Consider the following 56,546-nt stretch of genomic DNA (forward strand, 5'->3'; position numbering starts at 1 on the left):
GACTACCGGTTCTCGCTGGCCAACGAGCGGACCTTTCTGGCCTGGCTGCGGACCGCGCTCGCGCTGATCGGCGGCGGCTTCGCGGTGGACCAGTTCCTGCCGGACCTGCGCTGGGCCTGGCGGGTCGGGCTGGCGCTCGCCCTGCTCGGGGCGGGCGTGCTGTGCTCGCTGCGCGCGGTCAACCACTGGGTGCGCTGCGAGCGGGCCATGCGCAAGGGCGAGGACCTGCCGGTGTCGCGGTTCCCGGCGCTGCTGAGTCTCGTGGTGGCGGTGGTGGCCGTCGCGATGGTCGTCGTCGTCCTCGTCGGGTGGGAGGGGTGACCGCCCCGCGGGACCCGGGCCTGCAGCCGGAGCGGACCCGGCTCGCGTGGCGGCGTACGACGCTGTCCTACGCGGTCGCCGCCGTGCTCGCCGTACGGAACGTCCTGCACGGCGGGGTGTCGGCCACCTCGGTCGTCGTGGTCGCCCTGTGCTGCTCCCTGTGGCTGGGCTTCCTGTGGGTCGCCCACCACCGCATCCGCGCCCTCGCCACGAGCGCCCGCCCCACGGCCCTCGCACCCCGGCACACCACGGCGGCCGTCCTGTGCGTGGTGGCGACGGCGGTGTGCGCGGCGGCGCTGGTCGTCTAGTCCGAGGCTTCCCGGGCCTCCGATCACGAGGTCGGGTCTCAGTCCGAGGCTTCCTCCTCCGGCTCCGTCTCCCAGTCCACCGTGACCACGATCTTGCCCCGGGTGCGGCCCTCCTGGTTCAGCCGCTGCGCGTCCGCCGTCCGCTCCAGGGGAAAGGTTTCGGACACGTGCACGCTCACCACGCCCTGTTCCGCCAGCTCGGACAGCCGGCGCAGGTCCTCGACGTCGGGGCGGACGAAGCAGTAGCGGCCGCCGTAGCTCACCACGTCGGGGTCCGCGATCGACGCCAGCCGGCCCTCGGGGGCGAGCAGGTTCGCCGAGGTCTTCATGGTGTCGCCGCCGATGGTGTCGAAGGCCGCGTCCACGCCCTCGGGGGCCAGCCCCCGCACCCGTTCGGCCAGGCCCCCGCCGTAGGTGACCGGATCGGCGCCGAGGGAGCGGACGAAGTCGTGGTTGTGCTCGCCGGCCGTCCCGATGACCCGGGCGCCCACGTGGTGGGCGAGCTGCACGGCGATCGAGCCGACGCCGCCCGCGGCCGCGTGCACCAGGACGGTCTCGCCGCGCTTGACCTCCAGGACCTTCATGAGCACCTGGTAGGCGGTGAGCCCGGCCAGCGGCAGCCCGGCGGCCTCTTCGTAGGAGAGGTTGCGGGGCTTGCGGGCGAGGGTGCGCACCGGGGCGGCGACGTACTCGGCGAAGGTGCCCCGGGAGAGGAAGTCCTCGCGGACGTAGCCGATGACCTCGTCGCCGACGGAGAACTCCGTGACGGCCGCCCCGGGCTGCACCACGACCCCGGACACGTCCCAGCCCGGGATCACCGGGAAGACCGCGTCGAGCACGCCGTCCAGATAACCCTCGCGGCACTTCCAGTCGACCGGGTTCACGGCCGCCGCGCACACCTTCACCAGCACCTGGTCGGGGCCGACCTTCGGGTCGCGCACCTCCCCGTACTCCAGCACCTCGGGTCCGCCGTACCGGCTGTAGCTGATGCCCTTCATGCCACCGACACTCCGGGCTGTCCGGACGCCACGCAACCGGGATGCCCCGATATGCGCCGTTCGCGTGGCAGCCTGTGGCTCGGCACCTCCTCCATCTCCCACCCACACCCGAAGGCGAACGCCATGACCCTCCTCCACCAGGAACACACCGCCCACGGCACGCACGTCCACGGACCGGGCTGCGGCCACACCGCGGTGCCGCACGGCGACCACATGGACTACGCGCACGACGGGCATCTGCACCGGGAGCACGACACGCACTGGGACGAGTGCGAGCCCGAGGGGCACGTCACGCACGAGGGCCACGACCACCAGCACGGCGCGGGCTGCGGGCACGCGCGCGTGCGGCACGGCGACCACGTCGACTACGTGCACGACGGGCACCGGCACGCCGAGCACGACGGTCACTGGGACGACCACTGACCAAAACGCGCCACCGACGGCTCCTCGCACACCGGGCGGGGAGCCGTCCGCCTATCGTGGCACCGATCACGTTTGCCTTCCCCACTGGACGGCATACCGACCGGTCGGCATCATGAGTCGCATCCTGTTCACGCATTCGTAGGAGCGATGTATGAGCCCCGACCATCCGCCCGGACTCGATCTCGACCGGCTGCGCGGCCTGCTCGACCGCGAGCGGCCCGGTCTGGTGAGCGGCCCCCTGACCGGCCGGCTGATCGAGGGCGGACGGTCGAATCTCACCTACGCGCTCTCCGACGGCACCTCGAAGTGGGTCGTGCGGCGGCCTCCGCTCGGCCATGTGCTGGCCACCGCGCACGACATGAAGCGCGAGCACCGGGTGATCAGCGCCCTGCACCCGACCGACGTGCCGGTGCCGCGGCCGGTGCTGCTGTGCGAGGACGAGCAGGTGCTCGGGGCTCCCTTCTACGTCATGGAGTACGTCGAGGGCACCCCGTACCGCACCGCCGACCAGCTCGCCCCGCTGGGCGCCGAGCGCACGCGCCAGGCGGTGCTGTCCCTCGTCGACACCCTGGTCGAGCTGCACGCCGTGGACCCGGCCGCGGTGGGCCTCGCGGACTTCGGCCGGCCCGAGGGCTTCCTGGACCGCCAGCTGCGCCGCTGGGGCAAGCAGCTGGACGCCTCCCGCAACCGCGAGCTGGCCGGCATCGACGAGCTGCACGCGGCGCTCGGACGCGCGCTGCCCACGTCCCCCGCGCCCACCGTCGTGCACGGCGACTACCGGCTCGACAACGTCCTGATCGGCGAAAACGATCAGATCAAGGCGATCCTCGACTGGGAGATGTCGACGCTCGGCGACCCGCTGACCGACCTGGGCCTGCTGGTGATGTACAGCATGCCGCTGGGCATGCCCGACTCCCCCGTCTCCACCACCGCCGAGGCCCCGGGGCACCCGGCCCCGGCCGAGCTGATCGAGCGCTACGCCGCCCGCTCCGGGCGCGACGTCTCGGCCGTCTCCTGGTACACGGCGTTCGCCTGGTTCAAGCTCGCCGTGATCCTGGAGGGCATCCACTACCGGTACACGCTGGGCCAGACGGTCGGACAGGGCTTCGACCGCATCGGCGACCTCGTGCCCGTCTTCATCGACCACGGACTGACCACTCTTCAGGAAGGCTGACCGGTCATGGACTTCGCGTTCGACGCACGCACCGAGGAGCTGCGCGGCAAACTGCTCGCCTTCATGGACGAGTACGTCTACCCGGCCGAGGCGGTCGCCGAGGAGCAGCGTGCCGCGCTGGCGTCCCCCTGGGACACGCCGGCCGTGATGGAGGAGCTGAAGGCCGAGGCACGCAGGCAGGGCCTGTGGAACCTCTTCCTGCCCGACGCCGAGTACGGCGCCGGTCTGACGAACCTTCAGTACGCCCCGCTCGCCGAGATCACCGGCCGCTCCCCGCATCTCGCGCCCCCCGCGACGAACTGCGCCGCGCCCGACACCGGCAACATGGAGGTGCTGGCGCAGTTCGGCAACGAGCAGCAGAAGAAGCAGTGGCTGGAGCCGCTGCTGGCCGGTGAGATCCGCTCGGCGTTCGCCATGACCGAGCCGGAGGTCGCCTCCTCCGACGCCACCAACATCACCACGCTCATCGAGCGCGACAGCGACGACTACGTGGTCACCGGCCGCAAGTGGTACATCTCCGGGGCGATGAACCCGGACTGCAAGATCTTCATCGTGATGGGCAAGACCGACCCGGACGGGGCGGACATCCGCCGCCAGCAGTCCATGATCCTGGTGCCGCGGGACACCCCGGGCGTCACCGTGCGGCGCGCGATGCAGGTCTTCGGCTACGAGGACCACTCGCACGGCGGCCACGCCGAGGTCGTCTTCGACCACGCGCGCGTGCCCGCGTCGAACCTGATCGGCGAGGAGGGCGGCGGCTTCGCCATCGCCCAGGCCCGGCTCGGCCCCGGCCGCATCCACCACTGCATGCGGCTGATCGGCATGGCCGAGCGGGCGATCGAGCTGATGTGCCGTCGGGCCGTCTCGCGCACCGCCTTCGGCAAGGCGCTGGCCCAGCAGGGCGTGGTCCACAACTGGATCGCCGACGCCCGCGTCACGGTCGAGCAGCTGCGGCTGCTGGTCCTGAAGACGGCCTGGCTGATGGACACCGTCGGCAACCGCGGCGCCCACACGGAGATCCAGGCCATCAAGATCGCCACGCCCCGCGCGGTCGTCGACATCATCGACCGGGCGATCCAGCTGCACGGCGCGGGCGGCGTGAGCCAGGACTACCCGCTGGCCGAACTGTACGCGGCGGCCCGCACCCTGATGATCGCGGACGGCCCGGACGAGGTGCACCAACGGTCGCTGGCGCGGCGGGAGTTGAAGAAGTACCTGTGAGACACGAGTGAGGGGCGGCCGCACGGCGGCCGCCCCTCACCGGCAGGGCCTCAGGGACGCAGCGCGCGCAGCAGCAGGTCGGCCAGGTGGTCGGCGACCTCCTGGGGGGTGAGGGGGCCGCCCGGGCGGTACCACGTGGACAGGTGGTGGACCGAGCCGAAGTGGTAGTCGACCACGAGGTCGGCCGGGGTCGCCGAGGAGAAGACGCCTTCGCGCTGGCCCTCCTCGATGAGCGCACGGAAGCGTTCGTGGTAGCGCCGGCGCTCGGCGCGCACCTGCTTGTTCTTCTCCGGGCTCAGGTGGTGCATGGAGCGGAAGAAGATCATCGCGTCGTCGAGGTTCTCGATCGTGGTCACGACGACGTCGGCCGCCGCGGCCCGCAGGCGCTTCTCGACCGGCTCGTCGGCGTCCGCGAAGGCGTCCAGCCGCTCCTGCTGGACGCGCAGCACGCGCGCGTACACCTCGTGCAGGAGGTCGTCCTTGGAGCCGAAGTAGTGATACAGCGCTCCCTTGGTGACGCCGGCCGCCTCGACGATCTCCTGCACCGAGGTGCGGTCGTAGCCCTGCTCGGCGAAGAGCCGGGTGGCGGCGGCGAGGAGCCGCTGCGGGACGGGAGTCCCGTCTCCCTCCATCGTCCTGGGCACTGCCGCCACCTGCCTTTCCGTGTTGCCTTACTGACGTTCGCGCGCTCGGGAGCGAAGCTCCCGACGGAGGATCTTCCCACTCGCCGTCTTGGGCAAGTCGGGCAGGATCTCCACTTGTCGCGGGTATTTGTAAGCCGCCAGTCTCTCCTTGCAGTAGGCGGCGAGTGCGCCCGGGTCGGATTCGGCACCCGGACGGAGGCTGATGTAGGCCTTGACGGTCTCACCGCGGTAGCCGTCGGGCACGCCGACGACGGCCGCCTCGCGCACCGCGGGATGGGTGTAGAGCACGTCCTCGACCTCGCGCGGCCACACCTTGAAGCCGGACGCGTTGATCATGTCCTTCTTGCGGTCGACGACGTACACCCAGCCCTGTTCGTCCATGAACCCGATGTCGCCGGTGCGCAGCTCGCCGTCCGGGAAGGTCTCGGCGGTGGCGTCGGGCCGCCGCCAGTAGCCGGGCACGACCTGCGGGCCGCGTACGACGATCTCGCCCTGTTCGCCGAACGGGACCTCCGCGCCCCGCTCGTCGACGATCCGGACGACCGTGTCGGGGCCCGGCACGCCGACGGCGAGGGTGCCCGAGGCCGGGTCGACCGGCGCCTCCCGGCCGGGCGGCACCGCGGCGCAGGGCCCGCTGCACTCCGTCAGCCCGTAGCCGGTGCGGATGTACGGGCCGAAGCCCGCGCGGAACTTCTCGACCAGGGCGGGCGGCACCGGGGCGCCGCCCGAGGAGAGGTTCACGAACGAGGCGAAGTGCTCCGGGGTGCTGTCCGGATGGGCGGCCAGCGCCATGTAGGCGGTCGACGGGCCGACCGTGTAGTGCGGGCGGTGCTCGGCGAACATCTCCAGGACCACGCCGGGTTCGAAGCGGTAGGCGAGCACCAGCGTGCCCGCGCTGTTGAGGCAGGCGCCGAACTGGCAGACCATGCCGGTGATGTGGAACAGCGGCGCGAGGGCGTAGTAGATCGGCGCCTCGGGCAGGGCCAGGCCGGTGCGCTGCCGCTCGGCGTTGAACATGATGTTGCCGTGCGTGTTGACGGCGCCCTTGGGGGTGCCGCTGGTGCCCGAGGTGTAGCTGATCAGGGCGACGTCGGCGGAGGCCGGCTCCCGGCCCTCGGGCGCCGTGCCGCCCTGCCGGGCGACGGCGACCAGGTCGTCGGCGTCGGCGGCCCCGGGCAGCCGCTGGAAGGTCAGCACGCGCGCGTCGTCGCGGGTCTGGAAGTCCAGCTCGCAGCCGGTGAGCACGATCCGGACCGGGGAGTCGGCGGCCGTGTCGCGCAGGTACGCCTCCCAGGCCCGGTCGGAGCAGATCAGCGCCGTCACCTCGCCGTCCCGCAGGACGTGGGCGACCTCCCCCGACTTGTACATGGGGTTGACGGGGACGACGGTGGCGCCCGCCTTCCAGGCGCCGAGCACGGCGAGCACGAAGTGCGGGGAGTTCTGCAGCAGGACCGCGACCCGGTCGCCGCGCTCCAGACCGCGGGCGGCGAGGTGGGCGGCGACGGAGTCGCTGAGCTCGTCGACCTCGCGGTAGCTCAGGCGGGCGTCGAAGTAGGCGAGGAAGGTGCGGTCCGGTGCCTCGGCGACGGCGCGGCGCAGGGCGTGGACGAGCGAGTCGGCCGGGTCGACCGGGCCGCGCTGCGCCTCGTTGAGGAGGGCCAGCCAGGGCTTGGCCGCGTACCGGGACGCGACCGTCACGGGGTGGCCTCCCACTTCTGCTGGATGTGGTTCATGCTGGTCAGCCAGCGGTCGGGGACGGTGGCCCGGGCCTGGTAGTACTCGGCGACCTCGGGGTGCGGCAGGATCAGGAACCGGTCCTCCGCCATGCCCCGGAAGAGGGCGTCCGCGACGTCCTCCGGCTCGATCGCGGTGGGCTGGAGGACCAGGTCGCCCGCGCTGCCGGTGGCGGCGAGCATGTCCGTGCGCACGCCCTGCGGACAGATGGCGTGGACCTTGAGGCCGCGGTGGCGGTAGGTCAGGGACAGCCATTCGGCGAAGGCGTACGCGCCGTGCTTGGTGACGCTGTAGGGTGCGGCACCGATCATGGTGAGCAGACCGGCCGCGGAGACGGTGGACACGAAGCGGCCGTGGCCGCGCTCCAGCCAGGCGGGCAGCAGCGCCTCGGCGGCGCGGACGTGGGCCATGACGTTGACGTCCCAGGCCCGTGCCCAGACCGTCTCGCCGGCCGCCTCGGAGCCGCCGGAGGCGAGGCCCGCGTTGGCGCAGTACACGTCGATGGTGCCGCCGAGTGCCGCGCGGGCCTCGTCGACGATCGTGGAGGCGTCGCCCGGGACCGCCGTGCCGCCGATCTCCTCGGCCACGGCCTTCGTCTTCTCGGCGTCCAGGTCGTTGACCACGACCCGGGCACCCTCGGCGGCGAACCGGCGGGCCAGCGCGGCGCCAATGCCTCCGCCCGCTCCGGTGACGACCACTCCCGCACCCTGCACGGCTTCCACCATCGGTCTCCTTCGACGGGACTGCGGTGCGCCTTCGCCCGGGCGCACCTCGGCTCTGCCGCGCCAGACTAACCGGTCGGTATGGAGTTCGGAAGGGGCGTCCATCTCGGCGGCGTGGCCGGTCCGGTTCGTTCCGTGACGCCCTTGCGCGCGCTAGCGTGCGAGGCCTGGTATCCGCCGCGCGCACGGAGGTCACCGCATGATGCTGTCCAGACGGAGCCTGCTCGCCACCCCCGCCGCGGCCGCGACGTGCGGGGCCCCGAGGAGCGCGGCGCCGGCGACCGCGGCGCCGGCGACTGGGGCGACGGGCCTCGGGTCGCCCCGGTCGCCCCGGCTGAGCACCGGCTTCGAGCGGCTCGCCGCGGACGGGTACGCCCTGCTCAAGGGGCAGCGGGTCGGCATCGTCACCAATCCCACCGGCGTGACCCGGGACGTACGCCACATCGTCGACGTCATGCACGCCGACCCGCGTGTGAAGCTCACCGCCGTCTTCGGCCCCGAGCACGGATTCCGCGGCACCGCTCAGGCGGGCGGCTCGGAGGGCAGGTACGACGACCCGGCAACCGGCCTCCCCGTCTACGACACGTACCTGAAGAGCGGTCGGGCGCTGGCCGACGTGTTCACGGCGTCCGGGGTGGACACGGTGGTCTTCGACATCCAGGACGCCGGGGCCCGCTTCTACACCTACATCTGGACCCTGTACGACTGCATGGAGGCGGCGCGGCTGGCGGGCCGCCGGTTCGTGGTGCTCGACCGGCCGAACCCGGTGACCGGGCGCTCGGCCCAAGGTCCGGTGCTGCACAAGGAGTTCGCCTCCTTCGTGGGCCGTGAGCCGATCGCCCAGGCGCACGGGATGACGGTCGCCGAGCTGGCGCGGCTGTTCAACGCGGAGTTCCTGAGCGCGCCGGTGCCGCTGGAGACCGTCCAGATGACGGGCTGGAAGCGCACGGACTTCTACGACGCCTCCGGGCTGCCCTGGGTGCCGCCCAGCCCGAACATGCCGACCCCGGACACCGCCCTCGTCTACTCGGGCACGGGACTGTTCGAGGGCACCAACCTGTCCGAGGGGCGCGGCACCACCCGGCCCTTCGAACTGCTCGGCGCGGAGAACATCGACGGGCGCTGGGCCGCCGCGGCCAACGAACTCAGGCTGCCCGGCGTCCACTTCAGGGAGGCGTACTTCGCGCCCACCTTCTCCAAGTTCCAGGGCAAGACCGTCGGGGGCGTGCAGATCCATGTGCACGACCGGGCCGCCTATGACCCGGTACGCACCGGGATCGGGCTCCTGGTGACCGCCAAGAAGGTCTGGAGCGGCTTCGGCTGGCGCTCCGACAACTGGATCGACAAGCTCACGGGCTCCACCCGGGTGCGCACGATGATCGACGCGGGAGCGGGCACGGACGAGGTGGTCGCCGCCTGGCAGGAGGAGCTGACGGCGTTCCGACGCATTCGAACGAAATATCTGCTCTACAGGTGAGCCGCGACGTATGGCCAACCTTGCCCGGTGGCGGGACGATGCGCCCACATCGCACCGCTTCGGGGGACGAGGGAGCCTGTCATGGCGGATCCTGGGATGAGCGTGACTCCCTACTGGGAGCTGACTTTCGACGCGGACGGGGACGTGGACGGCCGCGAGCGGGACCGGCTGCTGCGGGAGGTCACGGCGCGCGGCGTACATGACCTGATCGTCTTCGCGCACGGCTGGAACAACGACCGCTCGGGCGCGACCTCGCTCTACAGCCACTTCTTCGCGCCAATCCCCGGGCTCGCACCGCATGCCCGGATCGGCTACGTGGGCGTGGTGTGGCCCTCGATGCGGTTCTCGGACGAGCCGATCCCCGACTTCCCCAAGTCCGCGGTGGCCGTGGCGGCCGAGACCGGGCCGCCGCACGCCCTGGACAAGGACACCCGGCACGCGCTCCTGGAGACCTTCCCCGGGCGCGCGACCGTGGTCGACCAGATCGCCAGGATGCTGGACCAGCAGCCGCGCGAGGAGGCCGAACTGGAGGAGTTCGGGCGGCTGGTGCGGCTGCTGGTCGAGGTGGTGCCGGGCGGGCCGCAGCCGCTGTTCGCGGCGGACACGCTGGCCGAGGGTGTGCCGCAGAGCGAGCCCGTGCTGTTCACCGGGGACACGGTGGCGCTGTGCGAGGAGTTCGCGCAGGCCCTGGCGAGTCTCGGGTCCGCCGACGGCGAGGCCGGGACGCCGGAGCCGGAGCCGGATCCGACGGTGGCGGTGGCCGGGTTCGCGCTGCCCAACCCCTGGAACGGCGCGCGCGAGCTGCTGCGGCAGGCGACGTACTACGCGATGAAGCGGCGCGCCGGGACCGTCGGGGAGCGTGGACTGGGGCGGGTCGTCGGACAGTTGGCCGGTGCGGCGCCGGACGTCCGGGTGCATCTGGTCGGGCACAGCTTCGGCGGCCGGCTGGTGTCCTTCGCGCTGCGCGGACTGCCGGAGGGCGTGCGCACGGTGAAGTCCGTGACCCTGCTCCAGGGCGCCTTCTCCCACTACGCGTTCGCGGCCCGGCTGCCGCACGACCTGCACGTGTGCGGGGCTCTGGAGGGCCAGCACAACCGGGTCGACGGCCCGTTGGTGTGCTGCTACTCGCGCCACGACCAGGCGCTGAGCACCCTGTATCCGCTGGCCTCACGGATGGCGGACGACGACCGCTCGTTCACGGACTCCGGGCCGGCCGGCGGCGACCGGTCCTTCGCGGGCTTCGACCTCGGGCGGGCGCTGGGCGCCAAGTGGGGTGCGATGGGGCACGACGGCGTCCAGGCGGTCGCGGGGACGGCCTCGATGGACCTGGCCGAGGCGCTGCGCGGTCCGCTGCCCCGGTCGGGCTGCGTCAACGTCGACGCGGCGGCGGTGGTCAACCGCGGCGGGCCGCCGGCGGGCGCGCACAGCGACATCGTGCACGCCCAACTGGCCCAGCTGGTCCTGGCGGCGGGGCGCATCGCATGACCCGCCGCCAGGTTCGGGTCACCGATGCGACGTGTACTCCACGACCTGCTGGAACGTCGGCCGGTTCTGCCAGCTGATCTTGCCGTGCTTGATGCCGCCCAGAGTGCGCTGGACGATCGAGTCGGCGCACCACTGGTCGCCCGCCGAGCACTGGTCGTCGCCGGGGTAGACCTGGGCGGCGGTCAGGCCTGCCGCCGTCTTGAGCGTGCCGATCAGGATGTCCCGGCAGGAGCTCAGGCTCCCCGCGCCGCAGTACTTCTGCGCGAGCCCGCCCTGCACGGACTCACCGAGCACCGCCCGGATGTCCTTGTCGACATAGCTCCACCAGCCGTACTGGAAGGAGCTGCCGGCGTGCGAGCCGGTCGGGCCGTGACCGGCCGACGGGGCCTCGTCGATCGGCAGGTTGTTGCCGAACGCGCCGTACAGGTCGCTGCCCAGACCGGGCTCGAACTCGGCCTTCACCAGCAGCGGCCACCACGCGTCCAGGATCCGGATCGCGTCCGCGTTGGCGTAGGTCTTCGAACCGGCCGAGGTCTCCGTGCGCTTGGCACCCGCCGTCACCCAGGCCTGCAGCTTGCTCACCGCCGCGGCGGCCGTGGAGTCGGTCACCGGCGAGCTGTTGACGACCTTGAGCAGCTTCGGCAGCACGTCCTCGGCCCGCAGGTCGGCAACGGCCGCGTCGGCCATGGCCTTCGTCAGCGCCGAGCGGGTCACCCCGCCGGCCGCGACCAGCTTCTTCACCCGGTCCTCCAGCAGGTTGCCGCGGTGCACCGACCCGTCGCCCCAGGACGCGGTCGTGTAGTCCTTGGCCTGCTTGTTGTTCCAGGAGACGTAGTAGTCCTGGTCCAGGGAGTTGGGGTGGGCGGAGGCCGGGGTGTAGTCGGCCGTGTTCGTGGCCGGGTTCCAGTTCCTCCACTCGTACGCGGGCTGCCCCCACACCGGGAACTCGGCGTCCACACCGCTCGCCCGCACCGGGTTGTCACCGCTGTTGTAGTAGGCGGTGTGCTGGGAGTCGGCGTAGAACCAGTTGAAGGTGTAGTTGATGTGCTGCGCCGCGCTCTGGAAGTCCTTCGGACCCTTGACGTAGTCGGGGTCGTTCAGCATCTGGAAGCCGATGATCGAGTCGGCCTCGTGCAGGTACGAGGAGCGCAGGGTCGTGTAGGCGACCTTCTTGCCGCCGACGGTCGCGCGGTACTCGACGGGGCCGTACTTGGTGCGCCAGACCCGCATCGTGTACGAGCCGGCCGGGGTGCCGTCGGCCGTGGTCGGCTTCCAGGCGTTCTTCTGCTCGACCTTGTCCATGGCCGTGCAGGTGCCGTGGTACAGGTAGTGGTAGTCGTCCTGGCACAGTTCGACGGCGTAGGTGTCGATGATGTCCTGGCCGGAGGTCGTCGCGCTCCAGGAGTAGTCCTGGCCGCGGCCGAGTTCGACGTACATGCTCAGGCCGGCGAAGGAGGCGCCGCGGGCGCTGATGCCGGGGCCCTGGATCTCCTGGAGCATCAGCAGCTGCGGGGCGAAGTAGCCGGTCTGCGGGCCGAAGACGGCGACCGGGTGGCCGCTCGCGGTGTACTTGCCGCTCACCACCAGGGCGTTGGACATGCCGCGCTTGGCGGAACCGAGCGTCGCCCTGGCCGCCGTGGCGGAGGCGCCGGTCGCCGTGGCCGTGGCCGCGCTGCCGGTGCGGTCGTAGACCAGCGGTTCCTGGGTCACCGAACCGGCGTCGGGCATCGCCTCGCCCTGGGTGCTGTCCGGCCTGGTGGCGTACGGGAAGCTCTCGCCGTTGTGGACGGTGAGGACGGCCTCGGCGTCGTTGCGCTCGCGGAAGGACTCCCAGACCTTGGTGCCCTCCTGCACGCCGTACTTGGACTGGGCGGCGATCAGGGAGAGCGCGTTGTTGACCTCACCGCCGCCGCCGGAGCCGAAGAGCGAGCCGATGACCGAGCCCAGCGCCACCAGGTCGGTGATCTTGAAGTGCTCGATGGTGCCGGCGTTGGTGATCGCGTCCTTGTGGCCGGTCAGGACGTACTCGCCGGGGAAGTAGCGGCCGCTGTCGGAGGCGTCGATGTAGGCGTTGATGCCGGCGAGGTAGGCGCCTGCGTCGGCGAGGGCCTGCTGGCCGCGGGCGCCGTTGCCCGCGACGGCGTTGTCGATCTGCGCCTGGAGGTCGGCCTCGGTATAGGGGGCGTTGCGGTAGAACTCCTGCTCCAGGCCCTGGTTGCTGGGCGCGCCGCCCGCGAAGGAGGTCAGCCCGCCGCGGCCCACGTGGCGGAAGACGTCCATCAGCCACAGCCGGTCCTCGGCCGCCGCGTACCCGGCGCCGAACTCGGTGCCGTACCGGGTGGTGCCGGTGATGTGCGGCACACCGGCCTTCTTGTCGCGGACGATCGTCACGTCGCCGCGGCCGGCCGGCTTCTCGGTGGAGGCGACCTGGTCGGCGGCGACCCCGAACGAGGCGTCGTTGAAGAAGGTGTTGATCTTCGCGTCGGTCAGCCCGGAGTAGCCCGTGGCCAGGTTGGCGTAGGGGCCGAGCTGGTCCTCCGCGTGGTCGGGCTGGGTGCCGAACACCTGGTTGAGGAGGATCTGGGCGAGGGTGGCGTTGCCGTTCTCGCCGGGCGGCAGGATGTCCGAACACTGGCCGCCGCAATAGTCGTTGGAGGCGGTCGCCGCGGTGGCGGTCGCCTGGGTCAGCGGGGACAGCAGGCCCGCGACCAGGACGCATACGGATGCCGTTTTCAGGAACCCGGTGAGCCCGCGGGGAGTTCTCAGTCTGGTGAACAACGCGTTTCGTGGGGTGCGCCGTGCCATGGCAGCTCCTGAGGAACGGGGGTTGGCGGGACGTTACCGCCGGTATCCCCGAGATTGAAGATGAACATGCGTCACTTTTTGGAGTCGCCCGGGCCGTTGCCGCTCGCCGGTCAACCCGGGAGGCCTTATGGACGGCATCGGAAATCGAATGGAGCCGGATCGGGTGTCGACACGTCTATACGGCAACGTCGCGCGAAGTGCGCACGACGACGCCGAAGTGACCGAAGTACAGGTGCAGGTGTGACGGAGGTGCAGGGCCATGGCCGGTTTCCGGAGTTTGGCGAGACAGGTACGAGATCCGCGGTGCGACCTGGCGCTGCGGCGCTACTCGCTGCGTAAGTGCCTTGAGCGGTTCGCGCCTTACGGACACAGGGCGACCTGGGACCACCTGTGCGCCCGGGGCGGGTTCGGACCCGAGGACCGCTCCCCCGATCCGGCGCGGCTCGTGGCCGCGCTGGACGAGTTGGAGGAGGCGCGGGCGGTCTGGCTGGCCTACGAGGCCGAGTTCGCCGAGCGTCGCAAGAAGGAGAAGCACGACGGGCTGCGCCGTCCGGGCAGCGTGGACGACTGGCACCGGCTGACCTGGGGCGGCTTCGGGGTCGCCTGGTGCGACGATCCACGTGTCCACCCCGACGAGCCCCTGGCCGAGGTGCTGCGAGGGCTGATCGCCGCCCTGGAGCGCGAACCGGGTTCGACCTGCCCGGTGTGCCACGGGGAGCGGCTCGTCTGGAAGTACGACCTGGACCACGAACCCTCGGCGGGTCCGGTCTGCGCGGACTGCGGGATTCTGGTACCCCGCCCCGTGCTCACACCCGAGGCGCTGGCCTACGCCAGGCGCGGCAGGCTGCTCGTGTCGGCCTGAGGTACTCCGGGGGTGCGCCGGGGATGCCGCACCCCCTCCCGTTCGGCTGTGGACCGTTGTCCGCGCAACGGCGGCCATGGACCCGTGTCGGTGGCGGCTGTCACCATCGGAGCATGGTGCAGGTGTGTCTCAACGGACGTCGCGGGGGCGCCGACGGCGCGTGTGTGCCCCTGTCTCCGGAGGCGTTGGCCGAGGCGGCGGCGCTGGCCGTGACGGCCGGGGCCACGGACATTCACGTACATCCCAGGACGCCGTGCGGACAGGACAGTCTCTCCCCGCGCGTGGTGGCGGCGACCGTCGAGGCGATACGGGCCCGGGTCGCGGTGCCGGTGGGAGTGACCACGGGCGCCTGGACCGAGCCGGATCCGGCGGCCCGTCTGGAACGATTGCGCGGCTGGCGCGCGCCGCTGCCCGACCACGCCTCGGTCAACTGGCACGAGGAGGGCGCGGAGGAGCTCGCCGCGGGGCTGATCGCCCTGGGTGTGCGGGTGGAGGCGGGCATCTGGTCCGGCACGGACGCGGCGGCCCGGTTCGCGGCCTCGCCGCTCGGCCCGAAGGTGCTGCGCGTGCTCGCGGAGGTGACCGACCCGGACCCGGACACCGCACCGGAGTCGGCGCGCCGGCTGCTGGCGGACCTCGGTCCCGCCCACGGCCGCCCGGTGCTGCTGCACGGCGAGGAGGGCGGCGCCTGGCCCGTCCTGCGGCTGGCCGGACGGCTGGGGCTCGCGACCCGTATCGGGCTGGAGGACACCCTGCTGCTGCCGGACGGCGGACCGGCCGCCTCGAACGCCCAGTTGGTGACGGAGGGCCTTCTCCAGTACAGGTCGGCGGCCGAAGGACGGGACTCTAGCAACGGATAATCCGCTCGCTCCAGCCGTTTCCAGTCCGGACAGTGGGAGGCGATGAAACACGCCTGAACGACCACGTCCTGGGAGTCCCCGATGTCGACGCTGCGCGTCACCGCCGAAGTGCTGACCGTCCACGACCATCCGAACGCCGACGCGCTCGAACTGGCCCAAGTGGGGCTGTATCGCGCCGTCGTCGCCAAGGGCGCGTACCGCACCGGCGAGGCCGCCGTCTACATCCCCGAGCAGTCCGTGCTTCCGGCGGAGCTGATCGAGGAGCTGGGGCTGACCGGACGGCTGGCGGGCAGCGCGTCCGACCGGGTCAAGGCGGTGCGGCTGCGCGGGGAGCTGTCGCAGGGCATCGTCTGCCGGCCCGGGGCGCTCGCGGACGTCGACCTGGCCCGCGCCGCGGCCGACGGCACGGACTTCGCGGAGCGGCTCGGCATCACCAAGTGGGTACCGCCGATCCCGCCGACCATGAGCGGCGAGGTCGAGTCGGCGCCCGAGCTGCTGCCCTGGGTCGACATCGAGAACATCCAGCGCTACCCGGACGTCTTCACCCCGGGCGAGCCCGTGGTCCTGACCGAGAAGCTGCACGGCTCCGCGTGCCTGCTGACGTACCTCGCCGACGAGGACCGGGTGTACGTCACCTCGAAGGGCTTCGGCGCCAAGTCCCTGGCCCTGAAGGAGGATCCGCGGAACCTGTACTGGCGGGCGGTGCACGGACACGGCGTCGCCGAGGCGGCCGCGCGGCTCGCCGAGCGGCTCGGGGCCCGGCGGGTCGGCATCTTCGGCGAGGTGTACGGCGCGGGGGTCCAGGACCTGACGTACGGGGCCGACGGCCGGCGCGACACGCTCGGGTTCGCGGTGTTCGACGTGTCGGCGGAGATCGACGGGTCCGTGCGCTGGCTGGACGCCGCAGCGCTGCTGGAGGGGGAGCTGCCGTTGGTGCCGCGGCTGTTCGAGGGGCCGTACGACATCGAACGGGTGCTGGAGTTCGCCGGCGGGCGGGAGACGGTGTCCGGACGGGAGCTGCACATCCGGGAGGGCGTGGTGATACGGCCGGCCGTCGAGCGGTACAGCGCGGTGACCGGAGGGCGGGCCATCGCGAAGGCGGTCAGCCCGGCCTACCTGACCCGCAAGGGCGGGACCGAGTACGAGTGAGCGGGGCAGCAGTCGCCCGGTGCCGGTGTCGGTGCCGGGCGACTGCTCCGGTCTTCCACCAGCAGCCGCGACCCCGGCCCCCGTTCCCCGACCGCGTCGTCCGGGTTGGACAGGACGCAGCTGTCGAGGGAGAGGCAGCCGCAGCCGATGCAGTCGGTGAGGTGGTCGCGCAGGCGGTGCAACTGCTGGATGCGCTCGTCGAGTTCGGCGCGCCAGGCCTTGGACAGGCGGGCCCAGTCCTCGCGGGTCGGGGTGCGCTCCTCGGGGAGTTCGGCGAGGGCCTCGCGGATCGTGGCCAGCGGGATGCCGACGCGCTGGGCGGCGCGTACGAAGGCGACGCGGCGCAGGGTGTCACGGCTGTAGCGGCGCTGGTTGCCGGTGGTGCGGCGGCTGCGGATGAGGCCCTTGGACTCGTAGAAGCGCAGGGCGGAGACGGCGGCGCCGCTGCGCGCGGACAACTGGCCGACGCTCAGCTCGTGGATCTTCTCGGGAATCTGGGGCACCTCTCAGAGCCTACCCATCGCCCCCGCCGCGGTCCGTTGACATCGGCCCCGCTCCCGACCATGCTAAGCAGTTGCTTAGACATGCGACCGAGGCATGCGACCGAGGCAAGCGATTCCGCGACGCGAGAGGCCGGGAACATGGCAGAACCGAGGATCTTCACCTCCCCCGACGAGCTGAGGGCGGCCGTCGGCGAGCAACTGGGGCACACCGACTGGGTGGAGATCGACCAGAAGCGGATCGACCTCTTCGCGGACGCCACCGGCGACCACCAGTGGATTCACGTCGATCCGGAGAAGGCCGCCCTGGGTCCGTTCAAGACGACCATCGCACACGGCTACCTCACCCTGTCGCTGCTTCCCCTCTTCGGCCCGCAGCTGATCTCGGTCCAGGGCGTGCGGATGGGCGTCAACTACGGGACGAACAAGGTCCGTTTCCCCGCTCCCGTGCCGGTCGGCTCCCGGCTGCGGGCCACGGCGACGATCACCGGCGTCGAGGACGTCACCGGCGGCGTCCAGCTGAGCGTGGCGTTCACCGTGGAGCGCGAGGGCGGCGACAAGCCGGTCTGCGTCGCGGAGTCGGTGTCCCGCTACTACGTCTGAGCCGCACCGCCCGGCGGGCCGGCGCCTACTTCGCGCCGACCATCCGCAGCACGAGGTCGGCGTAGAGCGCGCCGACCTCCTCGGGCGTCCGGGGGCCGTCCACGTTGAACCAGCGGGCCACGTCGATGCACAGGGACAGCACGGCGAGGGTGGTGCCGTGCACGTCCAGGACGTCGAACTCGCCGGACTCGACGCCCTCCTGGATGATCCCGCGCACCTCGCCGTCGACCTGGCGGCGCAGATCGAGGATCTCGGCACGGGCGTCCGGCCCGAGCGCGTCCAGCTCGTACTGCACGACACGGGCGGTGGTGCGCCGCCCGGCGTGCCAGCGGACGAAGGAGCTGACGGCGTCCGCGAGCCGCTCCGGCGCGCCACCCTCGCGGCGCGCGGCCGTCCGCAGGATGTCCAGGGCCCTGTCGTGGCCGATCCGGCTGATCCGGTGGAGCAGCTCTTCCTTGGTCTTGTAATGGATGTACAGCGCGGCCGGGCTCATGCCCGCGCGACCCGCGATGTCGCGGGTCGTCGTCGCGTGGTAGCCGCGCTCGGCGAAGGCCTCCACGGCCGCGACCAGCAGGCGCCGGGCCGCCTCAGGGGTGACCTCTTCCCACGGCTCGACCTCGCCGCCGGTCGTCTCCTCCGCCGTACTCATCGCTCTCTCGCCCCTCTCGGTGACAGGAGCTACACCATACCGCCGAAGCTGAGCGGCCGCTTAGAGTGCCTGCTCAGATCTTCTCGAAGGGATCGTGTTCGGCCAGGAGCTTCTCCAGCCGTGCCTGGTCGACCCGGCTCACGATCTGCCCGGCCTCCTGCCGGTCCCTGATCACCTTGGCCAGGGTGAAGGCCGAGGTGACGAGGTACAGGACCGCGATGGCCAGGAAGGCCCGGACCCAGGCGTCGGTGTCCAGCCGGTAGATGCCGATGGACGTGGCCGCCATCGCGATGGCGAAGGAGGCGACCGCCTGGCCGTAGAAGGCGGCCGTGCTCTGCTGCTTGACCGGTGTCTCGCTCATGGACACCAGGGTCCGCGGATGTGGCGGCCACCACATCCGCCGGGATACTCAGAAACGTACTCAGAACGCCGAAATCCCCGTCAGCGCCCGCCCGATGAGCAGTTTCTGGATCTGGCTGGTGCCCTCGTAGAGGGTCATCACGCGGGCGTCGCGCAGGAGCTTGCCCGCCGGGTACTCGTCGATGTAGCCGTAGCCGCCGAAGACCTGGAGGGCGTTGTTGGCGGCCCGAACGGCGGCCTCGGAGGCGAAGAGCTTGGCCTTGGAGGACTCGGTGACGAAGGGCAGGCCGCGGTCGACCAGGTCGGCGACCCGCCAGGTCAGCAGCCGGGCCGCGTCCACGTCGACCGCGATATCGCTGAGGAGCTCCTGCACCAGCTGGTGGTGGGCGATGGACCTGCCGAACTGCTCGCGCTCCCCGGCGTACCGGACCGCCGCGTCCAGCGCCGCCTGGGCTATCCCCACGCAGCCCGCGGCGACCGACATGCGCCCCTTGGCGAGCGCGGACATGGCGACCGAGAAGCCCTTGCCCTCCTCGCCCAGCATCGCCGAGGCCGGCACCCGCACGTCCTGAAGGACCAGCTCGGCGGTGGCCTGGCCGCGCAGGCCGAGCTTGCCGTGGACGGCGTTGCGGGTCAGGCCCGGGGTGTCGGTGGGCACGAGGAAGGCGGAGACGCCCTTGTGGCCGGGGGCGTCCGTGGAGCGGGCGAAGAGCAGCACCACGTCGGCCCAGGTGCCGTTCGTGATGAACATCTTGGTGCCGTTGACGACGTACTCGTCGCCGTCGCGCACGGCCCGGGTGGCGAGGTTGCCCGCGTCGGACCCGGTGCCCGGTTCGGTCAGGCCGAAGCAGCCGACGTACTCGCCGGACGTGAGGCCGGGCAGCCAGCGGCGCTTTTGCTCTTCGCTCCCCCAGGCCGCGACGGACTTCGCGACGAGGCCGAGGGAGACGGACACGATCCCCCGGACCGAGGAGTCGCCCCGGCCCAGCTCCTCCGTGACCAGGCAGTACGCCAGGTGGTCGCCGCCCGAGCCGCCGTACTCCTCGTCGACGGTCAGGCCCAGGAAGCCGAGCGCGCCGAGCTTCTTCACGATGCCCCGGTCGACCTCCTCGGCCCGGTCCCAGGCGACCGCGTACGGAGCGACCTCCCGCTCCACGAAGTCCCGGGCGAGCTGCCGGACGGCGGTCTGCTCCTCGCTGAGCTCCAGGTTCACGACGAGATCACCCCACAGATGACGGAAACACGGCAGATCTTGAAAGCCGTACATTTAAATTAGCACTGCTAGTTTCTAGCGGCAGCCCTACTATGTGCGCCATGGCCCGACCGCGCAAGCCCCTCCTGAGCACCGACCGGATCGTCGAGACGGCACGCGAACTCGTGGACGCGGAGGGTCTGGCGGCCGTCTCCACCCGTCGGCTCGCCGCCGAACTGGGCGTGAGCGGGCCCTCGCTCTACAACCACTTCCGCACCAAGGACGAGATCCTGGAGGCGGTCGCGGACTCGGTGAGCGGCCAGGTCGACCTGTCGATGTTCGACAACGGCCGGGACTGGCGGACCGCCCTGCACGACTGGGCAGTCTCCTACCGGGCCGCCCTGCGCGACCACCCGAACATCGTCCCGGTCCTCGCCCGCGGGCCCGGCCGCCGCCCCGCCGGACTGCGGCTGGCCGACGCCGTGTACGGCGCGATGGTCGGCGCCGGCTGGCCGCCCGCGCAGGCCACCTCCATCGGCGCGCTGATGCGGTACTTCATCATGGGCTCCGCGCTCGGCTCCTTCGCCGGGGGCTTCGTGGACGACGCGAGCGCCTACGACCCCGCCGACTACCCCCACCTCGGGCAGGCGCACCTCCTCGCCGAACAGCAGGAGAAGATCGACGAGCGGGCCTTCGAGACGGGGCTGACGGCCCTGCTGGACGGACTGGCGCAGCAGTACGCGCAGGTCGGGGAGAGCGCGTAACGATCCTTCGGCGCCCGCCGAAGTGTCCGTACCGCATTCTGGGGTGCATGACCGCCAAGGACGCCCAGGCACCCGGGCTCGCCGCCCTCGCGGCGCTGATCGCCGACGAGACGCGGGCCGCGTGCCTACTCGCGCTGCTCGACGGGCGGGCCTGGACCGCCGGTGAGCTGGCCCGGCACGCGGGGGTCGCGCCGTCCACGCTGAGCGAGCACCTGGGCAAGCTGGTCGCGGGCGGCCTGCTGACCGAGGAGCGCCAGGGCCGCCACCGGTACGTCCGGCTGGCCGACACGCGCGTCGCACAGCTGGTGGAGGACCTCGCCGCCCAGGCCGACCCCGGCACCGCCCGGCCGCCGCGCACGCTGCGGGAGGCGGGCGCCGGTTCCGCGATGGCCCGCGGCCGCACCTGCTACGACCACCTCGCCGGGCGGCTGGGCATCGCGCTCACGGACGCGCTGACGGCGCGCGGGCTGCTCCGGCAGGACACCGGGTTCGCGCTCACGGACGCCGGGGTCGACTGGTTCGGCTCCGTCGGCATCGGCCTCGACCGCGCGACCCGCCGCCCCCTGGCCCGCGCCTGCCTCGACTGGACCGAGCGGCGGCCCCATCTGGCCGGTGTGGCGGGCGCGGCCCTGTGCCGCCACGCCCTGGACGCCGGCTGGTGCGTGCGCATCGGCTCCGAACGGGCCGTGAAGGTGACGCCCGAGGGCGAGCACGCCCTGTCCGACCTGCTGGGCATCCCGGCGGGGGCGCTGCGCTGAGCGGCGGTGTCCGCCCCGCAGCGTCGCGTCCGAAATCCGCGAGCGGCCGCCCCGCTCCCCTCCTAGCCTCGGGAAGCATGATGAACGTCTCCCCGTCCCGCCTGGCCGCCGGCGCCGCCACGGTCAGTGTGCTGCTGTGGGCCTCCGCCTTCGTCTCGGTCCGCAGCGCGGGCGCCGACTACGCGCCCGGCGCGCTGGCACTCGGCCGGCTGCTGGCCGGCTCCCTGGCGCTGGTGGTGCTCTGTCTCGTACGGCGGGAGGGCCTGCCGCCGCGGTCGGCGTGGCCCGGCATCGCGATATCCGGGCTGCTGTGGTTCGGCACCTACATGGTGGTCCTGAACTGGGGCGAGCAGCAGGTGGACGCCGGCACGGCCGCCATGGTGGTCAACGTCGGGCCCGTGCTCATCGCGCTGCTCGGCGCCCGGCTGCTCGGAGACCCGCTGCCGCCGAGGCTGCTCGCGGGCCTGGCAGTGTCCTTCGCGGGCGCCGTGACCGTGGGGTGGTCGATGTCGGAGGGCGGTGGTTCCTCGGTTCTCGGCGTGCTGCTGTGTCTGCTGGCCGCGGTGACGTACGCCGGCGGGGTGGTCGCGCAGAAGCCGGCGCTGGGTTCGGCGAGCCCGCTGCAGGTGACGACCTTCGGCTGCCTGGTCGGCACGGTCGTCTGTCTGCCCTTCGCCGGGCAGTTGGTCCACGACGCGACCGACGCCCCGCTCCCGGCCACGCTCAACATGGTCTACCTGGGCATCTTCCCGACCGCGCTGGCCTTCACCACCTGGGCCTACGCGCTGGCCCGGACGACGGCGAGCCGGATGGGCGCGACGACCTACGCCGTGCCCGCGCTGGTCGTCCTGATGTCCTGGCTGTTCCTCGGCGAGGTCCCGGGACTGCTGACGCTCGCCGGCGGCGCGCTGTGCCTCGCGGGCGTGGCCGTCTCACGCTCCCGCCCGCGCGGCACGACCCCGGCCCCGGCCCCGACTCCGGCCGCGCAGCCCGTCGCCGAGCCGCGCGCCTGGGCCGAGCGGGTACCGGCGACGGACTCCCGGAACACCGCCGGCTAGAACACCACCAGCGCCCGGCCGCCCTTGCCGGCGAGCATGTTCTCGAAGGCGGCCGGGATCCCCTCCAGGGCGATCCGTTCGGTCACCAGCGCGCTCAGGTCCAGGCGGCCCGCCCGGACGTGCTCGGCGAGCACCGGGAGGTCCCGGGCCGGGTCGCAGTTGCCGTACACGCAGCCGGACAGGGTCCGGCCCCAGTGGAAGAGCTCCAGGGCGTTGAAGGTGACCTGCTGGTCCTTGCCGCCGATGCCGACGACGGTCGTCCGGCCGCCCCGGCGCGTGGAGTCCCAGGCGGCCCGGATGCTGACCGCGCGGCCCACGCACTCCACGGCGACGTCGACGCCCTGCTTGCCGGTGAGGGCGCGGATCTCGCGGGGCGTGTTCTCGGAGGCGAGGAGGAAGTCGGTGGCACCCGCGCCGCGCGCGAGTTCCTCCTTCTGCGGGGACACGTCCACGGCGACGATCCGCGCCGCGCCGGCGATCCGGGCCGCCTGGAGCGTGGCGAGGCCGACCCCGCCCACGCCGAACACCGCGACGGTCTCCCCGGGTTGGACCCGCGCCGCGTGGTGCACGGCACCGTAGCCGGTGAGGACGGCGCAGCCGAGCAGGGCCGCGTCGACCAGCGGCACGCCCTCGGGCAGGGGCAGGACGCAGGACGCGGCGACCACCGTCTCCTCGGCGAACGCGGCGACGTTCAGGCCGGGGTGGAGGTCGGTGCCGTCCACGGTGCGGGCGTACACGTCGGCGGCCCCGGTGAGCGCGTTGGCGCACAGCCAGACCTCGCCGAGGGCGCAGGCGTGGCAGGTTCCGCAGGACGGCGCCCAGTTGAGGACGACGCCGTCACCGGGACGCACATGGGTGACCCCGTCGCCGACGGCGACGACCGTCCCCGCGCCCTCGTGGCCGAGGACCGCCGGGATCGGCACCCGCATGGTGCCGTCGGACAGGGACAGGTCGGAGTGACAGACGCCGGCGGCGGCGAGCCGCACCCGGACCTGGCCGGGGCCCGGGTCCGGCAGGTCGATCGCGGTGACCTCCAGGGGAGCGCCGACGGCGGGCAGAACGGCGGCACGTACGGCCATGAGGACAAACTTCCTTAGAACTGGAGGGACTTGGTCTGGAGGTATTCGGCGAGCCCGTGCGCGCCGAGTTCACGGCCCACCCCGGACTGCTTGTAACCGCCGAACGGGGCGAGGGGGTTGAAGCGGCCGCCGTTGATGTCGACCTGCCCGGTGTCCATGCGGCGGGCGAAGGCCACCGCCTCCGCCTCGTCGCCCGCCCAGACGGCGCCGGCCAGGCCGTAGACCGTGCCGTTGGCGATACGCAGGGCGTCCTCCTCGTCCTCGTACCTCAGGACGGTGAGGACCGGGCCGAAGATCTCCTCCTGCGCGATCGTCATCTGCGGCGTCACGTCCGCGAAGACGGTGGGGCTCACGAAGTAGCCCTTCTCGCGCGGGGGCTGCGCGCCGCCCGCGACCAGGCGGGCGCCCTCGGCGACGCCCCGCTCGATGTAGCCGCGCACCCGGTCCAGCTGCCGGGCGCTGACCACCGGTCCGATGCGGTCGCCGTACTTGGCGGCGGCGGCCGCGGCCAGCTCCACCGCCTCGTCGTACTGGGAGGTGTGCACCAGCATGCGCGTCCAGGCGCTGCACGTCTGGCCGGAGTTGGACATCACGTTGGCGACGCCGACGCCGACGGCCTTGGCGAGGTCGGCGCTGGGCAGGATGACGTTGGCGGACTTGCCGCCGAGTTCGAGGGCCACCCGCTTGACCGCCCCGCCCGCGACCGCTCCGATGTGCCGGCCGACGGCGGTGGAGCCGGTGAAGGAGACGAGGTCGACGTCCGGGTGCTCGGCGAGGGCCTGGCCGGCGACCTGCCCGAGGCCGGTGACCAGGTTGAACACCCCGGCCGGCAGGCCCGCCTCGTGCACGGCCTCGGCGAAGAGCTGGGCGGTGAGCGGGGTGTTCTCGGCGGGCTTCAGGACGACCGTGCAGCCCGCGGCCAGCGCCGGGGCGACCTTGGCGACGATCTGGTGGAGGGGGTAGTTCCAGGGGGTGATCGCGCCGACCACGCCGACCGGTTCGTGGTGCACGGTCGAGTTGCCGACCCGCTCCTCGAAGCCGTGGGTCGCGGCGAGTTCGGCGTACGAGCCGGCCACCGCGATCGGCACGCCCGCGTGGACCGTCTGCGAGAACGCGAGCGGTGCGCCGAGCTCCGCGGTGACCGTCTCGGCGATCTCCTCCCTGCGGGCCACGAGGACGTCCCGCAGGGCGATCAGCCGGGCGGACCGCTCGGCGGGCGGTGTCGCCGCCCAGATCGGGAGCGCGGCACGGGCGGCCCGTACGGCGCTGTCGACGTCCAGGGCGGTGCCTGCCGGGACGTGGCCGATGACCTGTTCGTCGGCCGGGTTCACGACCTCGATCAGGTCCTGCCCCGCCGCGGGGCGCCAGGCGCCGTCGATGTACAGGCCGTCGTGTGGCTTCATGCTGCTTCCTCCCGGCGGGGCTGCGTGGTCCGGCACACAAACTAGCGGCGATAGTTTTTCCGCGCCAGGCGTCACCGGACGCTCCAGGACATCAGAAGTCCACTTGCGCCCGTTCGTCCACCCTGCCCACGGACTCCTGGCCGAAAGCCTTCTCGTAGGCCAGACGGATCTCCTCGATCCGTCGGTCGCTCGTCTGTGCCCCCGCCACCGGGTACAGCAGGATCAGCTCGTACGACGGCTCCCGCTCGATCGTGCCGTGCGCGTCCCGCCACTGCCCGCGCCCGCTCTGCACGGTGAGGCCGTCGGGGAAGCCGGGGGTGACCCGCTGGTCGACGAAGTCCATGAACTGCGCGTCGGTCACGGCTGGTCCGCCGTCCGGGCGCGCGGTGCCGAAGAAGAGCCGGGTCTCCACGTACGGCTTTCCGCGCAGCGGCGGCGAGGGGGCCGCGTCGGCGAGCGTGGCGTAGGCGGTCGGGGCGGCGGCCAGCAGGAGGCCGGCCGCGGTGAGGTAGGTACGGGTGAGGCGCTTGTGCATGCCTCATCCGTAGTGGGCTCACTCGTCCAGGTCGGGCAGCCGCGCCGGGGACGGGCAGATGCGTTCGCCGTGCTGGTCGAAGACGAACAGGTGGGCGATGTCCACGAGGAGGGGGACCTGCATGCCGTGCCGCAGCCGGATGTCGGGGGTGGTGCGCACGACCAGGTCGCCGGGCATCCGGCCCTCCGGCGGCGCGGGTGCGGGATCGGCGTCGGCCGGGTGCTCCAGGACCACCACCGGCCCGGCGCGCAGGGCCCCGGCCCGCTCCCGCAGCCGCCCCAGCACGGAGAACCCCTCGCGGGCACGGCGGCGCGGGCGGCGCGGGGACGGGCGGGGGGCCTCCAGTTCGGGTACGACGGCGGGCCGGGAGCCGGTGTTGAAGTGCACGAGCACCTCGTGCCCCTGGAACTCCATGTGCTCCACCAGTCCGCTGATCGGCACCTCGCCCGGCCGCGCCGCGGCGGGCTTGGCGATACGGACCGCCTCCGAACGCAGCCCGACGATCACCTCCCGGCCCTGCTGCACGCGCAGCAACCGGTGGTCCGCGCTGAGCGGTTCGGGCAGGCGCAGCGCCTGCCTGCCGAGGCCGATGGTCATCGCGCCGTCCAGCGGGGCACGGACCAGGCCCTGCAACAGATTGATGCGGGGGGTGCCGATGAAGGCGGCGACGAAGACGTTGCGGGGCAGCGCGTACACCGAGCGCGGGGTGCCGACCTGCTGGAGCACTCCGCCGCGCAGGACGGCGACCCGGTCGCCGAGCGACATGGCCTCGGCCTGGTCGTGCGTGACGTACACCGTGGTGACGCCCAGTTCCCGGGTGAGCCGGGACATCTCGGCCCGGAGCCGGTTGCGGAGCTTGGCGTCGAGGTTGGACAGCGGCTCGTCCATGAGGAAGGCCGAGGGGTGGCGGGCGATGGCCCGGCCCATGGCGACGCGCTGGCGCTCGCCGCCGGAGAGCTGGCTGGGATAGCGGTCGAGGAGGTCCTCGATGCCCAGCATGCGGGCGGTCGCGTCCACCCGGGGGCCCGGATCCTCCCCCGGGCTCTCGATGCGCAGCGGGAAGCCGATGTTGTCGCGGCCGGTCATGCTCGGGTAGAGGGCGAAGTTCTGGAAGACCATCGCCATGTCCCGGCCGGACGGGGCCAGGTCGTTGGCGTACTCGCCGTCGAGGCGCAGTTCCCCCTCGTCGATCTCCTCCAGCCCGGCGATCATGCGCAGCACGGTGGACTTGCCGCAGCCGGACGGGCCGAGCAGTACGAGGAACTCCCCCGGTGCGATGTCCAGCGACAGCCGGTCCACGACGCGGACGCCTCGCGCGTAGGCCTTGCTCACGTCGTGCAGGGAGATGGCGCGTGTCATGGCTGCTGGCCCCCGGGGGCTGTCCAGAGCGCTGATGCCGGTGCTCCGTGGTCGAAGGCCTCGTGCGGTCGTACGGGGCCCGTGAGTCACGGAAGTTAACGGAATGTGTGCGGCCGGGGGAAGACGCGTGCCGAAATGTCCTGGCGGTCACAGGTCGACGGGGAAACGGACGCGGGGATTCGGGACGAGACCGGTCCCCGGTGCGCGAGGCGGAGCCGGGTCTCCTCGTCCCGCACGGCACGGGAGCGGCACGGAACTCCCCGCGGGAAACGCTCAGTTGTGGCTCTTCCCGGTCACCGGGACCCCCGACCCCAACCGCGTCGCGCCCGCCGGCCGGCTTCGCGGGTGACCGCAGCGCGACCCGTGGCCCGTCAGCCGGCGAGGTAACGGACGCGGGGATTCGGGACGGGGCCGGCCCCCGGTGCGCGGGGCGGAACCCGGTCTCCTCGTCCCGCTCGACACGGGAACGGCGCGTAACTCCCGCCGGGAAACGCTCAGTTGTGGCTCTTCCCGGTCACCGGGACCCCCGGCCGTCACGCCGCCCCGGCCCCGGCCCCGGCCCCAGCCGCGTCGCGTCCGCCGGCCGGCTTCGCGGGTGACCGCAGTGCGACCCGTGGCCCGTCAGCCGGCGCCGCACGAAGGTCGTCGTCCAGCGGGAGTCGGCGAGGTCGTCGGCCATGAGGACCACGCGGGTCGGCAGCAGGGGCGCGCAGCGGCCGGCTTACGGCGTTGCGGTGAGCGCGGCGACGTCGACGGTGACGCCGTTGAGGACCGCGTTGCCCGACAGCGGGTCGAGGAGGCTGCCGTCGAGGAGCTGGTTGACGTTGACGCCGGGCTCCAGGGCCGCGTGCCGCAGCCGGGTGCCGGGCCGGTCGTGGCCCCAGCCGTGCGGGAGGCTCACCACGCCGGGCCGGACGCCGTCGGTGACCTCGGCGGGGGCGACCACCTCTCCGCCGGCCCCCTTCACGCGCACCTGAGCCCCGTCGCGCACTCCGAGGCGTTCCGCGTCCTCGGGGTGGATGTGCAGGGTGCAGCGGTTGGTGCCGCCGGTGAGGGCGGGCACGTTGTGCATCCAGCTGTTGTTGGAGCGCAGATGGCGGCGGCCGACGAGGACGAGCCCGTCGGGGCGCTCGGCCAGCGCCTCCCGCAGCCGGGGCAGGTCGTCCGCGATCGGCTGCGCCAGCAGCTCCACCTTGCCGCTCCTGGTCTTCAGCGGCTGCGGCAGACGGGGGCGCAGCGGGCCGAGGTCGATGCCGTGCGGGTGGTCGAGGAGTCGCTGAAGGGTGAGGCCTTCGGGTCGTACGCCGAAGCCGTCGCCGTAGGGGCCGAGGCGCAGCATCATGTCGAGCCGCCGCTCGGGGCCGGTCTCGCCGGTGAGCTCGGCGGCCAGCTCCTTCGGGTCCCGGCCGTGCACCGGCGAGTGCTCCTCGCGGACCGCCTTGCCGAGGGTCTGGTCGATCACCATCGCGTCGACGGCGGACGGGTCGGCGCCGTGCATACCGCTCGCGGCAAGGATCAAACGGGCCAGGATCTCGGACTCGGCCATCCGGCCGGGCTCCAGGGGGACGGCGGGGCGGGTGTAGCGGACCTGGTTGCGGACGGCGAGGGTGTTGAAGGCGAAGTCGTGGTGCGGGCTCTGGGAGGGCGGCGGCGGGGGCAGCACGACGTGGGCGTGGCGCGAGGTCTCGTTCAGGTAGGGGTCGACGCTGACCATGAAGTCGAGGGAGTCGAGGGCCTTGTCGAGCCGGGCACCGTCGGGCGCGGAGAGCACGGGGTTGGCGGCGACCGCGATGAGGGCGCGGACCGGCTCGCCCTCCGCGGTCGGAGTGTCGATCTCCTCGGCGAGCGCGGAGAGCGGCAACTCGCCCTTCGCCTCGGGGTGCCGGCGCACCCGGGAGTGCCAGCGTCCGAGCTGGAAGCCGTGGCCGGGTCCGGCGGGGCGGGGTGTCCTGTCGGTGGCGGCCTGCGGGAAGAGGGCGCCGCCGGGCCGGTCGAGGTTGCCGGTGAGGATGTTGAGGACGTCCACCAGCCAGCTGGCGAGGGTGCCGTGCGGGACGGTGCAGCTGCCGATGCGGGCGTAGACGGCGGCGGTCGGGGCGGCGGCGAGTTCGCGGGCGAGGGCGCGGATCGTGTCCGCGTCGACGTCACAGGCCCGAGCCGCGGCCTCGGGGGTGAAGTCCGCCATCGCGTCGCGGAGTTCGTCGAGCCCCTGGACGTGCGGGGCCAGCTCGCCGAGTTCGGCGAGTTTCTCCTCGAAGAGCACGTGCGCCATCGCCGCGAGCAGCAGCGCGTCGGTGCCGGGGCGGATCGCGATGTGCCGGTCGGCGAGCTTCGCGGTACGGGTGCGGCGCGGGTCGATGACGGTGAGGGTACCGCCGCGGGCCCGGAGCGCCTTGAGCTTGCCGGGGAAGTCGGGTGCGGTGCACAGACTCCCGTTGGACTCCAGGGGGTTGGCGCCGATCAGGAGCAGGTGGTCGGTGTGGTCCAGGTCGGGGACCGGGATGGCATTGGCATCCCCGAAGAGCAGTCCGCTGGAGACGTGCTTGGGCATCTGGTCGACCGTGGAGGCGGTGAACAGGCTGCGGGTGCGCAGGGCGCCGAGCAGCACCGTCGGGTAGAGGGCGCCGGCCATGGTGTGCACGTTGGGGTTGCCGAGGACGACACCCACGGCGTCGGGGCCGTACCGCTCGACGATCGACCTGAGGCCCGCCGCCACCGCATCGAATGCCTCCTCCCAGGTGGCCTCGCGCAGTTCGCCGTCCTTGCGGACGAGCGGGGCGCGCAGCCGGTCGGGGTCGCCGTCGACGGCGCCGAAGGAGGCGCCCTTGGGGCAGATGAACCCCTTGCTGAACACGTCGTCGCGATCTCCGCGGGCTCCGGTGACGCGGGTTCCCTCGACGGTGAGGGTCAGCCCGCAGGTGGCCTCGCACAGGGGGCAGATACGCAGGGCGGTGCGGGGCACGGGTCCTCCCGGGGGCGGCTGCGGTGGCGCAGGACTAGGGGGAGCATACCGACCGGTATGCATGGAGGGGAGGGGTGTCCGGGGTCCCGTCGGAAATCCGCGCGCGGGCGGAGCGTCAGTCGAGCACCCGGGCGAGATAGGCCCGCAGCAGTTGCCGGGTCTCCTCGATGACCGCCCCGTCGCCCTCCGGGTCCACCCGGAAGGCCAGGTGGACCAGCGTGTCGGCGGTCTCCACGGCGATCAGGAAGGTGCGCCGCAGGTCGTCGTCGGGGGTACGGCCCAGGTAGCCGGAGAGCAGTTCGGTGAGGCGGTCGGCGACACGGTGGTTGGGCTCGGCGTGCCGGGCGCCGACCGGGATCTGGTTGCCGAAGTCGACCAGCGAGAAGCCGGGCGCGGTGCGCTTCATCGCCAGGTACTCGTCGAGCACGGCGTCCATGGCCGCCCGCCAGTCGCCGCTCCGCGCCTCCTTCAGGCGCTGGGTGACGCGCTCGGAGTACCGCTCCAGATTGCGCTGGGCGAGCGCGTCGGCCATCTGCCGCTTGTTGCCGAAGAAGCGGTAGACCGAGCCGATGGGCACGCCGGCGCGCACGGCGACGGCCCGGGTGCTCAGGTCGTCGTAGCCGACCTCGTCGAGGAGTTCGGCACAGGCGTCGAGGATCCGGGTGAGCCGTTCGGCGCTGCGCCGCTGGACGGGCGCTCGGCGCAGCGATGTCGCGTGGGGCACGGGCTTCATGATGCCTTTCCGCCGGGGTCCGGTGAACCTCGCCCCAGAGTACGGAGACGGGTGCCCGTTGCACTCATCGCCCGGGGGTCCCCGCCGGGATGGTGGCCCGCGTCACGCCGCTCCCGCCCGGCGTGGGCGGGGGCGTGGGCGCGGTCTCCGTCCCGGACGCCGTGATGTCGGCCGTGCTCTCCACCGGCTTGCCGTGCACGGCCCAGACCGTGCCGTCGTCGGCGTACAGCCGGGCCGTGACGTGATGGGTGCCGTGCGGGACCAGACGGGCGGCGAGGCGGTAGCGCGGGGTGCGCAGCCGGGTGACCTGGCCGCCGTCCACGAAGAGGTAGGCGAGGCCGCGGCCGGCCACCGGCCGCATCTTCGCGCCGGCCGGGGAGAAGCGGAAGTTGCGGACGGTCAGGTGCACGTCCCAGCTGCCGCCGGCGTCGGGAACCACCTCGACGCCGACGTCGGGTGCCCGGTTCTTGCCGATCTCACGGTAGTGCCGCCCCTCGTCGTCCGTGTCGTCGAGGAGCTTGCCCACCAGTGAGGCCGACACCTCGTCCTTCGGCTCGTGCGCCTCCCCCGTTCCGCACCCCGCCGTTCCGGCCAGGAGCAGGACGCAGACCGCGAGGGCGGCGCGAAGTCCACGCGTCCACGACATGCCGGGGAGCGTAGAACACCGGTTCCGACGGCCGAATCCCCCTGAAGTCTGGTTCCGACCCTTCTCAGGACGGAGATCCGAGTACCTCTTGCGCCCGCGAAAACGCAATCCTACGGTGTTACATAGGAATCGGGTTCGCAAGGGAGCGATCATGAGCGGGGACGCGCGGAAGACCGCCGAGGCACTGGCTTATCTCTCCGGGTTCGGCAACGAGCACGCCTCGGAGGCGGTGCCGGGCGCCCTGCCGGAGGGGCGCAACTCGCCGCAGCGCGCGCCGCTCGGCCTGTACGCGGAGCAGCTGAGCGGGTCGGCCTTCACCGAGCCGCGGGCGCACAACCGCCGCTCCTGGCTGTACCGCATCCGCCCGTCGGCCGCGCACCCCGGCTTCACCCGCACCGGCAACGGCAACCTCCGCACCGCCCCGTTCGCCGAGACGGTGCCCGACCCCAACCGGCTGCGCTGGAACCCGCTGCCGGACCCGGCGGCGGGCACGGACTTCCTGGCGGGCCTGTGGACCCTGGGCGGCAACGGCGACGCGGCCCAGCGCGCCGGCATGGCCGTGCACCTGTACCACGCCAACGCCTCGATGGAGCGGGTCTTCTCCGACGCCGACGGAGAGCTGCTGATCGTGCCGGAGCGCGGCGGGCTGCTGCTGCACACCGAGTTCGGCCGGCTCCATGTGGAACCCGCACACGTGGCCCTGATTCCGCGTGGGGTCCGCTTCCGTGTGGAGCTGCTGGATGAGTCGGCGCGCGGTTATGTGTGCGAGAACTACGGGGCGCCGTTCCAGCTCCCCGACCTCGGCCCCATCGGCGCCAACGGACTCGCCAACGCGCGGGACTTCAAGGCCCCGGTCGCCGCATACGAGGGCGGGGCCGACGACGACACCGCGGGGCCGGTGGAGGTGGTGAACAAGTTCTGCGGCAACCTCTGGACGGCCACCTACGACCACTCCCCGCTCGATGTGGTCGCCTGGCACGGCAACCATGTGCCCTACGTCTACGATCTGCGCCGCTTCAATGTGATCGGCACCATCTCGTACGACCACCCCGACCCCTCCATCTTCACCGTCCTGACCTCGCCCTCGGACACCCCGGGCCTGGCCGGCGTCGACTTCGTGGTCTTCGCGCCGCGCTGGCTGGTGGGCGAGGACACCTTCCGGCCGCCGTACTTCCACCGGAACGTGATGAGCGAGTACATGGGCCTGATCGAGGGCGCGTACGACGCGAAGGCGGAGGGCTTCGTGCCGGGCGGCGGCTCGCTGCACAACATGATGTCGGCGCACGGTCCGGACCGGGAGACCTTCGACCGGGCGAGCGCGGCCGAGCTGCGGCCGCAGAAGATCGACGACGGCCTCGCCTTCATGTTCGAGACCCGCTGGCCGGTGACGCTCACCCCGCACGCGGCGGGGGCGGAACACCTCCAGCAGCGCTACGACGACGTGTGGCAGGGCCTGGAACGCCACTTCCGCGCGGGGTGACGCGATGACGCCTCCGTTGCGCCGACCGATGTTCGACAGGTACGGATAGCCTGGTGACCTCCTTCGCCCCGGATTCGATCGTCCTGAACCGCAAGCTGCCGCTCTGGTATCAGGTGTCGCAGTCGCTGCGCGCCTCGATACTCGGCCGCTCGCCCCAGGACCCGTTGCGCCTGCCCACCGAGGAGCAACTGGCGGAGCACTACGGGGTGAGCGTGCTGACCATGCGGCAGGCGCTGAAGGAGCTGGAGGACGAGGGGCTGATCAGCCGCCACCGGCGGCGCGGCACGTTCATCGAGCCGGGGGTCCGGCGGGGCGCCCCGGTGCGCCTGCTCGGCTCGGTGGACGCGATCGTGGCCCAGCAGTCCGGCATGACGACCGAGCTGCTGGACCACGGCAAGGCTCCCGTACCGGCCGAACTCGCCGAGTACTTCCCGGATCTCGGCGAGGTGGCCACGTACCACCGGCTGCGCGGCGACGAGAAGACCGGTGAACCGACCAACCACGCCCGCAACCACATCCGCCCCGAACTGGCCGCCCGCGTCGACCCGGACGACCTGATCCGCTGGCCGATGACCAAGGTGCTGCGGGACGTCGTCGGCGCGGACATCAGCCGCATCACGGACACCGTCGAGGCCCGGCTGGCCGATCCGGAGACCGCGCGGCTGCTCCAGGTCCCGCTGCTCAGCCCGATCCTGCACTACACGGGCGTGACGTACGACCCCGACGGGCGCGTGCTGGACGTGGCGGTCATCCAGTACCGGGGCGACCGCTTCTCCTTCACGGTGACCCTGGACGCCACCTGACCCCGCTGTCCCCGCGAGGCCTTACGATTCCCAGCGTGACGCTCGACGACGACGCTCCGCTGCTGGCGGACCTCATGCCGTGGTCCGTCGCACCCCTGCGGCCGGGCCGCGCCTGGCCGACGGCGCCCGACGCGGGCTGTCTGAAGGCCCGCTGGGACGCCCTGCTGAAGGCCGACGGCCCGGACCGGGAGGCCCTGTTCGAGCCGACCCGCTCGCGCACGCTGCACTCGGCGGTGGGACAGCTGCCGGGGCAGTCCAGCGGTACGGAGAAGCTGGTGCGCGCCTCGGGCCCGTGCCCGGAACCGGTCCGGGTGCTGGCGGCGCCCTTCGACGAGCAGTGGCTGATCCCCGACCACCGGCTGATCGACACGGCGCGGCCGGAGTTGTGGCGGGTGGCGGACGAACACCAGGTGTTCACGGTGGAGCTGCCCGCCGACGTCCCGGGCCCGCCGCTCCTCGCCACCTCGCAGCTGCCCCTCCTCCGCGCCGGCCGCATACGTCCGCTCCACCGGCGCCCCGGTGGCCGCGAACCCAACATCGCGCCGGGCCTGTTGGAGTACCTGGGCACCCGACTGGGGCTGGCGCCCACGCCCGTGGACCTCCTCGCCTGGATCATGGCGGCCGTGCGTCCCGGCCTCACGGTCCCGCTCACCGGGGACGCCGAAGTCTGGTCGGCGGGCGTCACGTTGGGCCACCGGCTCCTGTGGCTGATGCGCCGCGACGGGGAACGCCCCAAGCTCCCCGGCGGCCGCCGCCCCTACGTCCGCGCCCCGCTGCCCGCCCGCCCGCTCGCCCTCCACTACGACCGCGACGAGGAGACCCTCCACCTCGACGAGGGCCGCATCTCCCCCGTGCCGCCGGAGGCCTGGGACTTCGAGTCCGCCGGGGTCCGGGTCCTGGAGCAGTGGTTCACCACCCGCACGACGGCCCCGGCCCCCGGCACGCTGGACGCGATCCGCCCGGCCACTTGGCCCCAGCCGTGGACGTCGGAACTGCTGGAGCTCATCACCGTCCTGGCCCTGCTGGCGGAACTACGCCCCCAGCAGGCCGAGTTGAGGACGGCGGCGCCGATCACCACGACCGAGCTCCACGAGGCGGGCATCCTCCCGGTCCCGGCCCCGGCCCGCCGCCCCGCCTCGGTCCTCGACCACCACGAGGAGGGCCCGGAAGGGCAGTTCGCACTGATCTAGTCGGCGCCCCGGTCCGGAGGACAGTCCCCGGCCCGCGCTGGAGAGCGGTCCATGGCCGGCTCCGGAGAAGAATCCGCGGCCGACGCCTGTCCGCGTCCAGCAGCGTGAGACTGCTTCGAGGCCGTCCTTGGGGAAGTCAAGCTGCAGATCCGCGGGAGGCCCGGGGACCGGCCGGTGTACAAGCACCCACGGGCCTTCGGTCGGCGCGGCCGCGTCCGGGCAACCAGTCGATGTCACCGTGCCGGTCGGCGCGCGGCGTGTTCACCGGGCCGCGCGGTCCGGGTCGAAGGCGTCGAGCACGCGGTCCAGGGCCCGTTGGAACACCGCCTCCAGGTCGATCGGTCCCGCGTCCTCCGCGAAGGCCGCGGCCAGGTGGGGGTAGTCGCCCGTGGCGATGCGACCGCCCAGATAGGAGATGCGGGCCGCGTTCTCCTGCTCCTCCGACCAGGGCAGGGAGCGGGTGCGTTCCGCGGTCTCCAGTTCGTTGCGGACGTACGTGGTCACCACGCCGTTGACCATCGCGACGAGCTCCATCCGGGTGCCGTAGGAGACCCCGAGCGGTTCCAGGCAGGCCAGGCAGTGCTCGATGTAGCGCAGGGCGTTGGGACTGAAGCCGTAGACGGGGGACATCAGACGGGGCATCCAGGGGTGCCGCCGCATGAGGGCGCGGGTCTGGTGCGCCACCCGGCGCATGTCGGCCCGCCAGTCCCCGCTCGGCTCCCACAGCTCGTGCTCGCCGCTGATCGCGTCGACCATCAGCTCGTACAGGTCCTCCTTGCGGGGGACGTAGTTGTACAGCGACATCGTGCCGCAGCCCAGCTCGGCCGCCACGTGCCGCATCGACACCGCGTCCAGACCCCGGGCATCGGCGATCCGCACGGCGGCCGCCGCGATGTCGTCGCGGGTGTACGCCGGCTTCGGCCCACGTCCCGTGCGCTCGGGGCGCGCCCAGATGACCTCGGGTTCGGCCCCTCGGACTGCCATCGATCATCACCTCGACCACCATGCTAGTTACGTACACCGTACGTAGTGCGCTATGGTCGACCCATGGCTACTACGTACGCTGTACTTAGTGAAGGTCTGGAGAAGCGCTACGGCGCTGTGCACGCCCTGCGCGGCCTGGATCTGGCCGTGGCGCGGGGCTCGGTCTGCGGGCTGCTCGGGCCGAACGGGGCCGGGAAGACCACGGCCGTACGGCTGTTGACGACCCTGCTGCGGCCCGACGGCGGCTCGGCCCGGGTCGCGGGGCACGACCTGGTGCGGGAGGCGGCGTCCGTGCGGCGCCGGATCGGCGTCACGGGGCAGTACGCCTCGGTCGACGGGGACCTGACCGGGCGGGAGAACCTGCGGATGTTCGCCCGGCTGCACCGGGTGCGCGGACCGGCCGAGCGGGCCGCCGAGCTGCTGGAGCGCTTCGGGCTGACCGAGGCCGCCGACCGGCCGGCGTCCACGTACTCGGGCGGGATGCGCCGCCGGCTGGACCTCGCGGCCAGCCTCGTCCGCCGGCCCGAGGTGCTGTTCCTCGACGAACCGACCACCGGTCTCGACCCGGCGAGCCGCAACCGGATGTGGGACGCCGTGCGCGAGCTGAAGGCGGACGGCACGACCGTGCTGCTGACCACGCAGTACCTGGAGGAGGCCGACCAACTCGCCGACGACATCGCCCTGATGGACCGGGGCCGGGTCGCGCACACCGGCTCGCCCGCCCACCTCAAGGCGCTCGTCGGAAGGTACGCGGAGGTCGTCGTCGCCGAGCCGGACGCGCTGGTGCGGGCGGCCGCGGTGCTCGACCGGCTGACCGGCGGCGAGCCCGCGTTCGACCACGACCGCAACGCCGTCGGCGTCGTCACCACCGACCCGACGCTCACCCTCCCCCGCCTGGTGCGCGAACTCGACGCGCGGGACGTGCCGTTGCTCGACGTGAGCATCCGGCAGCCGACGCTCGACGACGTCTACCTGCGGCTCACGGGGCAGTTGGCCGAGGGCAAGGAGTTGGTGGCATGAGCGCGTGGGCGTACGACGGCACCGCGATGCTGGGCCGCCAGCTGCGGCGGCTGCGGAACAATCCCGGGCTCGTGGTCCTCACCCAGACCATGCCGGTCACCATGCTGCTGTTCTTCGGGTACGTCTTCGGCAGCGCGCTCGCGATGCCCGGCCGGGAGTACCGCTCCCTCCTCGTCCCGGGGCTGCTGGTGGCGACCGCCGCCAACGGGATCATGACGGGCATGTTCCAGGCGGCCCAGGACACCCACCGGGGCGTGACCGACCGCTTCCGCACACTGCCGATGAGCCGGGCCGCCGTGCCCCTGGGCCAGGCGGTGGCCGATCTCGTCGTCACGGCCGCGGGCACGGTGCCGTTCCTGCTGGTCGGGCTCGCGGTGGGCTGGCGGATCGAGGGTTCGGTCCCCGACGCCGTGGACGCGCTCGCACTGCTCCTGCTGTTCCGGTTCGCGTGCACCTGCGCCGGCATCTACCTGGGCCTGCTGACCCGCAGCGAGGAGGCCGCCGGTCAGCTGGGCAGCGCCACCTTCATGCTGCCGCTGCTGTCGAACGCGTACATCCCCACCGACAACCTGCCCGGCTGGCTGCGCACGCTCGCCGAGTGGAACCCGATCAGCGCGGTCACCACGGCCCTGCGGGACCTCTTCGGCAACGCGCCCGCCCCGGGGGGCGCCGCCTGGCCCGTGGCGCACCCGATCGCCGGGTCGCTCGTCTGGTGCGCCGCGCTGATCGCGGTGTTCCTGCCGCTGGCGGTGCGCCGCTACGCACGGGGCGAGCGATGAGCGGCTGCTGACAAAGCCGCCGCCCACGGGACATGATCCGGTCCATGGACCAGCTCCCCCTGCCCCTGGAGGGCATCACCGTCGTCGCCGTCGAACAGGCCGTGGCCGCGCCCTTCGCGACCCGGCAGCTCGCCGACCTGGGCGCCCGGGTCATCAAGGTCGAGCGGATTGACGGCGGCGACTTCGCGCGCGGCTACGACACCGCGGCCCGCGGCCTCGCCTCCCACTTCGTGTGGTGCAACCGCGGCAAGGAGTCCATCGCCCTGGACCTGAAGGACCCGCGCGGACTCGCCGTCGTACGGCGGCTGGTGACGGACGCGGACGTGTTCGTGCAGAACCTCGCCCAGGGGGCCGCCGCCCGGCTGGGGCTCGACGCGGCGACGCTGTGCGCCGCGCACCCGCGGCTGGTCGCCGTGGACATCTCGGGGTACGGGGCGTCGGGGCCGTACGCGGACAAGCGGGCCTACGACATGCTCGTGCAGTGCGAGGCGGGCCTGGTGTCGGTGACCGGGACGCCGGAGCAGCCGGTCAAGGCGGGGATCCCGGCGGCCGACATCGCGGCGGCCATGTACGCCTTCTCGGGGGTGCTCGCGGCCCTGCTGCGCCGGGCCACCACCGGGCGCGGGGGGCCCGTCGAGGTGTCGATGCTGGAGGCCCTCGCCGAGTGGCTGGGGCACCCTTTGCACCACGCGATGCACGGTGGAACTCCCCCGGCGCGCACCGGTCTGGCGCACGCCGTCATCGCGCCCTACGACGCCTATCCGACGGCGGACGGCGGGCGGGTGCTGCTGTCGGTGCAGAACGACCGGGAGTGGCGGCGGCTGGCCGAGCGGGTCGTCGGGCGGCCCGAGTTGGGCACGGACCCGGCGTACGCGACGAACGCGGCGCGGGTCGCCCACCGGGAACGCACCGACGAGCTCGTCGGGCGGGCGCTGGGCGCGCTGGACACCGACGAGGCGCTGGCGCGGCTGGAGGACGCGGGCATCGCCTGTGCGCGGCTGCGGGACCTGCACGAGCTGGCGGAGCATCCGCAGCTGGCGGCACGGGAGCGGTGGCGGGAGGTGGGATCGCCGGTCGGACCGCTGAAGGCGCTGCTGCCGCCCATCACGCTGCCGGGCGGGGACGAGGCGCGGATGGGGGACGTACCCGCGCTCGGACAGCACACCGGTGCGCTGCTGCGTGCCGTGGGGATGACGGACGAGGAGATCGCAGCATTGCGCCGGGACGGTGTGGCGGCCTGAGCGCGGGCCCTCAGTGCTTGTTGCCGCCGAACAGCGAGCGGCGCAGGCGGCGCAGCGGTGCGAAGAGGGAGACACGGCGGACCCGTGCACCCCGGTCGCTGCGCGTGTGCGCGGTGTCACGCGCGGTCAGCTCAAGCATCAGCGACGTCGCCTCGGCCACCTTCTGCTGCGGCACGGCGGGACCCGCCAGCACCGAAAGATGGCGGTCGAGGCGCGAACTGGTCGCGCTGCTCCCGCAAGTGATCGCAGGGACCCTCGCCCTGCTGCGCACTGTTATCTGCTCCATGTCACTCCCCACCCGTACGAGTCCACCCGGCCCGGGCAGGGTAACCCTATCGCCCCAACCGGGCATGCGGGTATCACGCCCACAGGATTCACCTTCCCTGTAAAGGGGTTGACGATTACTCTCCGAATCCAACTGATTTCAGGGCGAGTTGGACAACAGGCTGCGTGGTGGGCTGTGGTGACCCTCCGTCAGGTTCCACGGTTACAGCGAGTGACGTCGCTGACCTGCTGAGACCTTTCGCCACCAAGGGAGTGTCACCCGCGAAGAGACCGAGGGAGCGCGGTTGCGCATGGGGGCGCATGAGCCAGAGCTGGCGCACCCGTCCGCCGGGCGGCGTCTCGTATCCGCTGAGCGTGACGACGGCCTGCCCCTCGGAGGCGGAAGCGATCACTCCGATACTTCGGCCCTGCGCGTCCTTTCCGCTGCTCGCGCGGGCGTCGGAAGCCGTCAGAACGTGGGCGATCTCACGTGCCCGGTCCCGCTCGGCGTCGAGCTGGTCCCGAGTCTGTCCGGCCTGGACCGCGAACAGCCCGGCGACGACGAGGGCGGCCGCCGCGGTGGCCGTGGCGAACGGGACGAACAGGGGGCGCGGGCGGGGCGTTCGGGCGCGTGCGGGCGGCGGCTGCGTGCCCCAGACGTGCGGCGGCAGTTGGGGGGCGTGCTCGGCGGCGGGGGCGGGTTCCTGCGGAATCGTGCGTACGGCGGTCAGCACCCGGTCGCGCAGCGCGGCCGGTGCCGGGGCGGCCGTGGACCAGGCGAGGCGCACCGCGTCCTCGGACAGGGCGCGCACCTCGGCGGCGCAGCGGTCGCAGTCCGCGAGGTGCTTCTCGAAGCGGCGCCGCTCGCCGGGGTCGAGGGCGTCCAGCGCGTAGGGGGCGGCGAGGGAGTGCAGATCCTCGCGGTGGAACAGCTTGTCGAGGACGCTCATGCGACACCTCCCAGGCACTTGCGCAGCTGGGTGAGTCCGTCGCGCATACGGGTCTTGACGGTGCCCAGCGGCAGGGAGAGCCGCTCGGCCACCTCACGGTATGTATAGCCGTCGTAGTAGGCGAGTGTCACGGATTGTCGTTGGAGGGCGGTGAGCCGGTCCAGGCAGCGCCGCACCCACTCGCGTTCGAGTCCGGCCTCGACCTCTTCGGAGACCTGGTCGAAGGCGGGGTGGTGGGCGCGCTGGGCCTCGCGCTGTTCGCGTTCGCCGGCCGCGCGGGCGCTGCGCACCCGGTCGACGGCGCGGCGGTGGGCGAGGGTGAGGACCCAGGAGAGGGCGCTGCCCCGGCCGGGGTCGAACCGGGAGGCGGAGCGCCACAGTTCGAGCAGCACCTCCTGGGCGACCTCCTCGGACTGGGCGGGGTCGCGCACCACGCGCCGCACGAGCCCGAACACCGGCCCGGACACCAGCCCGTACAGCTGCTCAAAGGCTTTCTGATCACCGCCGGCGACCAGCACCAGCAGCTCGTCCGCCTCCACCCTGTCCCCCTCTCTTCGGCCGCAAGGGCCCCGTCCCGTCACACCAGACATTCGCAACGAACGCACCTCCGGATGGGGTTACGGATCGGCGGGCCGAAAACGCGGGTCGCAGAAGTCCAAAAGATTTTTTCCGTCCGACCAATCCGATCGGGTGCTCCGCTCCGTATACCCGTCCGTCAGGCAAGTTGGCACGGAGGACGGACGGCATGACACCTCACATCTCCAGGAGCGGCGCGGGTCGCAAGGGCCTCGTCACGCTCATCTGTGGTGCGCTGGCCGCCGGAGGGCTCGCAGCCGCCGGCGTCGCCACGCTGGAACCGGGGGCGGCCTCCGCCTCCTCCCACCGGGAGGCCCCGCTCATCTCGGGCACCCCGCAGTACGACAACACGGACGTGTACGCGTTCGTCAGCCCGGACAAGCCCGACACGACGACGATCGTGGCGAACTGGATCCCCTTCGAGGAGCCGGCCGGCGGTCCGAACTTCTACACCTTCGCGGACGACGCCCAGTACGACATCCACATCGACAACAACGGTGACGCGCAGGGCGAGCTGCTGTTCCGCTACACCTTCAAGACGCACACCAAGAACAAGAACACCTTCCTCTACAACACGGGCCCGGTCACCAGCCTGGACGACCCGGACCTCAACATCACGCAGACGTACGACATCGACCTCGTCAGGCTGAAGAACCAGCGCGTGGTGTCGAAGACCAAGCTCGCGGACGACGTTCCGGTGGCCCCGTCGAACGTCGGCAAGGCGTCGATGCCGGACTACGGCAAGCTGCGCTCGCAAGCCATCTACAAGACGGCGGGCGGCGCGCAGACCTTCGCCGGTCAGGCCGACGACCCGTTCTTCCTGGACCTGCGCGTCTTCGACCTGCTGTACGGCGGCAACCTCACCGAGGTCGGCCGGGACACGCTCAAGGGCTACAACGTCAACTCCATCGCGCTGCAGGTGCCGAACGACCTGATCCGCGAGTCCTCCCACCAGCCGATCGTCGGCATCTGGTCGACCACCGAGCGCAAGAACGCCCAGGGTTACTACTCTCAGGTCTCGCGCCTGGGCAACCCGCTGGTCAACGAGGTCGTCAACCCGCAAAAGGACAAGGACAAGTTCAACGCGTCCGCGCCCTGGGACGACGCGCAGTTCCTGAAGAACGTGACCAACCCCGAGCTGCCGAAGCTCATCGAGGGCATCTACAAGATCAAGGCCCCGGCCGAGCCGCGCAACGACCTGGTGGACGTCTTCCTGAAGGGCGTCAAGGGACTCAACCAGCCGCCGAACGTGCGTCCGTCGGAGGAGCTGCGCCTGAACACCTCGATCACGCCGGCCATGCACCCGAAGCGGCTGGGTGTCCTCGACGGCGACAACGCGGGCTTCCCGAACGGGCGCCGGCTGACGGACGACGTCATCGACGCCTCCCTCCAGGTGGTCGAGGGCGAACTGGTCGGTTCCAAGAACGACCTGGGCGACGCGGTCGACAAGAACGACAAGAAGTTCGAGAAGTACTTCCCGTACGTGGCCCAGCCGACGTCCGGTTCGCGCGGCGCCCTCGCCAAGGGCACGACCAGTGGCGCGGACGTCCGCAGCCAGCTCGGTGACGCGCTGCAGCCGGCGGGTTCGTCCGGCGGCACCGACAACACGGTCCTGATCGCCGGCTCGGCGGCCTCGGGCGCGGCCGGGATCCTGCTGATCGGCACCGGCCTCGCGTGGTGGCGCCGGCGGATGCAGCGCCCGTACTAGTCCCCACGAACAGGTACCGGTCGGTACCAGCCCGTACTGATCCCCACCAGTACGGGTCCCCTCAGACCGGCGCGGCCCGCGTACTCCATCCCCCACGGCGCGGGCCGCGCCGCTCCACGACTTTCCAGCAGCGACCAGGCGACCTAGGAGAGGGCATGTCCCCGCGCACGAACGACAACGAGCCCGCCGGGCGGCCGGTGGCCACAGACGAGGGTGACCTGCCGGAACCCGGGACGACACCTTCGGCCGCCGAGGCCGAGACCCAGACCGAGGGCGCCGTGGGCGAGAGCACCGTGGGCGAGGGCGCCGAAGGTGATGAACGGGTCGCCGCCGTGCGGCGGGTCGCGGCTGCCGGGAGGCGCTGGCGGGGGGCCCAGCTCGTCGGATGCGCCGCCCTGTTGGCCGTCGCCATGACCGGCGGGGCCATCGCCGTGTCGGCCGCGCGCGACGGGGCGCCCCAGCCGGTGGCGGCCTCCTCCAGCGCCGTGTCCCCCGGTCTGCTGGGCAGCGGGGACCTCGACGCCGGCATCACCTCCCTCCAGGCCCATCTGCGCTCCCAGCCCAGGGACTTCGGCAGCTGGGCCACCCTCGGCCTCGCGTACGTCGAGCAGGCGCGCACCAAGGGCGACCCGTCCCGGTATCCGCAGGCGGACAAGGCGCTGAAGCGGGCCCTGGAGCTGTCCCCGGACAACGACCAGGCGCTGGCCGGCCGCGCCGCCCTCGCCGCCGCCCGGCACGACTTCAAGGACGCCCTCACCTACGCGGACAAGGCCCTGAAGCAGAACCCCTACAGCGAACGCGCCCTGTGCTCCCGTATCGACGCCCTGGTCGAACTCGGCCGGTACGAGGAGGCGGGGAAGGCCGCCGACACCGCGGACGCGCGCAAGCCCGGGGTGCCGGTGTTCACGCGGTACGCCTACGTGCGCGAGCTGCGCGGCGAGGTCGGCACCGCGCGGCGGATCCTCGAACAGGCCCTGGCCGCGGCCACCTCCCGGGGCGACGTGGCGTACGTGTCCGCCCAGCTCGGCCAACTCGCCTGGAACCAGGGCGACTACAGGACAGCGCTGCGGTACTACGGCCGTGCGCTCGCCGCCGACGAGAACTACCTGCCCGCCCTGGAGGGCCGCGCCCGCGCCCAGTCGGCGAGCGGGGACCGGGCCGCCGCCGTCAAGGGCATGGAACTCGTCGTCTCGCGCTTCCCCCTGCCCGGGCCGCTCGTCGAACTCGGCGAGCTGTACGAGGCCCGGGGCGCCGACGGCGACCGGGCGAAGGCCCGTGACCAGTACGCCCTGGTCGACGCCTGGATCGCCCTGGCCCGCGCCAACGGCGTCAACGCCGACCTGGACACCGCGCTCGCCGCCGCCGACCACGGCGACAAGGCCGAGGCCCTGCGCGCCGCGCGCGCCGAATGGGCCCGCCGCCACACCGTGCACACCGCGGACGCGCTCGCCTGGGCCCTGCACGTCAACGGCCACGACCAGGAGGCCCTCCCCTACGCCCGCCGGGCCACGGCGACCGGCTACCGCAACGCCTCGTTCCTCTACCACCGCGGCACGATCGAGCTCGCCACGGGCCACGAGAAGGACGGCCGCGCCTCCCTCACGGCGGCGCTGAAGCTGAACCCCGGCTTCTCCCCCCTGGGCGCGAGCAGGGCCCGCGCGGAGCTGAAGAACCCGGAGGCGGCCAAGTGACGCTGCGCCGACCGCTCGCCGCCGCCGCGGCCGTCCTCACGGCCGCCTGCGCGCTCGCCCTCGTCCCTGCCGCGAGCGCGAGCGCGCACCCCCTCGGCAACTTCACCGTCAACCGTTACGACGGTCTCGTCGCCGCCCCGGGACAGCTGCGCGTCGACCATGTCGAGGACCTCGCCGAGATCCCGGCCACCCAGGCCAAGCCGGACATCAAGCGGCTGGGCATGACCGCGTGGGCCCGGCAGCGGTGCGCCACGGCCGCCGAGGGCAGCAGGCTCACCGTCGACGGCCGTAGGACCACCCTGTCCGTCCGCGCGAGCCACGCGCTGCCGCGCCCCGGGCAGGCCGGACTCGACACCCTCAGGGTGGAGTGCCGGCTCACCGCCGAACTCCCCAAGAACGGCACGATCGCCCTCGGCTTCCACAGCGCGGGCACGTCCACCGGGCCCGGCTGGCGGGAGATCACCGCGCGCGGCGACCGGATGACGCTCAGCGCCACGGACGTACCGAAGACCTCCCTCTCCCACGAACTCACCAGTTACCCGAAGGAGTTGCTCTCCTCACCGGCGGACACGGCCGATGCGTCGCTGCGCGTCCGGCCCGGTGGTCCGGCCCTCGCCGAGGAGCACCAGGCGGCTCCCGGCGCCGCCGTACTGCCCCGGGGCGCCGACCGCTGGACCCGCGCCCTCGACAACCTCGTCGCCCGCCACGACCTCACCGTCGGCTTCGCCGCCCTCGCCCTGCTCATCGCGGTGGGCCTCGGCGCCATGCACGCCCTCGCGCCGGGCCACGGCAAGACCCTGATGGCCGCGACGGCGGCGGCCCGTGGCGGCCGGGCCCGGATGAAGGACGTGCTCCCGCTGGCCGCCTCGGTCACGGTGACCCACACCCTGGGCGTCGTCGCCCTGGGCCTGCTGGTCACCGCCGGCTCGGCCGCGACGCCCTCGGTGATCGCCTGGCTGGGCATCGCCAGCGGTGTCCTGGTGACGGTGGCGGGCGCCAATCTCGTACGCCGGGCCTGGCGCGCCCGCGCGCACGCGCACACCCACGAACACACCCAGGCCGACGACGCCCACGCCCACGCCCACGAGGAAGCGCCCGAACGTCAGTTGGCCCTGGCTGGCGCCCACACCGAAGCGGCCCACTCGGGCCACACCCACGACCACGACCACGACGACCACCATCATCACGGGCACGAGCACGATCATGACCATGGACACGGCCACGACCACGGGCACGACCATGAGCACGGTCACCACCACGACCACTCCCACGCCGTCGAGCACACTCACGGCGGCTTCACCCACACCCACGCCACCGCCCCCACCCTGCGCGGCACGATCCTGCTCGGCTTCGCGGGCGGGCTCGTGCCCAGCCCCTCCGCCGTGGTGGTGCTCGTCGGCGCGGCGGCGCTCGGCCAGGCGTGGTTCGGGCTGCTGCTCGTCGTCGCGTACGGGGTCGGGCTCGCCATGACGCTCACCGCGGCCGGGTTCGCCGTCGTCAGGCTGGGTACGGGAATCAATCGGGTGATGGACCGTCGCCCCCGCTGGACGGTGCACCCGATGGCCGCCCTGATCCGCAGGACCGTCCCCCTCGCATCGGCGTTCGTCGTCGTCGCCCTGGGGGTCGGATTGGTACTCAAGGGGGCGGCATCCGCACTCGGCTGAGCTACTTTTGTGGAGATATCACGCGAGATGCCGTGGGGGGCGCCGGTGTCCGAAGAACCGGGCAGTGAACGTGTGATCGCGGGTCGCTACCGACTCCTGTCCCCGCTCGGCGAGGGCGGCATGGGGACCGTGTGGCGGGCCCGCGACGAGGTGCTGCACCGCGAGGTCGCGGTCAAGGAGGTACGGGCGCCTGCCGGGCTGTCCGGCCCGGAGGTCGAGCGGATGTACGCCCGCCTGGAGCGCGAGGCGTGGGCCGCGGCCCGGGTCGCCAACCGCAACGTGGTGACGGTGTACGACGTGGCGGCGCAGGACGGCAGACCCTGGATCGTCATGGAGCTGGTCCGCGGCCTGTCCCTGGCCGACCAGTTGGAGGCGCAGGGGCCGCTGTCCCCGCAGGGCGCGGCGTCCATCGGCGCCGAGGTGCTGGCCGCGCTGCGCGCCGCGCACGCCGCCGGGGTCCTGCACCGGGACGTGAAGCCGGCCAACGTGCTGCTGGCGAACGACGGCCGGGTGGTGCTGACCGACTTCGGGATCGCGATGGTCGAGGGCAGCTCCGCGCTGACCATGACCGGCGAGGTGATCGGCTCGCCCGAATTCCTCGCACCCGAGCGGGCCCTGGGGCGCACCCCGGGCCCGGAGTCCGATCTGTGGTCGCTCGGTGTGCTGCTGTACGCGGCCGTCGAGGGCAACTCCCCGTTCCGTCAGGACACCCCGCTCAGCACGCTGCGGGCCGTCGTCGACGAGGAGCTGCCGGCGCCGCGCCGGGCCGGTCCGCTGGCCACCGTCATCCAGGGCCTGCTGCGCAAGGACCCCGCCGAGCGGCTGCCGGCCGACCAGGCGGAGCGGGACCTGCGGCTCATCGCGGCGGGCGGCGCCCCGCGCGCGGACACGGCGCCCGTGGCGTCGTACGCCCCGACGGCCCCGACGGTCATGGCGCCGCCGCAACGGCAGTCCCCCACCCCGCCGATGCCGGTTCCGACCCGGCCGGGCCCGACCGCGACGACCCCGGCCGAATCGCCGGAACGCGGTCGCCGTGCCGCCGTGGTGCTGGTCGCCGGTCTGGTCGCGCTCGCGCTGGCGCTGGCCGGTCTGACGTACGCGCTGCTCAACCACGGCAACGGGCACGACGGGAACAACGCGGGCGGCGGGACGACCGACAGCAAGTCGGGCAGCAGCCTGAGTTCCCCCGCCCCGTCCCGCACCACCGACTCGGACACCGGTGCCCCGCCACCCACTCCGAGCAGCACTCCGCCCAGCAGTACGCCGGCCCAGTCCGTGCACGTCACGCTGACCGGCGCGAACACGGACTACTCCGGGGACTGTCCACCGCCGACCGCCCAGGCGCCCGCCTTCACGGCGACGTTCACGGTGGGGCGGCTGCCCGCGCGGGTGGAGTACCGGTGGGTGGTCAAGGACGGCTCGGTGTCCGATGCCGGGTGGAAGACGCTGTCGTTCCCGGCGGACGGCGACAAGACGCAGCAGGACAAGGTGATCGTGACGACGTACTCCGCGGGCGGGACGATCGAGAACGCGATCAGCGTGGAGGTGCGCGGCCCGGTGCACACGACGTCGAACTCGGTGCCGTTCTCGGTGACCTGCGCAACGACGGAGACCCCGACGGGCGGGGCCTCCCCCTCGCCTTCGGCCTAGGCCGCGCTGGTCAGTACGGGCAGGTAGCCGCCCGACTGGCCGGCGGCGGTCGGGTGGTACGACTCGCCGATGTCGAACCATTCGAGGCTGTGCAGCCAGGAGCTGCTGGAGCAGATCTCGTGGCCGGTGAAGGTGGAGCGGATGTCGCCGAAGGCGAAGCCGTGGTCGGCGGCGCGCTTGGCGATCGCGGCGTCCAGGTAGTCGGCCGCGTTGTTGATGGCGGAGCGCTTGGTCTCGGAGAGGCCGATGCATGACGCGCCCAGCTTGTAGAAGCGGGGGTAGCCGAGCACGACCACGTGGGCGGACGGGGCCCTGGCGCTGATCGCGTTGTAGACGTTGTCGAGCTTGCCGGGGAGCGTCGAGTCGACGTAGGCCCTCGCCGTGTTGATCCGGGACAGGCAGGTGCTGTCGGAGTTGAGCACACAGGTCGTCATGACGTCGGCGAAGCCGGCGTCGTTGCCGCCGATGGTGATCGAGACGAGGGACGTCGAGGAGTTGAGCGAGCCGAGCTGATTGGCGAGCACGTCGTCGGTCCGGGCGCCCGAGCAGGCGTTGAAGGCGAACGACGAGGGAGCGTGGGCGGCGTTCCACAGGTACGGGTACGCCTTGGTGCTGCGGTCGCAGCTGCCGCTGGAGCCGATGTAGCTGCCCGATCCGACCCCGGAGGAGTAGGAGTCGCCGAGGGCCACGTAGCCGCCGGTCGCGGCCAGTTGGGGGGACGCCTGCGCCGCGGCCGCCCCGGTGAGGGCGAAGCCGGTGGCGAGGAGGAGCGAGGTAACGTATGCCGTAAATCGGAAACGTCTCATGGAACCTCCCTTTAGCAGGATCTCTGCCACAACTGTCGTAGCAACTACGCGTGTTGACGGGAAGTGTTCATGCCAAGACTTTTGAGGACTCAACGAGACCGATCACGGCCGTTCATGACTCATTGACGGCATGCTCATGACACATCTATTGACAGAACGTCAGTACAGGACCGCGTGCGGCGCTTCCACACCTTGACGGCCAGTGTTCGACTGCGCGACATTGAAGTCCGGCATCCGGCGCTTCGGGGGGCAAAGTCGCCCATGCAGACCAAAAGGATCACGTCAGCTTCGACGGACGACGCCGAGCGGGCGCGGACGGGTCCGGGGAGGGACCTGTCGCCGCTGCTCGCGGGAGCCGCGACGGCCATCGCTGGAGTCGGCGCGCTGCTCGCGCTCACCGGTTCCGGGTCGCCGCTGCGCGCGCCGTTCACGCTGTTCTTCCTGTTCGCGGCGCCGGCTTCGGCCATCGCCGTGGCTCTGCGGGGGCTGGATCCGTTCGGCCGGGTGCTGGCCGGTGTGGTCGGATCCGTGGTGCTGACCATGCTGGTGGCACAGAGCATGCTGGCCGTGCACCGGTGGTCCGTGCGCGGCGGAGTCGTCGCCGTGACCGTGCTCAGCCTGCTGTTTCTGCTGCCGGCGCTGGTGGGTCCGCGCATTCCGCGGCGGATCGGAAAAATCCGTTCGAGTAGCGAGACATCGTCCGACAAAGTTCTGTAACGGCCATACCAACAAAAACGTGAGGCCTCGTTCCAGGTCTTGCCATACAGGTTCAATCGTCAATACCGTCGTACATCTCACCCGCATCGGTCCGTCACTACGCGGCTCCAGGGGAGGGCTCAGGGACCGCGACGGTCCGGCGCGGGGCGCGGTAGGGGGGTGCCGTGCTCGGTGAGCGCAGGTGTCATCGAGTCGTGCCGCGCGACCGACTGCCGTTTTTCGGCAGGCCGGCCAGCTTTGCCAGCTCACCCGCGTGCACGGAGATCCATGCACCGTGCCGCACGTGAGAACCCCCCTTTCGAACCGGACACATAGCCGGGCCGCCCAGGGGCGGGCGGTCCACCGGACGAGAGGGACAAGACTCATGAGTTCCGTTCTGCGCCCGCCGAGTTCGGGCCAAGATCCGTTAATGGCGGCCCAGTACGTGCCGATCTCCTCTCACCTGGCCATCGCGCCGCCGGTGAGCGTGGTGATTCCCGCCATGAACGAGGCGGAGAATCTCCCGTACGTCTTCAAGACGCTTCCGGACTGGATACACGAGGTCGTTCTGGTGGACGGCAATTCCACCGACGGCACCGTCGAAGTGGCCCGGGAGCTGTGGCCGAAGGTCAAGGTCGTCGAACAGCGCGGCAAGGGCAAGGGCGACGCCCTGATCAGCGGGTTCGAGGAGTGCTCAGGCGACATCATCGTGATGGTCGACGCGGACGGCTCGGCCGACGGCAACGAGATCGTCTCGTACGTCTCGGCCCTGGTCTCGGGCGCGGACTTCGCCAAGGGCTCCCGCTTCGCCAACGGCGGCGGCACGGACGACATGACCTTCATCCGCAAGCTCGGCAACTGGGCGCTGTGCACGATCGTCAACCGCAAGTTCGGCGCCCGCTACACCGATCTCTGCTACGGATACAACGCGTTCTGGCGGCACTGCCTCGACAGGATCGAACTCGACTGCACCGGCTTCGAGGTCGAGACCCTGATGAACATCCGGGTGGTCAAGGCGGGGCTGAAGGTGCAGGAGATACCCAGCCACGAGTATCTGCGCATCCACGGCACGAGCAATCTGCGGGCCGTCCGGGACGGCTTGCGGGTACTGAAGGTGATCCTCAAGGAGCGCTCCAACCGGCGGGCGCTGCGCCGCCGGGCGCACCGCTCGCCGATGCCGAACGCGGGCCGGGGAGAGGCGTCTTGAGAGATCCCGACATCTCCGTCGTGATCTGCGTGTACACCGAGGACCGCTGGGAGGACATCCTCGCGGCGGTCTCCTCGGTGCGCGCGCAGTCGCGGCCGGCGCTGGAGACACTGCTGGTCGTCGACCACAACCCGGCGCTCCTGGACCGGCTGGCCAAGGAGTACAAGGAGTACAAGGAGTACGAGAAGCACGGGGGGAACGAGGAGAGCGGGGCGAACGGGCCGAACGGGGAGCACGGGGCAGCAGGCGGGCCGGGCGCCGTACGGGTGCTCGCCAACGCCGGTCCCCGTGGCCTGTCCGCCGGCCGCAACACCGGCATCGCGGCCTCGCGCGGCGAGGTGATCGCCTTCCTCGACGACGACGCCGTGGCCGAGAGGGACTGGCTGCGCCGCTTCGCCGAGGGGTACGCGAACCCGCGCGTGATGGCCGTCGGCGGCCGGACGATGCCGATCTGGGCGTCGGGCCGCCGGCCGGACTGGTTTCCCGAGGAGTTCGACTGGGTGGTCGGCTGCACCTACAAGGGGCTGCCGCCCGGCCGGGTGCGGGTGCGCAATGTCCTGGGCGGAAACGCTTCTTTCCGCCGAACGGCGTTCGACCTGGCGGGCGGCTTCGCCACCGGCATCGGCCGCGACGGCGACAAACGCCCGCTGGGCTGCGAGGAGACGGAGCTGTGCATCCGGCTCACCCGTACCCGGCCGGACGCCGTGCTGCTGATCGACGACCGCGCCGTCATCCACCACCGGGTGCCCGAGGCGCGCGAGCACTTCGGGTACTTCCGCACCCGCGCCTACGCCGAGGGCCTCTCGAAGGCCCTGGTGGCGCGCAGCGTGGGCGCGGACAAGGGGCTGGAGTCCGAACGCCGGTACGCCACGCGGGTGCTGCCCGCCGGGGTCGCTCGTGGCCTGCGGGACGCACTGCTGGCCCGGCCGGGCGGTGCGGGACGGGCCGGGGCCATCGTCGCGGGGGTGCTCACCGCCGCGGGCGGGTACCTGGTCGGAAGCGTCCGGACCCGCCGGGGCGGCGCGACGTTCTCGGTGGCGGAGATCGAGAGGGGACGGGATGAGTGACACCCGCGTGCCGATCCTCATGTACCACTCGGTCGCGACCGCGCCGAACGACCCCACCCGCGCCCTGTCCGTGACACCGGAGGCGTTCGCCGAGCACATGGCGATGATCGGGGACCTGGGCTTCACCCCCGTCGACACCGCCGAGCTCGCGGCGCGTTGGCGCTCGGGCGGCCCGCTGCCCGAACGCCCGGTGCTGATCACCTTCGACGACGGCTACGAGGGCGTGCACCGGCACGCCCTGCCGGTGCTCGCCCGGCACGGCTTCGCGGCCACGCTGTTCGTCTCAACGGGCTGGATCAAGGGGGCGTACGACACCGGGGGCGGCCTGGACACCATGCTCGACTGGCCGCAGGTCCGCGAACTCGCGGGCCGCGGGGTCGAGATCGGCGGCCACAGCCACACCCACCCGCAGCTCGACCAGCTCGACGACGCGACGCTGCGGTCCGAGCTGATCCGCTGCAAGGAGATCGTCGCCGACGAACTGGGCACCGCACCGGCCTCGTTCGCGTACCCCTACGGCTACTCCAGCCGCCGGGTGCGCCGGGCGGTGCGGGACGCCGGGTTCGCCCAGGCGCTCGCCGTCGGCAACGGCCTCGCCCGGCGCCGGCAGGGGCCGTACGCCCTGCAGCGCGTCACCGTGCGCCGCGGCACGGGAATCAAGGAGTTCGAGCAGCTGCTCGAGGGCCGTGCGATCGCCCGCGCCTTCGCCCGGGACCGTGCCCTCACCAAGGGGTACGCCGTCCTCCGCAGAGCACGCCAGGTCCGCCGGAAGGCCATCCGTTCCCGTGTCTGACACGACGACCACGACCGAGGCCGCAGCACCCGAGGCGCGGGCGCCCGAGCAGTCGGGGCGCCGTCTGCGCCTGCCCGGACGGGGCCGGTCGCCCGGCGGCAACCAGCTCTTTCGGAACGCCTACGCGCTGATGCTGAACACCGGCATCTCCGCCGTCCTCGGGCTCGGCTTCTGGCTGGCCGCCGCCCGCTACTACTCCGAGTCCGCGGTCGGCCAGGGCTCCGCCGCGATCGCCGCGATGAAGCTCCTGGCCGGGCTGACCGCGGTGACCCTGACCGGCGCCCTGGCCCGCTTCATCCCGGTCGCCGGGCGCAGCACCGGGCGGCTCATCTTCCGTACGTACGCGGGCAGTTCGCTGATCGTGGCGCTGGGCGCGGGCGTCTTCCTGATGACGCTGGACGCGTGGGGGCCCTCGTACCGCTTCCTGCACGGCCCGCTCAACGGCCTCGGGTTCGTCATGGCCGTCGTCGCCTGGAACCTGCTCACCCTCCAGGACGGCGTGCTGACCGGGCTGCGCAGCGCGCCCTGGGTGCCGGTGGGCAACACCGTGTTCTCCGCCGTCAAACTGGGGCTGCTGGTCGCCTTCGCCGTGGCGATCCCCACGACCGGTGTCTTCGTGTCCTGGGTCGCCGCCATCGGCACCTCCGTGCTGCCGCTCGGCTGGCTGGTGTTCCGCCGTCTGGTGCCCCGGCACGTCAAGGCGACCGAGGACCGCGCCAAGCCGCCCACGCTGAAGGAGATCGGCACGTTCCTCGCCGGGGACTACACCGGCTCGCTGTTCTCGCTCGCCGTGGTCTACCTCGTCCCGGTCATCATCGCCGCGCAGGTCAGCTCCGAGGAGAACGCGTACTTCTACATCACCACCACGATCGGCGGCACGATCAACCTGCTCGCCATCAACATGGGCGCGTCCCTGACCGTCGAGGGCTCTCACGACCCGGCGCGGCTGGCCGCCAACACCCGTGCCGCGCTGCGCCGGATGGCCCGCATCATGCTGCCGATCTGCGGGCTGCTGTTCGCGGGGGCGCCGTGGATCCTCGGCGTGTTCGGCACGGGCTACGCGGACGCGGCGACGCCGCTGCTGCGCTGGTTCGCGGTCGGCGCGCTGCTGCGGGTCGTGATGGAGACGTACTTCGCCGTGCTGCGCGCCCAGAGCCGCACCGCCGGACTCGCCTGGCTGCAGGGCCTGCTGTGCGTGCTGGTGCTCGGCCTGACGCTGCTGCTGCTCCCGCGCATGGGCCTGACCGGCGCGGGCGTCGCCGAGATCTCCAGCCTGGCGGTGATCGTGGCGATCGCGGCGCCCCGGCTGTGGAGGACGGTCCGGGCCGCGCCGCCCGTCGTGCCGGAGACGGCGGCGCCGGACGGGGACCTCGCCGACCTGGGGACGCCCGAGGTTCCCGCCGCCGACCGGCCGCGCCGCCGGGGCCCGGCCTGGGCGCTGGACAGCGACACCCTCGCGCTGGGCATCCACGTCGACTTCGACCACGTCGAGCGCCGTCCCGACGTGCGTCCCGGTCCGGGCACCCCGCCCACGGGCACGCCCGTGGTAGACCCCGGCCGGGGCCGGGCGAGGGAGCCGGGCCCGCAGGCGTCGCCGGGACCCGCGAAGGCCTCGCCGCCGCGGGCGGCGGAGGTGGACGCGCCGTTCGAGTCCCCCTTCACCCTCGACCGGTCGGCCGACGTCCCGGAGGCGTCGGACGACTACGCCGAGGAGCCCTCGGGCGAGGCGGTCGTACCGGACGCGGAGGCCGTGCCCGAGCCGCCGCCGCGGTCCCTGCGGGAGCGTCTGCTCCCCACCCGCGCGGGCGTCGTCCTCGGCTGTCTGCTGATCGCCGCGCTCCTGCTCTACTGGGTGCCGGCCCTGCGGCTCGGCGAGTCCGACCTGGACCGGATGGGCGGGCTGGGCCTGATCTCGGTCCTGCCGCTGCCGACGCTGGTCGGGGCGGCGCTGCTCATCGCGGTGTTCGCCGCGCTGCTCTGGCTGCGCCGCGAACACCGGACGCTGCTGTTGGTCACGCTCCTGGCGACCGTGGTGTCGTTGCACGCCCTGCCCGCCGTCATCGAGACGGAGCCGCGGTTCGCGACGGCCTGGCAGCATCTGGGCTTCATCGACTACATCGACCGCACCGGATCCGCCGTGCCGGACCTGGACGCGCGCTGGAGCTGGCCCGGCTTCTTCGCGGCGGCCGCCTTCGTCGCCCGGGCCTGCGGGGTCACGGACTTCACCGAGATCATCCGCTGGTGGCCGCTGGCCATTCAACTCGCCTATCTGCCGCCGCTGTTCCTGCTCGTGCGCTCGATGCGGGCGAGCTGGCGGGCCCGGTGGACCGGCATCTGGATCTTCGCGCTCTGCGGCTGGGTCGGCCAGGACTACTTCTCCCCGCAGGGCTTCACCTATCTGCTGTACCTGGCCTTCGTGGCGATCCTCCTCGTGTGGTTCCGCGCCCCGCACGTGATCTGGACGAGGTTCCGGCCGGGCGAGGCGGAGGTCGAGCCGACCGACCGGCGCCAACGGGCCGTGCTGCTGGCGGTGTTGATCGGCCTGTACGCGGCGAGCGTGCCCGCGCACCAGCTCACCCCGTTCGTGATGCTGGGCGTGCTCGCGGCGCTGGTGCTGATCGGCAGGTCGGAGCTGCGCGGACTGCCGATCCTGTTCGGGGTGGTGGCCGCGGTGTGGCTCGGGTTCATGGCCGAGCCGTACTGGTCCGGGCACTTCGACGACCTCTTCGGCGGGGTCGGCGGCGTCGGCAGCAATGTGTCCACCTCCGTCTCCGGCCGGATCCAGGGCGGCAGCTCGACCCACAAGCTGGTGCTGTACACCCGGGTGCTGCTGGCCGGCGGCGTGATGACCTTCGCCTGCTGGGGCTGGTGGCGGCGGCGCGACCACAAGTACCGCGAACGGTCGCTGCTGGTGCTCACCTTCGTCCCGTTCCTGGGCTTCGGCATGCAGTCGTACGGCGGCGAGATGGCGCTGCGCGTCTTCATGTTCGCCCTGCCCGGCGCGGCCCTGCTGGCGGGCCTCGCCCTCTTCCCGCGCACCGGCGTCACCGCGAAGGAGCGCGAGAAGGACCGGGTGAGCCTGGCACCGCCGGCCGCGCTGCTGGCGGGTCTGCTGCTCATGGGCGGCTTCCTGGTGGCCCGCTGGGGCAACGAGCCGTTCGAGCGGATCCGGCCCGGCGAGGTCGCCGCCATGGACTACGTGTACGCCCACGACAAGCCGACGGTACGGCTGCTGTGGCTGAGCAACGACACGGTCAGCAACGTCACCCCGGCGATGCCGTGGGGCGCGCGGGACATGGAGCGGGTCAGCTATGTGCCGACACTGGCGCCGACCGACCCGGTGCTGGTGTCCGGCCTGGTCAAGGCGCTCAAGGACGCGGGTCCGAACTCGTATCTGATGATCAACGAGAGTCAGGTCACGTATCTGCAGATGGACGTGGGCTACTCGGCGACCTGGCCGGACCGGCTCGTGCGGAACCTGGACGACCGGCAGGAGCTGCGGAAGGTCCTGGCCAACGACGACGTGACCATGTACGCCCTGCGCAAGCGACCCGCGGGCGAGGTGCCGAAGCCGGCTCCCGGTCCGATCGGGCCGCGGGTGACGTGGACGCCCTGGTCGGTGGTCGGCGCTCTGGCGGCCGTCGCGCTGATCCTGCTGCTCACCGCCCGCGAGGTGGTCCGGGTCGCGACCCGGCCGAGCGTGCGTCAGCTGCGGTGGCTGCAGAGCAGCTTCTGGTTCTCGCTGCCCCTGCTGGCGGTGGTGTTCGCCTCGCTGGTGCAGCGGTTCCTGACAATGAAGTGAGGGCGCCGGCCCACGGGGCGGGGTGGCTCACCCGGGGTGGCTCACCCGGTGAGCCACTTCACCTCGTACGCCCGCATGTCGAACCGCTTGCCGTCGACCCGCGCGCTGATCGGCCGGTCGAGGACGTTGACCACCAGGACCGTCCTGTCGGTGGCGAGGACGCGGACGTTGGGCATGTCGTCCGCGGCGACGGGCACGGCTCTGAACCGCGTGCCCGGCGGGAAGGCCCGGCCGAACCGTGCGACCAGGTCGTACATGGGCAGTTCCCGGCCGCCGGCGCCGCTGTCGGTCGGCGTCCACAGGCAGCCGGCGCAGGCGGTGCCCTTCTCCTCCTCCGGGTTCCAGTAGAAGCCGGAGTCGGCGCCGCCCCTGACCATGGCGATCATCCCGGTGGCCTGGACGGCGAGCCGGTGGGTCTCGGACCAGCCCTTGCGGTCGTCGTTGCCGTCGCCGGGCACGGCGGGCTCAACGTAGTACTCGGCCCACCACAGCGGCAGGTCATGCGTCTGCCCCCGTACCCACTCGCCGACGGCGGTGAGCTTGTCGGTGGCCGCGAACTCGTCGGGCAGCATGTCGTCGTCGTTGGTGTAGCTGGAGCCGTCGACGACCACGAAGTCGGCGCCCGCCCGGTGAGCGTTCCAGTATTTGAAGGCGTCGAGGACCCGCTGGTCCATGGCGCCCCAGGCGCCTTTGAGGGTCGTCGACGCGTCCTCCTTCTGCCGCGGGTCGACGCTGTCCATGACCAGGTACGGCCCGCCGACCATGATGTCCTTGTTCACCTTCTTCAGCGCCTTGTACACGAGGTTGTACATCGTCGTGTAGCCCTCGTAGTCCCAGCGGCCCCTGGCGTCGTTCCAGAAGCCCTTGAACTCGTTCCAGACGATGAAGTGGCGTACGTCCGGATAGCGCTTGGCGACGGTCGCGGCGAGGTTCGCGAAGTCCTGGTAGTGGTCGGGCGTCGGGGCGGTCTCCAGGGCGGCCTGGCTCCAGTCGGTGTGGTCGACGCCGGCCTTGCCGCCCTTCATCCAGTCCGGGGAACAGCACAGCGTGATCACCGGGGTGGCGCCCGACCTGCGCATGAAGTCGATACGGCGGTCCATCGCGCCGAAGTCGTAGCGCCCCTCGACCGGTTCGGGGTTGTCGGCGCCCCAGCCCATGATGTGCTGGTTCTGCGGCAGCCCGCCGTTCTTCGCCAGGAGTTGCTCGACACGCCCGGTGGCGGCCGCGCTGCCCTCGTCGGCGCTGTACTGGGTGTGGGTGAATCCCCAGCCCACGTACGGCCGTGTCGTCCCGGGCGGGGTGGCCGGCGTGCCGTGCACCTTGTCGCCGTCGCGGGAGGTGCCGGCGGTGCTCGCGCCGCTCCCGGGAAGCGTGTTGATCAGGGTCACCAC

51 protein-coding genes (2 of these 51 only partly in view) are annotated in these 56,546 nt (G+C 72.2%); 29 read left to right on the top strand and 22 right to left on the bottom strand.

The genetic code is table 11. The features are described from left to right. Together IPZ69_RS05955 and IPZ69_RS05960 are read left to right on the top strand one after the other, a co-directional pair. Window positions 1-321, top strand: the 3' portion of a protein-coding gene (locus IPZ69_RS05955) for a YidH family protein (protein WP_235452920.1). 72 nt of this gene lie to the left of the window's left edge; the window shows 321 of its 393 coding nt (coding positions 73-393); its start codon lies beyond the left edge, outside the window; it ends in the stop codon at window positions 319-321. After that, window positions 318-629: a DUF202 domain-containing protein gene (locus IPZ69_RS05960; protein ID WP_235452921.1), complete on the top strand. Its 312-nt coding sequence runs from the start codon at window positions 318-320 to the stop codon at window positions 627-629. The genes IPZ69_RS05955 and IPZ69_RS05960 overlap by 4 nt, the downstream gene beginning before the upstream one ends. A 38-nt stretch (window positions 630-667) precedes the next feature. Here IPZ69_RS05960 and IPZ69_RS05965 read toward each other — a convergent pair whose 3' ends face one another. Beyond that, window positions 668-1,627: an NADP-dependent oxidoreductase gene (locus IPZ69_RS05965; protein WP_235452922.1), complete on the bottom strand. Its 960-nt coding sequence runs from the start codon at window positions 1,625-1,627 to the stop codon at window positions 668-670. Window positions 1,628-1,750: 123 nt separating this feature from the next. Here IPZ69_RS05965 and IPZ69_RS05970 point away from each other — a divergent pair, with 123 nt between their 5' ends. From IPZ69_RS05970 to IPZ69_RS05980, 3 genes are all read left to right on the top strand, one after another. Continuing rightward, window positions 1,751-2,050 (top strand): hypothetical protein, encoded by a 300-nt coding sequence (locus IPZ69_RS05970; RefSeq protein WP_235452999.1) that lies wholly within the window; start codon window positions 1,751-1,753, stop codon window positions 2,048-2,050. A 151-nt stretch (window positions 2,051-2,201) separates the two neighbouring features. Then, a complete protein-coding gene (locus tag IPZ69_RS05975; RefSeq protein WP_235452923.1) occupies window positions 2,202-3,224 on the top strand; it encodes a phosphotransferase family protein in 1,023 nt (340 codons plus the stop codon). A 6-nt stretch (window positions 3,225-3,230) separates the two neighbouring features. After that, window positions 3,231-4,445 (top strand): acyl-CoA dehydrogenase family protein, encoded by a 1,215-nt coding sequence (locus IPZ69_RS05980; protein ID WP_235452924.1) that lies wholly within the window; start codon window positions 3,231-3,233, stop codon window positions 4,443-4,445. A 50-nt stretch (window positions 4,446-4,495) separates the two neighbouring features. On the opposite strand, the gene IPZ69_RS05985 is transcribed toward IPZ69_RS05980, so the two are convergent. The 3 genes from IPZ69_RS05985 to IPZ69_RS05995 are packed head-to-tail and all read right to left on the bottom strand — an operon-like array spanning window position 4,496 to window position 7,548. Then, window positions 4,496-5,089 carry a TetR/AcrR family transcriptional regulator gene (locus tag IPZ69_RS05985; RefSeq protein ID WP_235452925.1) on the bottom strand — a complete coding sequence of 198 codons (594 nt, stop codon included), beginning with the start codon at window positions 5,087-5,089 and terminating at the stop codon, window positions 4,496-4,498. A 27-nt stretch (window positions 5,090-5,116) separates the two neighbouring features. Continuing rightward, the gene (locus IPZ69_RS05990; RefSeq protein WP_235452926.1) at window positions 5,117-6,787 is read right to left on the bottom strand and encodes a class I adenylate-forming enzyme family protein; all 1,671 of its coding nucleotides are present in this window, start codon (window positions 6,785-6,787) and stop codon (window positions 5,117-5,119) included. Then, window positions 6,784-7,548 (bottom strand): SDR family oxidoreductase, encoded by a 765-nt coding sequence (locus IPZ69_RS05995; RefSeq protein WP_235452927.1) that lies wholly within the window; start codon window positions 7,546-7,548, stop codon window positions 6,784-6,786. The genes IPZ69_RS05990 and IPZ69_RS05995 overlap by 4 nt, the downstream gene beginning before the upstream one ends. A gap of 196 nt (window positions 7,549-7,744) precedes the next feature. Here IPZ69_RS05995 and IPZ69_RS06000 point away from each other — a divergent pair, with 196 nt between their 5' ends. Beyond that, on the top strand, window positions 7,745-9,022 hold the full coding sequence (locus tag IPZ69_RS06000; protein ID WP_235452928.1) for an exo-beta-N-acetylmuramidase NamZ family protein: 1,278 nt from the start codon (window positions 7,745-7,747) through the stop codon (window positions 9,020-9,022). An 81-nt stretch (window positions 9,023-9,103) separates the two neighbouring features. Further along, a complete protein-coding gene (locus IPZ69_RS06005; RefSeq protein WP_235452929.1) occupies window positions 9,104-10,507 on the top strand; it encodes a serine-threonine protein kinase in 1,404 nt (467 codons plus the stop codon). A gap of 18 nt (window positions 10,508-10,525) precedes the next feature. On the opposite strand, the gene IPZ69_RS06010 is transcribed toward IPZ69_RS06005, so the two are convergent. Then, entirely contained in the window at window positions 10,526-13,312 is a 2,787-nt protein-coding gene (locus IPZ69_RS06010; RefSeq protein WP_235452930.1) for a penicillin acylase family protein, read from the bottom strand. A gap of 259 nt (window positions 13,313-13,571) precedes the next feature. Between IPZ69_RS06010 and IPZ69_RS06015 the strand changes: the two genes are divergently transcribed. The 3 genes from IPZ69_RS06015 to IPZ69_RS06025 all read left to right on the top strand — a co-directional run bounded on the left by IPZ69_RS06015 (window position 13,572) and on the right by IPZ69_RS06025 (window position 16,183). After that, complete coding sequence (locus tag IPZ69_RS06015) at window positions 13,572-14,174, top strand: hypothetical protein (RefSeq protein ID WP_235452931.1); 603 nt, start codon at window positions 13,572-13,574, stop codon at window positions 14,172-14,174. A gap of 113 nt (window positions 14,175-14,287) precedes the next feature. Then, window positions 14,288-15,034, top strand: a complete 747-nt coding sequence (locus IPZ69_RS06020) for a 3-keto-5-aminohexanoate cleavage protein (protein ID WP_235452932.1) — start codon at window positions 14,288-14,290, stop codon at window positions 15,032-15,034. An 81-nt stretch (window positions 15,035-15,115) separates the two neighbouring features. Further along, window positions 15,116-16,183 carry an RNA ligase (ATP) gene (locus IPZ69_RS06025; protein WP_235452933.1) on the top strand — a complete coding sequence of 356 codons (1,068 nt, stop codon included), beginning with the start codon at window positions 15,116-15,118 and terminating at the stop codon, window positions 16,181-16,183. Here IPZ69_RS06025 and soxR read toward each other — a convergent pair. After that, window positions 16,147-16,686: a redox-sensitive transcriptional activator SoxR gene (soxR, locus tag IPZ69_RS06030; protein WP_235452934.1), complete on the bottom strand. Its 540-nt coding sequence runs from the start codon at window positions 16,684-16,686 to the stop codon at window positions 16,147-16,149. The genes IPZ69_RS06025 and soxR overlap by 37 nt on opposite strands. Before the next feature lie 138 nt (window positions 16,687-16,824). Here soxR and IPZ69_RS06035 point away from each other — a divergent pair, with 138 nt between their 5' ends. Then, window positions 16,825-17,286, top strand: coding sequence for a MaoC family dehydratase (locus tag IPZ69_RS06035; RefSeq protein ID WP_235452935.1), 462 nt, complete (start codon window positions 16,825-16,827; stop codon window positions 17,284-17,286). Between the two features lie 25 nt (window positions 17,287-17,311). Here IPZ69_RS06035 and IPZ69_RS06040 read toward each other — a convergent pair whose 3' ends face one another. The 3 genes from IPZ69_RS06040 to IPZ69_RS06050 form a co-directional block, all read right to left on the bottom strand. Continuing rightward, on the bottom strand, window positions 17,312-17,935 hold the full coding sequence (locus IPZ69_RS06040; RefSeq protein WP_235452936.1) for a TetR/AcrR family transcriptional regulator: 624 nt from the start codon (window positions 17,933-17,935) through the stop codon (window positions 17,312-17,314). A 73-nt stretch (window positions 17,936-18,008) separates the two neighbouring features. After that, window positions 18,009-18,296 carry a YiaA/YiaB family inner membrane protein gene (locus IPZ69_RS06045; protein ID WP_235452937.1) on the bottom strand — a complete coding sequence of 96 codons (288 nt, stop codon included), beginning with the start codon at window positions 18,294-18,296 and terminating at the stop codon, window positions 18,009-18,011. 60 nt (window positions 18,297-18,356) lie between these two features. Continuing rightward, window positions 18,357-19,508 (bottom strand): acyl-CoA dehydrogenase family protein, encoded by a 1,152-nt coding sequence (locus tag IPZ69_RS06050; RefSeq protein ID WP_235452938.1) that lies wholly within the window; start codon window positions 19,506-19,508, stop codon window positions 18,357-18,359. Window positions 19,509-19,609: 101 nt separating this feature from the next. Between IPZ69_RS06050 and IPZ69_RS06055 the strand changes: the two genes are divergently transcribed. The 3 genes from IPZ69_RS06055 to IPZ69_RS06065 all read left to right on the top strand — a co-directional run bounded on the left by IPZ69_RS06055 (window position 19,610) and on the right by IPZ69_RS06065 (window position 22,067). Further along, window positions 19,610-20,251: a TetR/AcrR family transcriptional regulator gene (locus IPZ69_RS06055; RefSeq protein ID WP_235452939.1), complete on the top strand. Its 642-nt coding sequence runs from the start codon at window positions 19,610-19,612 to the stop codon at window positions 20,249-20,251. A 47-nt stretch (window positions 20,252-20,298) separates the two neighbouring features. Further along, window positions 20,299-21,009: an ArsR/SmtB family transcription factor gene (locus tag IPZ69_RS06060; protein WP_235452940.1), complete on the top strand. Its 711-nt coding sequence runs from the start codon at window positions 20,299-20,301 to the stop codon at window positions 21,007-21,009. 80 nt (window positions 21,010-21,089) lie between these two features. Continuing rightward, window positions 21,090-22,067, top strand: a complete 978-nt coding sequence (locus tag IPZ69_RS06065) for a DMT family transporter (protein ID WP_235453000.1) — start codon at window positions 21,090-21,092, stop codon at window positions 22,065-22,067. On the opposite strand, the gene IPZ69_RS06070 is transcribed toward IPZ69_RS06065, so the two are convergent. From IPZ69_RS06070 to IPZ69_RS06100, 7 genes are all read right to left on the bottom strand, one after another. After that, window positions 22,064-23,146 (bottom strand): zinc-binding dehydrogenase, encoded by a 1,083-nt coding sequence (locus tag IPZ69_RS06070; RefSeq protein ID WP_235452941.1) that lies wholly within the window; start codon window positions 23,144-23,146, stop codon window positions 22,064-22,066. The two genes, IPZ69_RS06065 and IPZ69_RS06070, sit on opposite strands and share 4 nt — an antisense overlap. Before the next feature lie 14 nt (window positions 23,147-23,160). Continuing rightward, a complete protein-coding gene (locus IPZ69_RS06075) occupies window positions 23,161-24,549 on the bottom strand; it encodes an aldehyde dehydrogenase family protein (protein WP_235452942.1) in 1,389 nt (462 codons plus the stop codon). A 91-nt stretch (window positions 24,550-24,640) separates the two neighbouring features. Further along, window positions 24,641-25,084, bottom strand: a complete 444-nt coding sequence (locus tag IPZ69_RS06080) for a DUF3574 domain-containing protein (protein ID WP_235452943.1) — start codon at window positions 25,082-25,084, stop codon at window positions 24,641-24,643. An 18-nt stretch (window positions 25,085-25,102) separates the two neighbouring features. Beyond that, window positions 25,103-26,443 carry an ABC transporter ATP-binding protein gene (locus IPZ69_RS06085; protein WP_235452944.1) on the bottom strand — a complete coding sequence of 447 codons (1,341 nt, stop codon included), beginning with the start codon at window positions 26,441-26,443 and terminating at the stop codon, window positions 25,103-25,105. A gap of 721 nt (window positions 26,444-27,164) precedes the next feature. Further along, window positions 27,165-29,405 (bottom strand): molybdopterin oxidoreductase family protein, encoded by a 2,241-nt coding sequence (locus tag IPZ69_RS06090; protein ID WP_235452945.1) that lies wholly within the window; start codon window positions 29,403-29,405, stop codon window positions 27,165-27,167. 115 nt (window positions 29,406-29,520) lie between these two features. Beyond that, entirely contained in the window at window positions 29,521-30,138 is a 618-nt protein-coding gene (locus IPZ69_RS06095) for a TetR/AcrR family transcriptional regulator (protein ID WP_235452946.1), read from the bottom strand. 64 nt (window positions 30,139-30,202) lie between these two features. Then, window positions 30,203-30,784 (bottom strand): hypothetical protein, encoded by a 582-nt coding sequence (locus IPZ69_RS06100; protein ID WP_235452947.1) that lies wholly within the window; start codon window positions 30,782-30,784, stop codon window positions 30,203-30,205. 151 nt (window positions 30,785-30,935) lie between these two features. On the opposite strand from IPZ69_RS06100, the gene hmgA reads away from it, so the two are divergent. The 3 genes from hmgA to IPZ69_RS06115 are packed head-to-tail and all read left to right on the top strand — an operon-like array spanning window position 30,936 to window position 34,257. Beyond that, window positions 30,936-32,264 (top strand): homogentisate 1,2-dioxygenase, encoded by a 1,329-nt coding sequence (gene hmgA, locus IPZ69_RS06105; protein WP_235452948.1) that lies wholly within the window; start codon window positions 30,936-30,938, stop codon window positions 32,262-32,264. 53 nt (window positions 32,265-32,317) lie between these two features. Then, complete coding sequence (locus tag IPZ69_RS06110; RefSeq protein ID WP_235452949.1) at window positions 32,318-33,067, top strand: GntR family transcriptional regulator; 750 nt, start codon at window positions 32,318-32,320, stop codon at window positions 33,065-33,067. 26 nt (window positions 33,068-33,093) lie between these two features. Next, entirely contained in the window at window positions 33,094-34,257 is a 1,164-nt protein-coding gene (locus IPZ69_RS06115) for a type ISP restriction/modification enzyme (RefSeq protein ID WP_235453001.1), read from the top strand. Window positions 34,258-34,518: 261 nt separating this feature from the next. Here the strand turns inward: IPZ69_RS06115 and IPZ69_RS06120 are convergent, their stop codons facing one another. Then, a complete protein-coding gene (locus IPZ69_RS06120) occupies window positions 34,519-35,241 on the bottom strand; it encodes a TetR/AcrR family transcriptional regulator (protein WP_235452950.1) in 723 nt (240 codons plus the stop codon). Window positions 35,242-35,304: 63 nt separating this feature from the next. On the opposite strand from IPZ69_RS06120, the gene IPZ69_RS06125 reads away from it, so the two are divergent. The 3 genes from IPZ69_RS06125 to IPZ69_RS06135 are packed head-to-tail and all read left to right on the top strand — an operon-like array spanning window position 35,305 to window position 38,281. Continuing rightward, complete coding sequence (locus IPZ69_RS06125) at window positions 35,305-36,261, top strand: ATP-binding cassette domain-containing protein (protein WP_235452951.1); 957 nt, start codon at window positions 35,305-35,307, stop codon at window positions 36,259-36,261. Beyond that, complete coding sequence (locus tag IPZ69_RS06130; protein WP_235452952.1) at window positions 36,258-37,040, top strand: ABC transporter permease; 783 nt, start codon at window positions 36,258-36,260, stop codon at window positions 37,038-37,040. The genes IPZ69_RS06125 and IPZ69_RS06130 overlap by 4 nt, the downstream gene beginning before the upstream one ends. 44 nt (window positions 37,041-37,084) lie before the next feature. Beyond that, window positions 37,085-38,281: a CaiB/BaiF CoA transferase family protein gene (locus IPZ69_RS06135; protein ID WP_235452953.1), complete on the top strand. Its 1,197-nt coding sequence runs from the start codon at window positions 37,085-37,087 to the stop codon at window positions 38,279-38,281. 10 nt (window positions 38,282-38,291) lie between these two features. Here the strand turns inward: IPZ69_RS06135 and IPZ69_RS06140 are convergent, their stop codons facing one another. The 3 genes from IPZ69_RS06140 to IPZ69_RS06150 all read right to left on the bottom strand — a co-directional run bounded on the left by IPZ69_RS06140 (window position 38,292) and on the right by IPZ69_RS06150 (window position 40,034). Further along, window positions 38,292-38,567 (bottom strand): hypothetical protein, encoded by a 276-nt coding sequence (locus IPZ69_RS06140; RefSeq protein ID WP_235452954.1) that lies wholly within the window; start codon window positions 38,565-38,567, stop codon window positions 38,292-38,294. Window positions 38,568-38,682: 115 nt separating this feature from the next. Beyond that, the gene (locus tag IPZ69_RS06145; RefSeq protein WP_235452955.1) at window positions 38,683-39,495 is read right to left on the bottom strand and encodes an anti-sigma factor; all 813 of its coding nucleotides are present in this window, start codon (window positions 39,493-39,495) and stop codon (window positions 38,683-38,685) included. Further along, window positions 39,492-40,034 (bottom strand): sigma-70 family RNA polymerase sigma factor, encoded by a 543-nt coding sequence (locus IPZ69_RS06150; protein WP_235452956.1) that lies wholly within the window; start codon window positions 40,032-40,034, stop codon window positions 39,492-39,494. The genes IPZ69_RS06145 and IPZ69_RS06150 overlap by 4 nt, the downstream gene beginning before the upstream one ends. A 206-nt stretch (window positions 40,035-40,240) precedes the next feature. Between IPZ69_RS06150 and IPZ69_RS06155 the strand changes: the two genes are divergently transcribed. From IPZ69_RS06155 to IPZ69_RS06170, 4 genes are all read left to right on the top strand, one after another. Further along, the gene (locus IPZ69_RS06155; RefSeq protein WP_235452957.1) at window positions 40,241-41,779 is read left to right on the top strand and encodes a DUF4331 domain-containing protein; all 1,539 of its coding nucleotides are present in this window, start codon (window positions 40,241-40,243) and stop codon (window positions 41,777-41,779) included. Between the two features lie 155 nt (window positions 41,780-41,934). Then, entirely contained in the window at window positions 41,935-43,470 is a 1,536-nt protein-coding gene (locus IPZ69_RS06160) for a tetratricopeptide repeat protein (RefSeq protein WP_235452958.1), read from the top strand. Further along, window positions 43,467-45,134, top strand: coding sequence for an urease accessory protein UreH domain-containing protein (locus IPZ69_RS06165; protein WP_235452959.1), 1,668 nt, complete (start codon window positions 43,467-43,469; stop codon window positions 45,132-45,134). Before IPZ69_RS06160 ends, IPZ69_RS06165 begins: the two co-directional genes overlap by 4 nt. Before the next feature lie 45 nt (window positions 45,135-45,179). Next, complete coding sequence (locus IPZ69_RS06170) at window positions 45,180-46,784, top strand: serine/threonine-protein kinase (protein ID WP_235452960.1); 1,605 nt, start codon at window positions 45,180-45,182, stop codon at window positions 46,782-46,784. Here the strand turns inward: IPZ69_RS06170 and IPZ69_RS06175 are convergent. Next, window positions 46,781-47,590, bottom strand: coding sequence for an SGNH/GDSL hydrolase family protein (locus IPZ69_RS06175; protein WP_235452961.1), 810 nt, complete (start codon window positions 47,588-47,590; stop codon window positions 46,781-46,783). The genes IPZ69_RS06170 and IPZ69_RS06175 overlap by 4 nt on opposite strands. A 174-nt stretch (window positions 47,591-47,764) precedes the next feature. On the opposite strand from IPZ69_RS06175, the gene IPZ69_RS06180 reads away from it, so the two are divergent. From IPZ69_RS06180 to IPZ69_RS06200, 5 genes are all read left to right on the top strand, one after another. After that, complete coding sequence (locus tag IPZ69_RS06180) at window positions 47,765-48,307, top strand: hypothetical protein (RefSeq protein ID WP_308407430.1); 543 nt, start codon at window positions 47,765-47,767, stop codon at window positions 48,305-48,307. Between the two features lie 364 nt (window positions 48,308-48,671). After that, window positions 48,672-49,493, top strand: a complete 822-nt coding sequence (locus IPZ69_RS06185) for a glycosyltransferase family 2 protein (protein ID WP_235452962.1) — start codon at window positions 48,672-48,674, stop codon at window positions 49,491-49,493. After that, window positions 49,490-50,560 (top strand): glycosyltransferase family 2 protein, encoded by a 1,071-nt coding sequence (locus IPZ69_RS06190; RefSeq protein ID WP_235452963.1) that lies wholly within the window; start codon window positions 49,490-49,492, stop codon window positions 50,558-50,560. Before IPZ69_RS06185 ends, IPZ69_RS06190 begins: the two co-directional genes overlap by 4 nt. Beyond that, the gene (locus IPZ69_RS06195; protein ID WP_235452964.1) at window positions 50,553-51,353 is read left to right on the top strand and encodes a polysaccharide deacetylase family protein; all 801 of its coding nucleotides are present in this window, start codon (window positions 50,553-50,555) and stop codon (window positions 51,351-51,353) included. Before IPZ69_RS06190 ends, IPZ69_RS06195 begins: the two co-directional genes overlap by 8 nt. After that, window positions 51,346-55,155, top strand: coding sequence for a lipopolysaccharide biosynthesis protein (locus tag IPZ69_RS06200; RefSeq protein ID WP_235452965.1), 3,810 nt, complete (start codon window positions 51,346-51,348; stop codon window positions 55,153-55,155). The genes IPZ69_RS06195 and IPZ69_RS06200 overlap by 8 nt, the downstream gene beginning before the upstream one ends. Window positions 55,156-55,196: 41 nt before the next feature. Here IPZ69_RS06200 and IPZ69_RS06205 read toward each other — a convergent pair whose 3' ends face one another. After that, on the bottom strand, window positions 55,197-56,546 hold the 3' portion of the coding sequence (locus tag IPZ69_RS06205) for a GH39 family glycosyl hydrolase (RefSeq protein ID WP_235452966.1). 84 nt of this gene lie beyond the right edge of the window; 1,350 of the gene's 1,434 nt are visible here — the last part of the coding sequence; the start codon falls outside the window, past its right edge — the gene reads right to left on this strand; its stop codon occupies window positions 55,197-55,199.

This window comes from Streptomyces olivochromogenes (assembly GCF_021538895.1).
Lineage (GTDB): Bacteria > Actinomycetota > Actinomycetes > Streptomycetales > Streptomycetaceae > Streptomyces > Streptomyces olivochromogenes_A.

Coding starts and splice junctions, on each gene's coding strand:
- IPZ69_RS05965 (WP_235452922.1), bottom strand. CDS start 1,627: ATGAAGGGCATCAGCTACAGCCGGTACGGCGGACCCGAGGTGCTGGAG.
- IPZ69_RS05970 (WP_235452999.1), top strand. CDS start 1,751: ATGACCCTCCTCCACCAGGAACACACCGCCCACGGCACGCACGTCCAC.
- IPZ69_RS05975 (WP_235452923.1), top strand. CDS start 2,202: ATGAGCCCCGACCATCCGCCCGGACTCGATCTCGACCGGCTGCGCGGC.
- IPZ69_RS05980 (WP_235452924.1), top strand. CDS start 3,231: ATGGACTTCGCGTTCGACGCACGCACCGAGGAGCTGCGCGGCAAACTG.
- IPZ69_RS05995 (WP_235452927.1), bottom strand. CDS start 7,548: ATGGTGGAAGCCGTGCAGGGTGCGGGAGTGGTCGTCACCGGAGCGGGC.
- IPZ69_RS06000 (WP_235452928.1), top strand. CDS start 7,745: ATGATGCTGTCCAGACGGAGCCTGCTCGCCACCCCCGCCGCGGCCGCG.
- IPZ69_RS06005 (WP_235452929.1), top strand. CDS start 9,104: ATGGCGGATCCTGGGATGAGCGTGACTCCCTACTGGGAGCTGACTTTC.
- IPZ69_RS06010 (WP_235452930.1), bottom strand. CDS start 13,312: ATGGCACGGCGCACCCCACGAAACGCGTTGTTCACCAGACTGAGAACT.
- IPZ69_RS06015 (WP_235452931.1), top strand. CDS start 13,572: ATGGCCGGTTTCCGGAGTTTGGCGAGACAGGTACGAGATCCGCGGTGC.
- IPZ69_RS06020 (WP_235452932.1), top strand. CDS start 14,288: ATGGTGCAGGTGTGTCTCAACGGACGTCGCGGGGGCGCCGACGGCGCG.
- IPZ69_RS06025 (WP_235452933.1), top strand. CDS start 15,116: ATGTCGACGCTGCGCGTCACCGCCGAAGTGCTGACCGTCCACGACCAT.
- IPZ69_RS06035 (WP_235452935.1), top strand. CDS start 16,825: ATGGCAGAACCGAGGATCTTCACCTCCCCCGACGAGCTGAGGGCGGCC.
- IPZ69_RS06040 (WP_235452936.1), bottom strand. CDS start 17,935: ATGAGTACGGCGGAGGAGACGACCGGCGGCGAGGTCGAGCCGTGGGAA.
- IPZ69_RS06045 (WP_235452937.1), bottom strand. CDS start 18,296: ATGAGCGAGACACCGGTCAAGCAGCAGAGCACGGCCGCCTTCTACGGC.
- IPZ69_RS06055 (WP_235452939.1), top strand. CDS start 19,610: ATGGCCCGACCGCGCAAGCCCCTCCTGAGCACCGACCGGATCGTCGAG.
- IPZ69_RS06060 (WP_235452940.1), top strand. CDS start 20,299: ATGACCGCCAAGGACGCCCAGGCACCCGGGCTCGCCGCCCTCGCGGCG.
- IPZ69_RS06065 (WP_235453000.1), top strand. CDS start 21,090: ATGAACGTCTCCCCGTCCCGCCTGGCCGCCGGCGCCGCCACGGTCAGT.
- IPZ69_RS06070 (WP_235452941.1), bottom strand. CDS start 23,146: ATGGCCGTACGTGCCGCCGTTCTGCCCGCCGTCGGCGCTCCCCTGGAG.
- IPZ69_RS06075 (WP_235452942.1), bottom strand. CDS start 24,549: ATGAAGCCACACGACGGCCTGTACATCGACGGCGCCTGGCGCCCCGCG.
- IPZ69_RS06080 (WP_235452943.1), bottom strand. CDS start 25,084: ATGCACAAGCGCCTCACCCGTACCTACCTCACCGCGGCCGGCCTCCTG.
- IPZ69_RS06085 (WP_235452944.1), bottom strand. CDS start 26,443: ATGACACGCGCCATCTCCCTGCACGACGTGAGCAAGGCCTACGCGCGA.
- IPZ69_RS06095 (WP_235452946.1), bottom strand. CDS start 30,138: ATGAAGCCCGTGCCCCACGCGACATCGCTGCGCCGAGCGCCCGTCCAG.
- IPZ69_RS06100 (WP_235452947.1), bottom strand. CDS start 30,784: ATGTCGTGGACGCGTGGACTTCGCGCCGCCCTCGCGGTCTGCGTCCTG.
- hmgA (WP_235452948.1), top strand. CDS start 30,936: ATGAGCGGGGACGCGCGGAAGACCGCCGAGGCACTGGCTTATCTCTCC.
- IPZ69_RS06120 (WP_235452950.1), bottom strand. CDS start 35,241: ATGGCAGTCCGAGGGGCCGAACCCGAGGTCATCTGGGCGCGCCCCGAG.
- IPZ69_RS06125 (WP_235452951.1), top strand. CDS start 35,305: ATGGCTACTACGTACGCTGTACTTAGTGAAGGTCTGGAGAAGCGCTAC.
- IPZ69_RS06130 (WP_235452952.1), top strand. CDS start 36,258: ATGAGCGCGTGGGCGTACGACGGCACCGCGATGCTGGGCCGCCAGCTG.
- IPZ69_RS06135 (WP_235452953.1), top strand. CDS start 37,085: ATGGACCAGCTCCCCCTGCCCCTGGAGGGCATCACCGTCGTCGCCGTC.
- IPZ69_RS06140 (WP_235452954.1), bottom strand. CDS start 38,567: ATGGAGCAGATAACAGTGCGCAGCAGGGCGAGGGTCCCTGCGATCACT.
- IPZ69_RS06145 (WP_235452955.1), bottom strand. CDS start 39,495: ATGAGCGTCCTCGACAAGCTGTTCCACCGCGAGGATCTGCACTCCCTC.
- IPZ69_RS06155 (WP_235452957.1), top strand. CDS start 40,241: ATGACACCTCACATCTCCAGGAGCGGCGCGGGTCGCAAGGGCCTCGTC.
- IPZ69_RS06160 (WP_235452958.1), top strand. CDS start 41,935: ATGTCCCCGCGCACGAACGACAACGAGCCCGCCGGGCGGCCGGTGGCC.
- IPZ69_RS06175 (WP_235452961.1), bottom strand. CDS start 47,590: ATGAGACGTTTCCGATTTACGGCATACGTTACCTCGCTCCTCCTCGCC.
- IPZ69_RS06185 (WP_235452962.1), top strand. CDS start 48,672: ATGAGTTCCGTTCTGCGCCCGCCGAGTTCGGGCCAAGATCCGTTAATG.
- IPZ69_RS06195 (WP_235452964.1), top strand. CDS start 50,553: ATGAGTGACACCCGCGTGCCGATCCTCATGTACCACTCGGTCGCGACC.